At 39.4% G+C, this 48723-nt stretch carries 54 protein-coding genes; 24 read left to right on the top strand and 30 right to left on the bottom strand.

From position 1 onward, the window contains the following. Nucleotides 1–389 (top strand): GlyGly-CTERM sorting domain-containing protein (locus tag R5R67_RS13720; protein ID WP_318754903.1); only part of this gene is annotated, 389 nt, incomplete at its 5' end. Between the two features lie 89 nt (nt 390–478). Here R5R67_RS13720 and R5R67_RS13715 read toward each other — a convergent pair. The 5 genes from R5R67_RS13715 to R5R67_RS13695 all read right to left on the bottom strand — a co-directional run bounded on the left by R5R67_RS13715 (nt 479) and on the right by R5R67_RS13695 (nt 3746). Continuing rightward, the gene (locus R5R67_RS13715) at nt 479–868 is read right to left on the bottom strand and encodes a DUF3106 domain-containing protein (protein WP_000225917.1); all 390 of its coding nucleotides are present in this window, start codon (nt 866–868) and stop codon (nt 479–481) included. Next, entirely contained in the window at nt 858–1178 is a 321-nt protein-coding gene (locus R5R67_RS13710; protein ID WP_001015075.1) for a hypothetical protein, read from the bottom strand. The genes R5R67_RS13715 and R5R67_RS13710 overlap by 11 nt, the downstream gene beginning before the upstream one ends. Further along, nucleotides 1168–1782 carry an RNA polymerase sigma factor gene (locus tag R5R67_RS13705; protein ID WP_000362315.1) on the bottom strand — a complete coding sequence of 205 codons (615 nt, stop codon included), beginning with the start codon at nt 1780–1782 and terminating at the stop codon, nt 1168–1170. The genes R5R67_RS13710 and R5R67_RS13705 overlap by 11 nt, the downstream gene beginning before the upstream one ends. A 159-nt stretch (nt 1783–1941) precedes the next feature. Continuing rightward, nucleotides 1942–2718, bottom strand: coding sequence for a TrmH family RNA methyltransferase (locus tag R5R67_RS13700; RefSeq protein WP_000268346.1), 777 nt, complete (start codon nt 2716–2718; stop codon nt 1942–1944). Nucleotides 2719–2774: 56 nt separating this feature from the next. Beyond that, a complete protein-coding gene (locus R5R67_RS13695; RefSeq protein ID WP_000067971.1) occupies nt 2775–3746 on the bottom strand; it encodes a class 1 fructose-bisphosphatase in 972 nt (323 codons plus the stop codon). A 182-nt stretch (nt 3747–3928) separates the two neighbouring features. On the opposite strand from R5R67_RS13695, the gene R5R67_RS13690 reads away from it, so the two are divergent. Beyond that, entirely contained in the window at nt 3929–4117 is a 189-nt protein-coding gene (locus tag R5R67_RS13690; protein WP_000208542.1) for an NF038105 family protein, read from the top strand. Between the two features lie 54 nt (nt 4118–4171). Here the strand turns inward: R5R67_RS13690 and pal are convergent, their stop codons facing one another. From pal to R5R67_RS13640, 10 genes are all read right to left on the bottom strand, one after another. Then, complete coding sequence (pal, locus tag R5R67_RS13685) at nt 4172–4735, bottom strand: peptidoglycan-associated lipoprotein Pal (RefSeq protein ID WP_000836015.1); 564 nt, start codon at nt 4733–4735, stop codon at nt 4172–4174. Between the two features lie 27 nt (nt 4736–4762). After that, on the bottom strand, nt 4763–6043 hold the full coding sequence (gene tolB, locus R5R67_RS13680) for a Tol-Pal system beta propeller repeat protein TolB (protein WP_000858386.1): 1281 nt from the start codon (nt 6041–6043) through the stop codon (nt 4763–4765). A 93-nt stretch (nt 6044–6136) separates the two neighbouring features. Continuing rightward, nucleotides 6137–7540, bottom strand: coding sequence for a cell envelope integrity protein TolA (gene tolA, locus R5R67_RS13675; protein ID WP_001039144.1), 1404 nt, complete (start codon nt 7538–7540; stop codon nt 6137–6139). Between the two features lie 3 nt (nt 7541–7543). Next, nucleotides 7544–7996, bottom strand: coding sequence for a protein TolR (gene tolR / locus R5R67_RS13670; protein WP_001007563.1), 453 nt, complete (start codon nt 7994–7996; stop codon nt 7544–7546). Then, a complete protein-coding gene (gene tolQ / locus R5R67_RS13665; protein WP_000224630.1) occupies nt 7996–8694 on the bottom strand; it encodes a protein TolQ in 699 nt (232 codons plus the stop codon). Before tolQ ends, tolR begins: the two co-directional genes overlap by 1 nt. Before the next feature lie 23 nt (nt 8695–8717). Beyond that, on the bottom strand, nt 8718–9125 hold the full coding sequence (gene ybgC, locus R5R67_RS13660; protein WP_001273591.1) for a tol-pal system-associated acyl-CoA thioesterase: 408 nt from the start codon (nt 9123–9125) through the stop codon (nt 8718–8720). A 210-nt stretch (nt 9126–9335) separates the two neighbouring features. Next, the gene (locus tag R5R67_RS13655; protein WP_000276829.1) at nt 9336–10670 is read right to left on the bottom strand and encodes a M20 family metallopeptidase; all 1335 of its coding nucleotides are present in this window, start codon (nt 10668–10670) and stop codon (nt 9336–9338) included. Between the two features lie 204 nt (nt 10671–10874). Next, complete coding sequence (ruvB, locus tag R5R67_RS13650) at nt 10875–11879, bottom strand: Holliday junction branch migration DNA helicase RuvB (protein ID WP_001154003.1); 1005 nt, start codon at nt 11877–11879, stop codon at nt 10875–10877. 8 nt (nt 11880–11887) lie between these two features. Further along, entirely contained in the window at nt 11888–12487 is a 600-nt protein-coding gene (gene ruvA / locus R5R67_RS13645; protein ID WP_000578663.1) for a Holliday junction branch migration protein RuvA, read from the bottom strand. A gap of 91 nt (nt 12488–12578) precedes the next feature. Continuing rightward, entirely contained in the window at nt 12579–13919 is a 1341-nt protein-coding gene (locus R5R67_RS13640; RefSeq protein WP_000437078.1) for a deoxyguanosinetriphosphate triphosphohydrolase, read from the bottom strand. A gap of 309 nt (nt 13920–14228) precedes the next feature. Here R5R67_RS13640 and purL point away from each other — a divergent pair, with 309 nt between their 5' ends. The 4 genes from purL to R5R67_RS13620 all read left to right on the top strand — a co-directional run bounded on the left by purL (nt 14229) and on the right by R5R67_RS13620 (nt 20062). Further along, nucleotides 14229–18062, top strand: a complete 3834-nt coding sequence (gene purL / locus R5R67_RS13635) for a phosphoribosylformylglycinamidine synthase (protein ID WP_000471071.1) — start codon at nt 14229–14231, stop codon at nt 18060–18062. 82 nt (nt 18063–18144) lie between these two features. Beyond that, complete coding sequence (locus R5R67_RS13630) at nt 18145–19350, top strand: multidrug effflux MFS transporter (protein WP_000836949.1); 1206 nt, start codon at nt 18145–18147, stop codon at nt 19348–19350. A gap of 200 nt (nt 19351–19550) precedes the next feature. Then, a complete protein-coding gene (locus tag R5R67_RS13625) occupies nt 19551–19676 on the top strand; it encodes a KGW motif small protein (protein WP_000977276.1) in 126 nt (41 codons plus the stop codon). Between the two features lie 68 nt (nt 19677–19744). Next, nucleotides 19745–20062 (top strand): NIF3 1, encoded by a 318-nt coding sequence (locus R5R67_RS13620; protein WP_000916029.1) that lies wholly within the window; start codon nt 19745–19747, stop codon nt 20060–20062. Here R5R67_RS13620 and R5R67_RS13615 read toward each other — a convergent pair. Beyond that, entirely contained in the window at nt 20059–20859 is an 801-nt protein-coding gene (locus R5R67_RS13615) for an enoyl-CoA hydratase-related protein (RefSeq protein ID WP_000175551.1), read from the bottom strand. The two genes, R5R67_RS13620 and R5R67_RS13615, sit on opposite strands and share 4 nt — an antisense overlap. Before the next feature lie 109 nt (nt 20860–20968). Here R5R67_RS13615 and R5R67_RS13610 point away from each other — a divergent pair, with 109 nt between their 5' ends. After that, on the top strand, nt 20969–21559 hold the full coding sequence (locus R5R67_RS13610) for a nicotinate-nicotinamide nucleotide adenylyltransferase (RefSeq protein ID WP_001991184.1): 591 nt from the start codon (nt 20969–20971) through the stop codon (nt 21557–21559). Nucleotides 21560–21629: 70 nt separating this feature from the next. Here the strand turns inward: R5R67_RS13610 and R5R67_RS13605 are convergent, their stop codons facing one another. From R5R67_RS13605 to dapD, 7 genes are all read right to left on the bottom strand, one after another. Further along, nucleotides 21630–22199 (bottom strand): CAP domain-containing protein, encoded by a 570-nt coding sequence (locus tag R5R67_RS13605; protein ID WP_001050704.1) that lies wholly within the window; start codon nt 22197–22199, stop codon nt 21630–21632. 121 nt (nt 22200–22320) lie between these two features. Further along, nucleotides 22321–22791 carry a peroxiredoxin gene (locus R5R67_RS13600; protein WP_001293528.1) on the bottom strand — a complete coding sequence of 157 codons (471 nt, stop codon included), beginning with the start codon at nt 22789–22791 and terminating at the stop codon, nt 22321–22323. Nucleotides 22792–22808: 17 nt separating this feature from the next. Continuing rightward, nucleotides 22809–23495, bottom strand: coding sequence for a diphthine--ammonia ligase (locus R5R67_RS13595; RefSeq protein ID WP_001157855.1), 687 nt, complete (start codon nt 23493–23495; stop codon nt 22809–22811). A gap of 90 nt (nt 23496–23585) precedes the next feature. Further along, entirely contained in the window at nt 23586–24002 is a 417-nt protein-coding gene (locus R5R67_RS13590; RefSeq protein WP_000771345.1) for a hypothetical protein, read from the bottom strand. Between the two features lie 13 nt (nt 24003–24015). Continuing rightward, a complete protein-coding gene (queC, locus tag R5R67_RS13585; protein ID WP_001247780.1) occupies nt 24016–24687 on the bottom strand; it encodes a 7-cyano-7-deazaguanine synthase QueC in 672 nt (223 codons plus the stop codon). Between the two features lie 40 nt (nt 24688–24727). After that, nucleotides 24728–25438 carry a 7-carboxy-7-deazaguanine synthase QueE gene (gene queE / locus R5R67_RS13580; RefSeq protein ID WP_000157724.1) on the bottom strand — a complete coding sequence of 237 codons (711 nt, stop codon included), beginning with the start codon at nt 25436–25438 and terminating at the stop codon, nt 24728–24730. 78 nt (nt 25439–25516) lie between these two features. Continuing rightward, the gene (gene dapD, locus R5R67_RS13575; RefSeq protein ID WP_000080867.1) at nt 25517–26338 is read right to left on the bottom strand and encodes a 2,3,4,5-tetrahydropyridine-2,6-dicarboxylate N-succinyltransferase; all 822 of its coding nucleotides are present in this window, start codon (nt 26336–26338) and stop codon (nt 25517–25519) included. Between the two features lie 294 nt (nt 26339–26632). Here dapD and carO point away from each other — a divergent pair, with 294 nt between their 5' ends. Continuing rightward, nucleotides 26633–27382: an ornithine uptake porin CarO type 1 gene (gene carO, locus R5R67_RS13570; protein WP_000866529.1), complete on the top strand. Its 750-nt coding sequence runs from the start codon at nt 26633–26635 to the stop codon at nt 27380–27382. A 90-nt stretch (nt 27383–27472) separates the two neighbouring features. Here carO and R5R67_RS13565 read toward each other — a convergent pair whose 3' ends face one another. From R5R67_RS13565 to R5R67_RS13540, 6 genes are all read right to left on the bottom strand, one after another. Next, nucleotides 27473–28396 carry a CysB family HTH-type transcriptional regulator gene (locus R5R67_RS13565; protein WP_001011052.1) on the bottom strand — a complete coding sequence of 308 codons (924 nt, stop codon included), beginning with the start codon at nt 28394–28396 and terminating at the stop codon, nt 27473–27475. 71 nt (nt 28397–28467) lie between these two features. After that, nucleotides 28468–29529, bottom strand: a complete 1062-nt coding sequence (locus tag R5R67_RS13560; RefSeq protein ID WP_000027499.1) for a sulfate/molybdate ABC transporter ATP-binding protein — start codon at nt 29527–29529, stop codon at nt 28468–28470. 11 nt (nt 29530–29540) lie between these two features. After that, nucleotides 29541–30425, bottom strand: a complete 885-nt coding sequence (gene cysW / locus R5R67_RS13555) for a sulfate ABC transporter permease subunit CysW (RefSeq protein ID WP_001048807.1) — start codon at nt 30423–30425, stop codon at nt 29541–29543. After that, complete coding sequence (gene cysT, locus R5R67_RS13550; protein WP_000083115.1) at nt 30422–31255, bottom strand: sulfate ABC transporter permease subunit CysT; 834 nt, start codon at nt 31253–31255, stop codon at nt 30422–30424. The genes cysW and cysT overlap by 4 nt, the downstream gene beginning before the upstream one ends. 80 nt (nt 31256–31335) lie before the next feature. Then, nucleotides 31336–31944, bottom strand: coding sequence for an RBBP9/YdeN family alpha/beta hydrolase (locus tag R5R67_RS13545; protein WP_000149917.1), 609 nt, complete (start codon nt 31942–31944; stop codon nt 31336–31338). A 30-nt stretch (nt 31945–31974) separates the two neighbouring features. Further along, nucleotides 31975–32982 carry a sulfate ABC transporter substrate-binding protein gene (locus R5R67_RS13540; protein WP_001212600.1) on the bottom strand — a complete coding sequence of 336 codons (1008 nt, stop codon included), beginning with the start codon at nt 32980–32982 and terminating at the stop codon, nt 31975–31977. 263 nt (nt 32983–33245) lie between these two features. On the opposite strand from R5R67_RS13540, the gene pabC reads away from it, so the two are divergent. From pabC to R5R67_RS13520, 4 genes are all read left to right on the top strand, one after another. Further along, a complete protein-coding gene (pabC, locus tag R5R67_RS13535; protein WP_000263428.1) occupies nt 33246–34058 on the top strand; it encodes an aminodeoxychorismate lyase in 813 nt (270 codons plus the stop codon). A gap of 1 nt (nt 34059) precedes the next feature. Continuing rightward, complete coding sequence (gene mltG, locus R5R67_RS13530) at nt 34060–35130, top strand: endolytic transglycosylase MltG (RefSeq protein WP_001125863.1); 1071 nt, start codon at nt 34060–34062, stop codon at nt 35128–35130. Nucleotides 35131–35139: 9 nt separating this feature from the next. Then, a complete protein-coding gene (gene tmk / locus R5R67_RS13525; RefSeq protein ID WP_000470764.1) occupies nt 35140–35739 on the top strand; it encodes a dTMP kinase in 600 nt (199 codons plus the stop codon). 135 nt (nt 35740–35874) lie between these two features. Then, complete coding sequence (locus R5R67_RS13520) at nt 35875–36291, top strand: PaaI family thioesterase (protein ID WP_000842535.1); 417 nt, start codon at nt 35875–35877, stop codon at nt 36289–36291. A gap of 54 nt (nt 36292–36345) precedes the next feature. Here the strand turns inward: R5R67_RS13520 and nadB are convergent, their stop codons facing one another. Next, a complete protein-coding gene (gene nadB / locus R5R67_RS13515) occupies nt 36346–37989 on the bottom strand; it encodes an L-aspartate oxidase (RefSeq protein ID WP_000367543.1) in 1644 nt (547 codons plus the stop codon). 230 nt (nt 37990–38219) lie between these two features. Here nadB and R5R67_RS13510 point away from each other — a divergent pair, with 230 nt between their 5' ends. From R5R67_RS13510 to R5R67_RS13455, 12 genes are all read left to right on the top strand, one after another. Beyond that, entirely contained in the window at nt 38220–39596 is a 1377-nt protein-coding gene (locus R5R67_RS13510) for a Do family serine endopeptidase (RefSeq protein WP_000842416.1), read from the top strand. A 120-nt stretch (nt 39597–39716) separates the two neighbouring features. Continuing rightward, complete coding sequence (locus tag R5R67_RS13505) at nt 39717–40166, top strand: acyl-CoA thioesterase (protein ID WP_000094833.1); 450 nt, start codon at nt 39717–39719, stop codon at nt 40164–40166. A gap of 178 nt (nt 40167–40344) precedes the next feature. Next, complete coding sequence (lepA, locus tag R5R67_RS13500) at nt 40345–42162, top strand: translation elongation factor 4 (protein ID WP_000035778.1); 1818 nt, start codon at nt 40345–40347, stop codon at nt 42160–42162. A gap of 70 nt (nt 42163–42232) precedes the next feature. Continuing rightward, on the top strand, nt 42233–43060 hold the full coding sequence (gene lepB, locus R5R67_RS13495) for a signal peptidase I (protein WP_000344900.1): 828 nt from the start codon (nt 42233–42235) through the stop codon (nt 43058–43060). Nucleotides 43061–43083: 23 nt separating this feature from the next. Further along, nucleotides 43084–43458: a DUF4845 domain-containing protein gene (locus R5R67_RS13490; protein WP_001224039.1), complete on the top strand. Its 375-nt coding sequence runs from the start codon at nt 43084–43086 to the stop codon at nt 43456–43458. Continuing rightward, the gene (rnc, locus tag R5R67_RS13485) at nt 43430–44122 is read left to right on the top strand and encodes a ribonuclease III (protein WP_000160699.1); all 693 of its coding nucleotides are present in this window, start codon (nt 43430–43432) and stop codon (nt 44120–44122) included. The genes R5R67_RS13490 and rnc overlap by 29 nt, the downstream gene beginning before the upstream one ends. 11 nt (nt 44123–44133) lie before the next feature. Continuing rightward, nucleotides 44134–45156, top strand: a complete 1023-nt coding sequence (gene era, locus R5R67_RS13480; protein WP_001985518.1) for a GTPase Era — start codon at nt 44134–44136, stop codon at nt 45154–45156. Between the two features lie 18 nt (nt 45157–45174). Continuing rightward, the gene (locus R5R67_RS13475; protein ID WP_000644486.1) at nt 45175–45375 is read left to right on the top strand and encodes an NF038104 family lipoprotein; all 201 of its coding nucleotides are present in this window, start codon (nt 45175–45177) and stop codon (nt 45373–45375) included. Between the two features lie 9 nt (nt 45376–45384). Further along, nucleotides 45385–46098, top strand: coding sequence for a DNA repair protein RecO (gene recO, locus R5R67_RS13470; RefSeq protein ID WP_000985103.1), 714 nt, complete (start codon nt 45385–45387; stop codon nt 46096–46098). A 13-nt stretch (nt 46099–46111) separates the two neighbouring features. Further along, on the top strand, nt 46112–46837 hold the full coding sequence (gene pdxJ, locus R5R67_RS13465; RefSeq protein ID WP_000729414.1) for a pyridoxine 5'-phosphate synthase: 726 nt from the start codon (nt 46112–46114) through the stop codon (nt 46835–46837). A gap of 6 nt (nt 46838–46843) precedes the next feature. Continuing rightward, nucleotides 46844–47488, top strand: coding sequence for a tRNA-(ms[2]io[6]A)-hydroxylase (locus R5R67_RS13460; RefSeq protein ID WP_000095053.1), 645 nt, complete (start codon nt 46844–46846; stop codon nt 47486–47488). Nucleotides 47489–47782: 294 nt separating this feature from the next. Further along, nucleotides 47783–48541, top strand: coding sequence for an SDR family oxidoreductase (locus R5R67_RS13455; protein ID WP_000880605.1), 759 nt, complete (start codon nt 47783–47785; stop codon nt 48539–48541). Nucleotides 48542–48723 lie beyond the last annotated feature (182 nt).

The following is a 48723-nucleotide window of genomic DNA, read 5'->3' as shown; positions in this document are numbered from 1 at the left end:
AAACAAAACCTAATAAGCCTCAATTTTGGGTCAATGATAAAGGTGTTGAGCTACCAATTTATCTTCCAAGTAAAAGTTCAAAAGATGGTATTTTTAAAGTAGTAAAAGCGGATCGAGAAGGTCCATGTCCTAATAATGATAAAGATAATACTTGTTATGGCGGTAATATCTATATTCAAGCTAGTAATGTATTTAATACCTTCAACGATACCTTAACTTATTATGTATATGATGCTGATGGTAAAATCTCAAATGAGGGTACTATTAAGTTGATAAGTACAGCAACCACAACTGATGATTCACGTGGCGGTGGCGGTGGCGGAAGTATTGGAATCCTTTCTATCGCATCACTACTAAGTTTAATTGCTTATAGACGTTATCGTAAGTGATGAGAAAAATAAAAAAGCCTCCACTAGGAGGCTTTTTTATTTGTTAGTAACTTTTTATTTTCAAAAAAGATAAATATTAAATAGGGTTTTTAGTGCTCTAAATATTTATTTATATATTCTTCGCGTATAGCAGTTCTTTCATCAGCACTTGCTTTGAGCATCCGTTGACGTAAATCATTACGCTCTTGTGTACTCATTTTTTGCCAAGCTTCACGCATTTTTTGCTTTTCTGCATCTGGAAGCTGGTTAAACCAATCCATACGTTGTTGCAAGTTAGCACTTTGGTTGGATGGTAATTCCTTTAAACTTTGATAACGTTTAATTACAGCTCGTTGCTCTTCTTCAGATAGAGCATTCCAAGTATCATCTACTTGCGTATTGGCATCTTTCGAAAAAATCCAGAAACGTTCGAAACCTGCAAAACTTGTTTGCAAGAAACTTAATGAACAAAGGATAAGTGCTAACTTTTTAGCTACCATGTTGAACTTTATCCTCACCCAACACCATGAGCATTTCTAAATCTTCTACCATTTGTGGCGATAATTTAGGATTTACAACGACTTGATTTTGTGGCTTATCAAGCATATCTACTGAATTTGGTAAAATAACAAAACCAGTAATGGCCGCTGCAAGTGCAAAACCAGTCATTTTCCAGACACTATAATAAGAGGCCGGTTTTTGTTGGATATGGTCAAGCACATGATTCATCACCACTGTTTTATTTTTATGGTGATGAGCCAAACTATCGAGTTTGGATGTCACCTTTTTAGTGAAATCATCATGATTCATTGGAACCTCCCATGGGATTTAAATGCGCTAAATACTCTCTAAGTCCCTGAATTGCTCGATGATAATGAGTTTTTACACTACCTTCGGTGCAGTTCATAATTTGCGCTGTAGTATGGGTATCAAAACCTTCCCACGCACGTAACATAAAAGCTTGTTGTTGACGAACAGGTAGTTTTGCAATCGCTTCCTGGATCTCTTCTATGGTCACTGCTTGATCTAGAAAATCTGCTGGATTGATTGCTTTTTCATCGACAATATCAATGATTTCTTCATCATCATTGTCTAGACTAACTTTTTTGAAGAATGAAAGTGGGTTTGCCCGACGTGCTTCTTTGCGGCGCCAATCCTGAAGTTTATTATTTAGAATAGTATAAAATAGGGGATACCATTCTTCAGTACTTCGATCGGCGTAAGACTTGTGTAAAGCAATAAATGCTTCTTGAACCAAGTCCATAGCAATGCCTTGTTGACCTTGGGTAGCACTTTCCATCATCACTAAAGCACGACCAGTAACATCTTGCATGAAAACCTTTAGGCGTTGCTCAGCCGTGCTGGCATGAGCACTAGATGCTTCCGATCGAGACTTTTTCGGTGCTAAATCCATGGAGATGGAAAATCCTGTCATTGGACGTACCCACCTTATCTTCAATATATCTCTTATATAACGTTGAAAAGAGGTGGGAGGTTGACAACAATCGGCTATTTTTTAGTAGTGTAAATGATTTTTTTCACAAATATGAGCGATGTAAAATAAATTAACGTTTTATTGGCGTTGGCGAACCATTTCAAAAAAACAAATTGATCCTGCAATTGCTACATTTAATGACTCTTGACCACCTGGCTGCGGTATAGTCACTGATTGTGCATGTTCTAAAGCATAATCACTTGCACCTTGTCCTTCATTGCCTAAAATCCAAACACATGGTTTTGAAAGGTCTTTTGAATAAAGACTAGTCGAGCGATGAGAGCTTGTAACGAAAACAGGAATATCGAATTTAGGAAGAATATCGGTCAATTGAAAGTTTTCAAAACAAGACAGGCTAAAATGTGCCCCCATACCTGCTCTTAAAACTCGTGGAGACCAAAGTGAGGCAGAACCTTGTGTGCAAATAATCTGTTTTATATTTGCTGCTGCCGCTGAACGTAACAATGTACCTACGTTACCTGGATCTTGTACATTTTCTAGAATTAACGTATCTACGCTATAGTCAATGGTTGATGCAGTTTTCGGTAAATCGATAATAGCCAAGCAAGGAAGAGTATTACCTAAAGTACTTAAATCTTTATATAAAACTTCGCTAATAATAAAGACATGACCTTGGTGAAGTTCAATGATTTTCTTTAAATCGGGATGTTCTAAGGCTTGTTCAGTCGTAAACAACGAAAAGAGTTTTTTCTGTTGTTGTAACCAAGCTAGACAAAGGTGAGTACCTTCAAGAACTGTTTGTTGATGCTTTTTTCGGGCGCTATTGAGTTCAATTAAACCACGCAAATGTTTAATTTTTGCATTGTCTTTTGATTCTAAAAAAATAACCGCCATAAGGGAATATCCAAAAGGGCGTCATCATACTATGACGCCCTGTGTAATTTAAATTATTAATGATAGCTTGTTACACGTTCAACTTCATTCTTAGAACCGATAATCACAGGAACACGTTGATGAAGTTCTGTAGGTTCAATCTCTAGAATGCGTACACGGCCAGTAGTTGATGCGCCGCCTGCTTGTTCAATGAGCATACTCATTGGGTTGGCTTCATACATTAAACGTAAACGACCAGCTTTTTTCGGGTCTTTTAAGTCATATGGGTAAAGGAAAATACCGCCACGGCATAAAATACGGTGAACATCCCCCACCATACATGCGACCCAACGCATATTGAAGTCTTTTTCACGTACAGATGTTTTACCTGCAAGTAACTCTTCAATATATTGTTTTACTGGTTGTTCCCAATGGCGTTGGTTAGATGCATTAATAGCAAATTCTTGAGTATCTGCTGATACTTGAACATTCTCTGTAGTAAGTAAGAATGTTTGAGTTTCTGGGTCTAACGTAAAGAAAGCTACACCGTTTCCAACTGTTAAAGCCATCATAGTTGATGGGCCATATAACACATAGCCAGCAGCAACTTGTTGAGTACCTGCCTGCATGAAATCTTGTGCTTGTGTAACCGCATTTTTGGCAGGAAGAATCGAGAAGATTGTTCCGACACACATGTTGATATCAATGTTGCTTGAACCATCTAATGGATCAAATAGAACCAAGTATTCGCCGTTTTCTTGTGCTGGTGTAAAATCATCAAGTTCTTCAGATGCAAGACCACCGACGTGAGGATGGACTTTTAAAGCATCGATTAAATAGTCATTAGAAATCACATCAAGTTTTTTCTGTGTTTCACCTTGAACATTTTCGTTACCTGCGCTACCCAAAATTCCAGCCAAGGCACCTTTTTGTAAGGCTTGATCAATGGTTTTACAAGTCGCAGCAATTGTGTCGATGACTTGAGCCAACTCAGGTGTAAGATTCCCTTTTTCTTGTTGTAAAAATTGGGACAATGTGAGGTTGGACATAAAAAAACGCTCCTGTGCGCAAGCATCAAAATGAGTCAGATAAATACGTGGCATATTCTAGATGAGAATGCCGAAAAATAAAAATTATCTTACTTTATTTGTGTTGCATTTATGCTTACAAGCCCCATTTTACGTGGTATGTTGTTTGCATAACAAAGGAATGTAGATTTAGGAGAATCGAAATGACAACTAAGAAGTTTGATGCGACCCCAACAGCAGGTGAACCAATCAATTTAGAAGAAATTTCGAAAGAAAGTGTTCAGGAAGCTTGGAAAGATTATGAGGCAAAACCTGAATATAAAGCTTTTAATAAGCATGATTTGATTGAGTCAATGCAACATTCAGAAGAAGAACAAAACAAATCCTCTTAAAGTAAGAATGTAAAAATAAACGCCCATATGTGGGCGTTTATTTTTTGGGATGTTTTATTTTAATAGAGGAGGAACCGCTTCATAGTTAATTTCAACGCGGCGGTTTTCTTTCCAAGCTGATTCATCATGACCAGGATTAACAGGCGCTTCTTTACCATAACTTACAGCTTCAAGTTGTTGAGGGTTTACACCACTGGTAATGAGGTAATTCTGAACTGCTTTTGCACGACGCTCACCCAAGGCCATGTTGTATTCGCGTGTACCGCGCTCGTCTGTATGACCAGTTAATGCAACTTTTGAATTTGCATTTGCCATGAGGAACTGAGCATGAGCCTGAAGTGTTTGGTAATCTTCAGTAGATAAATCACTACTGTCATAATCGAAGTGAACGACGCGTTTCGCTAGGGCAGCCTTGTTTGCCTCAGTTACACCTTTTGAAGAAGCACCTGCTAGATTTTGAGCATTTAATGCAGCATCTTCACTTAAGCCTGTCGTATTTACTGTGCTTGGGTTAGTTGTACCTGTAGTTGCCGTTGTTGCTGGCTTACGACTTGCACAACCTGTCATGACAAGTGCCGCACTAAGTAGAGGAAAGGCCAAATATTTAATTGATTTCATCATCATCTCCATCAATGGAATAAAAAGTTATTTAGGTGCCCAGGCTGGTTCACGTACTTCACCTTGTTCACTCGGTAAATTCATACGGAAACGACCATCAGTGGACATGATAGACAGTAAACCACGGTTCCCTTCACGAGTTGCATAAACCACCATTTGCCCATTTGGTGAGAAACTTGGTGATTCATCTAAACTAGTTGGGGTAAGAATATTGACAATGCCTGTATTAATATCTTGGATCGCAACTTTATAGTTACTACCACTTGGTCGATGCACGAGTGCAATTTTTTTACCATCTGCACTTAAAGTGCCACGAGCATTAAATGACCCTTTAAATGTTAAGCGTTTTACTGAGCCATTCCCAAAATCATAGCGATAAATTTGAGGAGAGCCTCCACGGTCAGATGTAAAAATAAAAGCTTTTCCATCTGGTGTGTAACGCGCTTCAGTATCAATTCCCGAGTCATTTGTCATGCGTTTGACTTGGCGAGTTGATAAATCCATTTGATAAATTTCAGGGTTACCATTCATCGATGCTGTAAATAGCATTGATTTGCCATCTGGTGAAAAGCTTGGTGCACCATTTAAGCCTTTAAAACTCGTAAGTACTTCACGTGTTCCAGTAGAGAGATCTTGTAAATAAATGGCTGGACGTTTAGTTTCAAAAGAAACATAAGCAATTTTTTTAGCGTCAGGAGTCCATGCCGGAGACAAAATCGGGTCACGTGAAGAGAGAACGGTTTTTGGTTGTTCACCATCTGTATCGGCGATTTGTAAGGTATAACGTTCAGCAGGAGTGGCAGGATTACGTAATACATAAGCGATACGACCACTAAAATCGCCTGGAATTCCGGTTAAGGCCTGATAAATAGCGTCACTTACCATATGTCCTGCTTGACGTATGCGTGAAGCAGGAACATTTAACAATTCATTCAGAAGATATTGCTGTTTTTGTACATCATAAAGTTGGTAATGGACTTCAAACCCGTCAGCTGTTTGCTTAATTTGTCCAGTAACAACATAAGGAATACCCGCAGCTTGCCAATCAGATGCTTGAATCTGGTTAATAGCAGCATTTGCAGGTAAATTTTTTGATGAACTTGTGAAACGTCCTGAGCGGTTCAAGTCAGTTTCAACAATAGGATAAAGTCCATTGTCGTTATTAAAAGGCACAATAGCGATTTTAGGCGCCTGATCAGGTGCTTTTGCAATCTCTAAATGTAATTGAGCAAAGGCAGCTGTTGGTGCAAGAGGACTTAATGCTGTAAGTAGCGTTAAGGCTAGAAGGTGTTTGCGGCTCGTTTTCATAGGTTTAAAGTCATTGAAGGTATTTTTGTGACTGGTGATTTTGTAGCATAGTTACATGCTTCAAACTATTTAAAGCATGTAACTCTTACAAAATTATTGTGCTCTGAAAGTAGAGGTAACGCTTCGCGCTTCTCGTCTTGCATCAGGGTCCGATGGCATTGGGTAGGGAGCAGACGCCTGAATTGCAGCTTTGATACTTGCATCCAATGCATCATCTCCACTTGACCGTGTAATAACAATCGAGCTAACACTACCTGAGTCAGACAGGGTAAATCTAACGCTAACAGTTTTACCACTGCTTCCTGTAGGAACATCCCAAGCACGACGAATTTTCTGCTCAAAATCACGTTTAGCCGAAGATGCAATTTTTTTAGCTTCACCTTTTTTCTGGGCAGCTTCTTCTTGAGCTTTTTTAGCAGAGGCAGCTTTTTCTTCGGCCTCAATTTCGGCTTTACGTCTAGCATCTTCTGCTGCTTTTTGTTGTTTGGCTTTTGCATCAGCCTCAGCTTTACGTTTAGCGTCTTCTGCTGCTTTTTGCTGTTTAGCTTTCGCATCGGCCTCAGCTTTGCGTTTAGCATCTTCAGCCGCTTTTTGCTGTTTAGCTTTCGCATCGGCCTCAGCTTTGCGCTTAGCATCTTCAGCTGCTTTTTGCTGCTTGGCTTTTGCATCAGCCTCAGCTTTATGTTTAGCATCTTCAGCTGCTTTTTGCTGTTTAGCTTTCGCATCGGCCTCGGCTTTACGTTTCGCGTTATCAGCTGCTTGTTGCTTAGCCTTAGCATCTGATTCAGCTTTACGTTTGGCGTCTTCGGCAGCTTTTTGCTGTTTGGCTTTCGCATCTGCTTCGGCTTTTCGTTTAGCTTCTTGTTGTGCTTGAAGTTTAGCGTTTTCAGCCTTTTGAGCTTCACGTTTTAGTCTTGCTTCAGTCTCCGCTTTACGTTTAGCTTCCTCAGTTGCTTTTTGTCTAGCTTTCGCATCGGCCTCAGCTTTTGCATTTTGTTCGGCTTTTCGTTTTTGTTCAGCTTCAGCTCTCGCTTTAGCCTCCGCTTGACGCTTAGCTTCGGCCTGTTGCTTCTGTGCTTCCTCTAAACGTTGTTGCTCTGCAGCTTGCTTTGCTTTAGCAGCTTCTTCAGCTTTACGCTTTTCCTCAGCTAATTTTGCTTGTTGTGCCTGCTCAGCTTTTTGCTTTTGAGCAGCAAGTTGTTGTGCTGTTGGAGGAGGAGGGGCAGCTGGAAGATTTTGAGGAAGAGTTTCATCCACAATCGGGCTTAGAACTTCTTCAGCCTGATTTTCTGCTACGGTTGGTTGCTCAACTTCTTTTGCCAAAGGTGGTGGTAAATCTTCTGGTTTAACTAAAACAGTGGTCAGCTTTTTTGGTTGTTCAGGTGGTTTACTCAAGCCTAAAAAAAGCAAGCCAACAATGGCAATTGCATGAACTCCAAGGGTGAAGCTCAATGCTATTGCATTTTGTTTAAAAGGAGGCTTTTGATTTTTATTCATAGCTTATTTTAAAGGCTCTGTCAGAAGGCCAACTTGAGTTAAACCTGCTTCTTGTAAACTTGCCATCAATGATACGACTTCTCCATAAGGGCGAGTCTTATCACCATTCACTAAAACTGTAAGTTGTTTGTTTTCCTGCTCAGCTTGTTTTTGTGCTTCACTTAAAACAGTCTCAAGTTTTTCAAGAGAAAGTGGCTCATTATCTTTGTAATCTTCATATTGAAGGTAAATATTGCCATCTTTACCAATCGTGACCATGGCTGGCATATCTTTTGATTCAATTGGATGGTTATTTGCCTGAGGTAAATCGACTTTAATACCACTGGTAATCATGGGAGCAGTCACCATGAAAATCACTAAAAGTACCAGCATTACATCGATATAAGGCACGACGTTCATGTCACTTTTTAATGGTTTTTTTATGCGCTCAAAGCGCCCTGAACGCTGAATGGCCATTATGCATCTTCCTGTGACGAACCCACAGATTGACGTTGCAATAAAGCAATCATCTCTTCGGCAAATAATGCACGATCAGAGTAGACACTTTCGCTTTTAGCCGTAAAGTGGTTAAAAGCCAATACCGCAGGAATTGCAGCAAATAGACCAATTGCAGTTGCAATAAGGGCCTCGGCAATACCTGGCGCAACTGTTGCTAACGTCACTTGGTCAACAGCAGCCAAACCAATAAAAGCATTCATGATTCCCCAAACAGTACCGAATAAACCGATATATGGGGCAACCGAACCGATACTTGCTAAAGTACCTAAACCATATTCCAAGCTACCCTGATCACGACTTAAACCGACACGTAAAATACGTTCTGTTCCTTCGATCATTTGTGAGGTAGGAGCTTGGCGTTTTTTGAGTTTAAAAAACTCACTTAATCCTTGATAAAAGATATCTTCAAGGCCTGAGCGTTTTGAATTGAGTTGTGCGTTGTTGTAAAGCGTATTGAGTTCAGCACCAGACCAGAACATTTTTTGGAAATGTTCATCATCTTGGCGTGCTTTTTTATAACTCATATGTAACTTGGCAATCAGGTACCAACTAAAAATTGATGCTAACAATAAAATCAGCATGACCAACTGGACGACTGGACTTGCTTGTAAAATAAGGTCAGAAATATGCAGGGTTGATTCAATGTTTGTTGCCATAGTTACATATGCCGGTTGTTTTTTTAGTCTTGTTCCAATTCTTTACGAATAAGATCACGTATTTCTTCCGGAAGACGACGTGGCATTAGATCTTTACTTAAACATGCCAACTCAACCTCACCAGAAGCAAGCAAGATTTCACCACGATAAATATTTTGTTGCAACACAAATGACGCAGCTTTACATGAAACTACACGTGCTGTAACAGTAATTAAGTCATCCATTAAAATAGGACGCATATATTTTACGTCAATTTTATATACTACAAAGTTGTAGTCTTTTTGATGCCAGTAATGGTCAACGCCAGCAGCGCGGAGCCATTCTGTACGGGTACGTTCCATATAGCGAATGTGGTTGGCATGGTAAACAATACCACCTGCGTCCGTATCTTCAATATAAACACGAATGTTGAATTCAAAATGATTCGCCATGAGAGTATTCCGTTTTAGTTCACTATAGAGCTTTATATTTAAAATATGACTGTTGAATAAAATATCAGTTCTATCCAAAGCCATACATCTGCTTTTAAATACGGGGCAGTTTAGCAGATTGCATACTAAGTCCTATGGCACAACCTTTCAATCGCGACTGCTGTCTTTCTTCTTTAAAATGGAACACTCTATGGTGAACATATTGTTAAGTTACGACTGTTTCCATGCAGCCTGAACTTGTTTAGCAATATTTGGATAGTCTAAAACGAATCTTATATGCAGCTCGGTTCCTGTCTTTAAGGCCTTATCATCTACTATAAAAGAAGGGTTATGATTCGGTGCAGCTTGGCTTAAGTCCTGATTTTCAGGTGTTGCTCCTAAGAAAACGAAGAAAGAGGGCATTAATTTCCCATAATAGGCAAAATCTTCACTTGCACTTGCATTATGGTCCAAAACATGAAGATTCGAATCTCCAACAGTTTTGGCTAATGTTGGCTGGATAAGTTGAGTAAGAGCTTTATTATTCATGGTTACTGGAGCATAAGGCGCAATTTCAACTTTTGCTGTTACCTCATTGGCTTGAGCGTTATTTTCCACCAGAGTTGGTAAGCTCTTTAGGATATTTTCTCGGATCTGTTCGTTATTGGATCGAATAGTACCGATCATATTGACCTGTTCAGGAATCACATTTCCAGCTGTACCGCCTTGAATATTGCCAATACTAATAACGCCCATACCTTGGGTTAGGTCGGTTCTTCGGCTAATAAGACTTTGTAAATTATTAATCATTTGAGCTGATGCATAAATTGGATCTCTGCCTAACCAAGGGGTAGAGCCATGAACCTGTTTGCCGTTAACTTGAATACGTAAGTGATCGGCACTGTTTAAAATAGCACCATCTTTATAATATAGATGTCCGCTTTTCATGCCGGACATGACATGCATGCCAAAAATAGCTTCTGGTTTGTAGTCTTTAAATGCACCATCCGCAATCATTTTTCTTGAGCCGATTTGATCACCATGCGTGAAGTTATCTATATCTGCTCCACCTTCTTCAGCTGGCTGAAATACAAAAACTACAGTGCCTGATATTTTATCTTTATTGGCCGCCAATATCTTTGCTGCACCTAATAACATTGCAGTGTGCGCATCGTGTCCACAAGCATGCATCACATAAGTTTCTTTACCTTGATAAATTGCCTTTTGTTTACTAGCAAATGGCACACCACTTTTTTCTTCCATAGGTAGCGCATCCATATCTGCTCTAAGCGCAATAATAGGGCCGGGGTTATTCCCTTTTAAAATGCCGATTACCCCTGTTTTTGCATAACCTGTTTTGACTTGAATGCCATAAGACTTTAATTCTTTTTGAACCAATGCAGATGTTTTAAATTCCATATTGCCTAGTTCAGGGTACTCATGGATGTGTTGTCTTAATTGAATGAACTGATTTTCATTTTGTTGTGTAGCATCTTTTACCCAATCCGCTAGGCTCAATTGACTTATTAGGGCAAGTGGAAAAATTAAAGCGGCTTTTTTGTACATATCCTTATCCTAAAAATATTATTGTTCAGAAGATTTAATATCTAGATTTCTTATAATTCAGTTTTTAAAAATATTAAAAAATCAATAAGGTATAACGAAAGACTTAAAAGGTATAGAGTGGCTAATTTATTGATAAGACAATTTTTATTTGAGTTAAAAAGAATAGTTAAATAAAAAAAGGAAGAGAAAATTCTCTTCCTTTGATTAGTTTTTAGGCTCAGGTGGCGTCATGCCAAACTGCAAATAAGATTGGTTGGTTGCAATGCGACCTCGTGCAGTACGCATAACATAACCTTGCTGAATTAAATAAGGTTCAATAACATCTTCAAGTGTTCCGCTATCTTCAGCCATAGCAGCTGCAAGGGCTTCAACACCAGCAGGTCCCCCATCAAAACGTTCTAACAGCATACTTAAATAACGTCGGTCTAAGGTGTCTAAACCAGCTTTATCGACACTAAGCATATCAAGCGCACGTTGTGCCATTTCATGGTTAACTTCGCCTGTACCTTTTACTTGTGCATAGTCACGTACACGGCGTAATAAACGATTGGCAATACGCGGTGTTCCGCGTGAACGGCGTGCAACTTCTTCTGCACCCTCAACTGTAATGGGTACATCCATGAGGTTTGCAGATCGTGACACGATGTGAGTTAAGTCTTCTACAGAATAGAATTCAAGACGTTGCACAATACCGAAACGGTCACGTAGAGGCGAGGTGAGTAAGCCGGCACGTGTGGTCGCAGCAACGAGCGTAAAAGGTGGTAAATCGAGTTTAATTGAACGAGCAGCAGGACCTTCACCAATCATGATATCAAGTTGGTAATCTTCCATTGCCGGATAAAGAATTTCTTCAATCACTGGTGAAAGACGGTGAATTTCATCAATAAATAAAACATCGCCTTCTTCAAGGTTAGTCAGCATTGCAGCCAAATCCCCCGCACGCTCTAAAACAGGCCCTGAAGTGGATTTGAGATTGCCACCCATTTCACGCGCAATAATATTGGCAAGCGTGGTTTTTCCTAAGCCCGGTGGACCGAAAATCAGTGTGTGATCGAGTGCCTCACCACGACCACGAGCCGCACCGATGAAAATTTCCATTTGCTCGCGTACGACTGGTTGCCCGATATAATCGGCAAGTGAAGTCGGTCGAATAGCCCGATCAAAATGATCTTCAGGTTTTTCTGTTCCACTGATTAGACGGTCTTGCATAGGTGTGTTTACTTCATCATTGATTTAAGTGCAGCACGAATAATATCGGCTGATTCAGTGTAATCGGCTTTAACCGCCGCAACAGCTTTTTGTGCCTCAAGAGGTTTATAACCTAGTGACTGTAAGGCTGCTTCTGCTTCTGCAACAGGTGAGTTCGAAACAAATTGAATCTGAGGCAGGGCCGCAGCGCTAGAAGTTCCTTGTGCCAAAGTTTTAAAACGGTCACGAAGTTCAATCATTAAACGTTCAGCTGTTTTTTTGCCTACACCCGGAACTTTAACCAAAGTATTCACATCGTCATGTTCAATTGTGTGTACCAGCAATTCAACACTTAACGTAGAAAGAATACCTAATGCCATTTTCGGGCCCACACCATTTACTTTTAGTAAGGTGCGGAAAATAGTTTTCTCTTGAGCATCACTAAAACCATAAAGCTGCTGGGCATCTTCACGGACGACCAAATGCGTCCATAGCGTAACTTTCTGGCCTTTTTGTAATTGGCAAAATGTTGAAAGTGGTGTATCAATTTCATAGCCCACACCATTTACATTCAGTAAGACAGTTGGGGCTTCTAGGGCAAACACTTCGCCAATTAAACATCCGATCATAGCGTAATTTCACTTATTCATAACTGTAAATCTGGTCGTTCTAAATGTATTAAAACGACACTAGCTGTATTTCTTTCTATATTAAGGCAGCTTAAAACAAGCCGATTTTATTACCTTGTAGCTCTTGAGCCAAGCTATAAGCCTGATGATCTGAAAACTTACTAATAATATCGAGTACCTGCATGATATTGCTGTAGTGGTTATTACTAAAGCGAGCACCGTACAAATTAAGAATAGACATCAAGCGCTGTTCTTTAAAGCTTAAAGATTTATGCGGCATCGTTAAGGGAACAAATGCATCAAGAATAGTTTGCAAACTTTGGTGAGCAATAATTTCTAAACCAGACTTTTGTGGGTGTTCAAAGATTTTTTCACGTGCCAGATTTTTGGCTGTTTCAATACCTGCCGCAATATCAGGCGAACAGTACTGTAAAAGACTACCTTTGAGCTGACCAGTAATAATTTCATAATGATGTTTGGCAAAAGCTGTAGTGACTTCATCAACCAGACGCTTCATAACACGACCACGCAATGCCGAAATTTTTTGTTGCCATGTACTGCTTGGAAGTGATAGCTCTTCAGGTTGGCCATAATCTGCAATCAAGTTGAGAAAAATCGGTTCAACCTCTTGGTAATTCAGCATATTTAGAATAATGCCATCTTCTAAATCGATGAGGGCATAGCAAATATCATCGGCAGCTTCTAACAAATAGGTAAGTGGATGACGGCAGTAATGATATTCACCTAATTGAATAAGTCCGAGCTGCTCAGCAATTTGTTTTAAAATTTCTTTTTCTGATTGATAACAACCAAATTTCGCTCGTTGGTGGGATGGACGATCACCTTGAGACGCGATTGTTTTTGAAAGCCAAGGATATTTTAAATAAGCGCCTAAGGTCGCGTAAGTTAAACGCATGCCTCCATCATCTGGATGATAGTCAATACGGGTTAATAAGCGTAATCCTTGGGCGTTGCCTTCAAACTGACGGACATCGGCTTCTTCTTCGGGAGTTAATTTTTTTAAAAAATCATTATGTGAGGCATCGTCAAACCATTCACGAATTGCATATTCACCTGCATGCCCGAAGGGTGGGTTGCCAATGTCATGAGCAAGGCAGGCCGCTTGAATAATTGCGCCGACATCGGCAGGAGAAATCCAGACAGGTAATTCATCTTTAATTTTTTCGGCTGCCAGCATGCCCATGGAACGGCCAATACAGGAAACTTCAAGCGAGTGAGTTAAACGGGTATGAATGCCATCATGCTGTGCTAAAGGATGAACTTGAGTCTTGCGGTTTAACTGACGAAAACTTTGTGAAAATATAATGCGGTCATAATCTTTATGAAATGGGCTTCGAGCCAGCTCTGTACTGCTTTTTTTACTACCTAAACGAACTGCAGACAGCAGTTCTAACCAACGCATTTGTTCCATTTATCATTATTCAAAACTATAAAGCTTGATCATGCCAAAAAAATGCTAAAAGCACTAGCTTGGTGCGACATAGTTTGTCTTAGTTCAGGTTTTATTATGTTATTGAATAAACATGAAACAATTTATTTTGAGCGAGAATGATTAAAAAAATGATTTTGAACAAAAAACACATCACTTCTTGCAGAATTAGGTTACAGAATACTGATTCTACATCTAGCTGATTTTAGCAAGACACAGTAGAATATGCGCTCTCTCTAAAGTCACATTGCGGTAAGGTTCACAAGACCTGCCCGTGGAGCCAAAATCAACATGTTTATCGTGGCCGGTGCAGCAGCACATTCTTCTTTTAAGAAAGCTCAACTATTAACACGTTTATCGTCAATTAGTTCTGTTCAATCTTTTGACAGCCAATGGGTCTATTTGTTTGATCAAGCGCTCAACGAGCAGCAACATCAATCTGCTTTGCAATTATTAAATGACGGTGAGTCTTTTGAACTTCGTCAACCTGCAAGTGATGAGATTCAGATTTTAGTAACACCACGTGTGGGTACGATTTCACCTTGGTCATCTAAAGCGACTGACATTTTCAAAAACTGTAATACTCCAGTTCACCGTTTAGAACGTGGTCTTTTATTTACCTTAAAAGGTGTTTCTGAAATTTCTAATGAAGTAAAACAAGTACTTCATGACCGTATGACTGAAACTGTTTTTGCACAAATTGAAGATGCAAAAGCACTGTTTTCAGAAACAGCACCAAAACCTTTAAATTCAATTGATATTTTAGGTCAAGGTAAAGAAGCATTAGTAAAAGCCAACAACGAATTTGGTTTTGCGTTATCTGAACAAGAAATTGATTATTTAACTGAAGCATTTACTCGACTTGGTCGTAACCCAAATGACATCGAGTTGATGATGTTTGCACAAGCAAACTCTGAACACTGTCGTCATAAAATCTTCGGTTCTGAATGGACAATTGATGGTGAAAAACAACCATTATCATTGTTCCAAATGATTAAAAACACTTATAAAGAATCTCCAACTGACGTGTTATCAGCATATAAAGATAACGCATCTGTAATTGTTGGTTATGACACGATGCGTTTTTATCCGAAAGCAGATGAAAACGGTCATTTTGTTTACAAATATAAGAGCCAAGCTGCACACATTTTAATGAAGGTTGAAACTCACAACCATCCAACAGCAATTTCTCCATTTGCTGGTGCAGCAACAGGTTCAGGCGGTGAAATCCGTGATGAAGGTGCAACTGGTCGTGGTGGTAAACCGAAAGCAGGTTTAACAGGCTTTACAGTTTCTAACTTAAATATTCCTGGTTTTGAACAACCTTGGGAAGAAAACTACGGTAAACCTTCACGTATGGCATCGCCATTACAAATTATGATTGAAGGTCCATTAGGTGGCGCGGCATTTAACAATGAATTTGGTCGCCCTGCATTAAATGGTTATTTCCGTACTTTCGAACAAAACGTAAATGGTGAAGTGAAGGGTTTCCATAAGCCAATCATGATCGCGGGTGGTTACGGTAACATTCGTCCTGACCATGTAGAAAAAGATGCGATTCAACCGGGTGACTTGCTCATTGTATTGGGTGGCCCTGCGATGTTAATCGGTCTTGGTGGTGGCGCAGCCTCTTCTGTAGACAGCGGTACAATGGGTGAAAGCCTTGATTTCGCATCTGTACAACGTGAAAACCCAGAAATGGAACGTCGTTGTCAGGAAGTGATTGATACTTGCTGGCGTTTAGAAGACTTCAACCCAATCGTGTCTATTCATGACGTAGGTGCTGGTGGTTTATCAAATGCAATGCCTGAGCTTGTAAACGATCATGAGTTAGGTGCAGTTCTTAACCTTCGTAAGATTCCTTCATTAGAGCCGGGCATGAGCCCAATGGAAATCTGGTCAAATGAAGCACAAGAGCGTTATGTTCTTGCAATTCGTCCAGAGTCTTTAGAACAGTTCGAATCAATCTGTGCTCGTGAACGTTGTCCATTTGCCGTGTTAGGTGAAGCAACTGAAGCTCGTCACTTAACTGTTGAAGATCCATTGTTCCAAAACAATGCAGTTGATATCCCAATGCAAGTGATGCTTGGTGGTACACCGCGTATGCAACGTTCTTATGAAACAATTGAACGTAAAGGCAACGAATTTGACGCTTCAAAAGTTGATTTGAAAGATGCGATTTTCCGTGTATTGAAAAATCCTACAGTTGCGTCTAAATCATTCTTGATCACCATTGGTGACCGTTCAATTACAGGTATGGTTGCACGTGACCAAATGGTTGGTCGTTGGCAGATTCCTGTTGCAGATGCAGCAGTAACGACTACAAGCCTACAAGGCTTCACTGGTGAAGCAATGGCAATGGGTGAACGTCCACCAGTTGCATTGTTAAATCCAGCAGCGTCTGCTCGCTTGGCAGTTGCTGAAGCAATTACCAATATTGCATGTGCAAACATTGAACAAATTAGCGATATCAAACTTTCTGCAAACTGGATGGCTGCTGCTGGTCAAAAAGGTGAAGACCAAGCATTGTTTGAAGGTGTGAAAGCAATTGGTATGGAAATGTGTCCTGCTTTGGGAATTGCGATTCCTGTAGGTAAAGACTCACTTTCAATGCGTACGACTTGGAATGATAACGGTGAAGATAAAGCTGTAACATCTCCAATGACTGGCGTAATTACTGCATTTGCTCCAGTAGCTGATGTTCGTAAGACTTTAACACCTGAACTTAAGAATTTAGAAGACTCAGTACTTGTCCGTATTGATTTATCTAAAGGACAATTCCGTTTAGGTGGTTCGATTCTTGCGCAAGTATATAAAGCAATTGGTTCAGTCACTCCAGATGTTGATAGTTTTGATGATTTCAAAGCGTTCTTTGCTTTAATTCAAGACTGGAATAACCGTGGCTTGATTCAGGCTTACCATGACATCGGTGATGGTGGTTTACTCGCAACTGTAGCTGAAATGATGTTCGCTTCGCGTTTAGGCGTAGCATTAGAAGATCAGACTACTGCTGGTTTATTTGCAGAAGAAATTGGTGCAGTAGTTCAAATCAAAGCAGCTGACTGGGAAGCTTTACAAGCAGAAGTTGCTGCTTCTAGCTTAAAAGATGCAATTGCAGTAGTTGGTCGCGTAAACAATACAGATCAATTATCTGTAAATGGCTTAACTTTAGAGCGTGCAGAGTTACAACAGGCTTGGTCTGAAGTATCTCATCAGATCCAACGTTTACGTGATAACGTTGAAACTGCTGACCAAGAATTTGCTTTAATTACTGATAAATCACATCAAGGTTTAATTGCAAAACCTACATTTGATTTAAATGAACCTATCGAAGCACCGTTTATTAATAGCCGTCGTCCGAATATGGCAATCTTGCGTGAGCAGGGTGTAAATGGTCATATTGAAATGGCAGCAGCTTTCGATAAAGTTGGCTTTAACACAATTGACGTACACATGAGCGACTTACTTGCTGGTCGTGTGAGCCTAAGTGATTTCGAAGGTTTAGTGACTTGTGGCGGTTTCTCTTACGGTGACGTAATGGGTGCAGGCGGCGGCTGGGCAAAATCAGTTCTGTTCAATGCAAAACTACGTGATCAGTTTGAACAATTCTTCCATCGTGAAGGTACATTTAGCTTAGGTATCTGTAATGGTTGCCAAATGTTGTCACAATTAGCGCCACTTATTCCGGGTGCTGAACACTGGCCACGTTTCCACCGCAATATGTCAGAAGTTTTTGAAGCACGTAGCGTAAACGTTCGTGTTGAAAAATCAGTTTCTGTATTACTTGATGGTATGGAAGGTTCGATTTTACCGATTGCTGTAGCACATGGTGAAGGCCGTGCAGTTGCTAGCGAAGCTGATATTGCAAGCTTAAATGCAGCGAATCAGGTTGCATTGCGTTATGTTGACAGCCATGGTAACCCAACTCAACATTATCCATTGAACCCAAATGGTTCACCGGAAGCGATTACGGGTGTAACGTCTAAAGATGGTCGTGCTACGATCATGATGCCGCACCCTGAGCGTACTTTCCGTGCTATCCAGCATTCTTGGAAACCAGAAGAGTGGACTGAAGACGGTGCTTGGTTACGTATGTTCCGTAACGCACGTAAGTTTATTGGTTAATATAAAAATTGAAATAAGCCACCGTAAGGTGGCTTATTTGTATGTAGTACAATGTGAATAGAATAAATAGTAGAGAAGAAAAATGAAGTCAAAAATCCATTTCCGTGAGTTTGCACTTTTGATGGCATTACTCATGTCTATCGTGTCTTTTTCGATAGATGCTGTGTTGCCTGCTTTAGGTGAGGTTGGACGAGTTTTTGAATTAAAGAATAATAATCAGACCCAGTGGGTCATTATTGGTATTTTCTCCGGCATGACAATAGGGCAGTTGATTGCAGGACCACTTTCCGATGCGATTGGACGAAAACGTATTTTATTTACCGGTATTATCATCTACTTTTTGGGAAGTTTATTGTGCTTTACCACACAAAGTTTTGAATGGTTTTTAGTAGGTCGCTTTATTCAAGGTATTGGAGTTTCAGGTCCTTATGTTGCCTCAATTTCCATTGTGCGAGATAAATACAGCGGCGCTCAAATGGCCCGTATTATGTCCTTAATCATGATGGTATTTATGGTCGCTCCAGCGATTGCACCAAGTCTGGGACAACTCATTATTCATTTCTTTGGTTGGCGTGATATTTTTGTTTTATATATGATCTATGCCACAGTCGTTGGAGTGTGGGTCGCTTTACGATTAGAAGAAACGTTGCTACCAGAAAACCGTTTACCTATGCGTTTACAAGCATTTCAAGATGCGTTCAAAGAAGTTGTAAGTAATAAAACCACCATGAGCTATTTATTATGTGCAGGCTTTTGCTTTGGTGGATTTATTGGTTACTTAGGTACTTCTCAGCAAATTTTTATGCAGCAGTTTGGTAAAACAGGGCAAGAGTTTAGTGCTTATTTTGCTGTGCTTGCTGGTGTGATGGGCATTGCTTCATTTACCAATTCTAAAATTGTCATGAAGTTTGGTATGCGTCCAATCTGTATTTATGGCTTTCTCGGTCTGTGCTTAATTTCATTAATTTTCTTAGGGATTCAACTTATAGGTGTGACTGTAGCATTTTGGATGTTTATGCTTTATGCCTGTATTTTATTTTTATTATTTGGAACTTTATTTGGTAATTTAAACGCGATTGCAATGGAACCTATGGGACATGTAGCCGGTATGGCATCAGCTATTATTGGTGCAGCTTCGTCCGTATTGTCACTTATTCTTGCCTCTATTATTGGGCAATTATATAACGGCACACTAATTCCAATGACTTGCGGTTTTGTCATTTTATGTGGTTTAGCATTTATGATGACAGTATATGAGAACAGATATTTAAAGGAATCGAATGTTTAAAATGATCCAGAATAATGATAGCTCACTGAATTAGATAAATTTTCTTTAAACTTAAAGTAAAGGTAAGAAAATACGTTTTTTAAGGACTTTAAGAAAATCTATAAGAGTATAGACATAAGTGTATTTAAACCCTTATGCTTGGATTGCTGTTGGTTCAATTTTTGCTTTCTCTGTAACAACGATAAAAATCGGAGATCAAAATGATGAAAAACAAAAATCACATAAGAACGATGTACACAAGAGATAAAGGCTGGCGTTTATTTGGCTTGGCGCTTGCCATACAAATACTTTTTATTGGAGCAAATTATTTAGCAATGATGAGCTGACTTTGATTCGGAGTCTTCTTAAAGGGTATGATTTAAAGCAAATTTACTAGTTTTGAGTCATTCTATTCATGTTAAAGCTGATTTATTACGTACCAGAGTCACATCTTGAGTCGACTAAACAGTCTATATTTGCGGCCGGAGCAGGTGGGATAGGGAACTATGAACAATGTGCTTGGCAAGTTAAAGGAATAGGGCAATTCAAGCCAGTTAAAGGAGCTGACCCTTATATTGGAGAGCTAGGTGAACTTGAGCAAGTTGACGAATGGCGTGTTGAAACGATTGTGCTTGAAGAAAAGGCAAGTGCAGTGGCAAAAGCATTAAAGGCAAGCCATCCTTACGAAGAGCCTGCCTTTGAGTTTATTCAAATCATAGAAGTTGATTTTTAATTAAACTGTGAAAAGTCCGGTTTACGTTTTTGCATAAATGCCTGCACAGCTTCTAGCATTTCTGGTGATTGAACGCGTTGCATAAAGATTTCTGCTTCATGGTCAATACATTCAATAATCTGATCTAAATCATGTTTCATTAATGCTTTGGTTTGTTTTAATGAAGCAAGCGGTAAAGCTGTTAAGTGTTGGGCAGTTGCCTGAGCAGTGGCATAAGCATCTTCAACGATTTCATTAACTAAACCAGCTTGTACAGCAGTTTCTGCATTGAACTTTTTCGCAGTAAACAGAAGTTCAGCTGCTTTGTGATAACCAGCTTGTTTAACCAATAATTGACTTGCACCACCTTCAGGAGAAAGCCCAAGGCTAACAAAAGGAATTTGAAAGAGGGCCGTATTGTCGGCAAAAACGAGGTCTGCCTGTAATAAAATCGTAACACCAATACCAATTGCCACGCCTTTTACTGCAATAATAAGCGGCTTCGATAATCTGGCAGCAGATTTAAGGAGTACAAATGGAGGAACTTGACCTGCTGGACCAGCATTCGGATTTTGTACAAAACCCATAAAATCTTTCATGTCATTACCAGCGGTAAAATCATGTTCGGCACCACGTAGAACGATTACTCGTACATCTTTACTTTGGTCGGCTTCATCAAGTGCTTTGGCAATCCATAAGTAAAGTTCGCCATATAATGCATTTTTTGCTTCTGGGCGATTTATGGCTAAGGTGAGTACGCCACCTTCTAAATTTGCTTGTAAATGTTGATGAGGTTGTTGAATACAGCTAAGTGTCATCGTACTATCCTTGCTTTAAACCACGTTGTTGATTTTTAGGTTCTCATTATGGCGCATATTTTTTGTAATGAGCGTAACTGGTGAGTTCATAAAAAGTGAAAAACTAATTATGTATACATTTGACTATCTCGTTTTTATAGGTCGTTTTCAGCCATTTCATTTGGCACATATGCAAACGATTGAAATTGCACTGCAACAAAGTCGCTATGTGATTTTGGCTTTAGGTTCTGCCCAAATGGAACGTAATATAAAAAATCCGTTTCTTGCAATTGAACGAGAACAAATGATTTTATCTAATTTTTCATTAGATGAGCAAAAGCGCATTCGTTTTGTACATGTGGTTGATGTTTATAATGATGAGAAGTGGGTAAAACAGGTTAAATCATTAGTAAATGGTGTAATAGAACCGAACTCAAAAGTTGGTTTGATTGGCCACTTCAAAGATGAGTCATCTTATTATTTACGACTATTTCCAGAATGGGTGATGGTCGAACTTGATAGCTTGAAAGATTCGATTTCTGCCACTCCAATGCGTGAAGCCTACTATCAGGGCAAAATTAAAACGGATGCATTTCCCAAAGGCACCATTCAATTTTTGGAAGAATTCCAAAATACACCGTTATATTTACAGCTACAGCAAAAGTTTTTACAGGCAGACCATTCAAATATTGAGGAAACCGTGTCGTCTCATAAAGAATGATTCGATCTAACTAAAGAATCTCTGGTTTTTAAAAGTAGATTGAATTTTTTGATGCTTTTTTGAGTCTACTTTAAAAACCTGCAAATTGTTGTGTCCAATAGCTTCTTTGTTTAGCAGACTGGTCAGAAGCACATGCAATGGCATATTCGGTATATCTAGGGTTCATGATATTACTGCAATGCAGAGGACTGGCGATCCATTTAGCCATGACCTCATTTAAAGTTTTTTGTCCACTCGCGACATTCTCACCATTGGCTTTACTCAGCATATGATATTTTTTTAATCTCGCTCTTAAATCTAAACCTGTTGAGCCAACATGCCCAAGAAAGTTGTTATTTGCCATATCTTTAGAGTGAGCACTTGCACCTTGATATAAATTATTATTCCAGCTTAAAGGTTTAGCTGCAGAAAAATACTGCTGACCACATTGACGAGGATGTTGTCGAATTTCATTAATTGCATTAAGCACAGCTTGCCGGTAAGCAGGATTTTGTAAATCTTGGCAGCTTATTTCTATCGATGATTTTTGAACTTGTGGTGTAGAAGAGCTCAGTGTAGGAGGAGTGCTTGATGAATTAACGGAGCAGGCAGCAATAACAAGGCTACAAGGCAATAAAGTACAAACTTTTAGTAGATTCATAGCAATGCCTGAGTTCGAGTTATTTTAATATTTTTATCATACGCCAAATTAAAATAGCTGAGCAATTTATGTGCATGTAAAAAAGCGAGTATTCAACTCGCTTTTTTGTTACTCAAGCTTATTAAGCTGTTTGTAATGCTTTTAATGCTTTTAAATCTTCTAAAACCTGTTCAGCATGGCCGGCTGCTTTCACCTTACGGTAACTTTTAACTAAGGTTTTATTGTGGAAAATAAAAGTAGAGCGTTCGATCCCCATTACTTTTTTCCCATACATATTCTTTTCTTTAATCACATCAAAGTGTTTGCAAAGTACTTCTTCTTTGTCACTAATTAAATCGATTGTCAGTGCCTGCTTTTCTGTAAAGTTTTGGTGGGCTTTTACCGAGTCGCGTGATACTCCAAAAATACGAGCACCTAAAGCATCAAATTGATCTTTTAAACAAGAAAAGCCGACAGCTTGTGTTGTACAGCCTGGCGTTGAGTCTTTAGGGTAGAAGTAAATAATCAGCCATTCATTATCGACTTCAGCCAAATTAACTTCGCCGTGTGTGGTTGGGAAAACCTGATTTGGCAGTTGAATATTCTCAGACATTTCTTATCCTTTAAAAGTTAAATTTGATCTAATTCAAGTGGTAAAAAAGCATATTCTTCATGATAAACAATATCGAGCTTTCTTACAGGAATAGCTTTGTTAAAAATTGGACCATCAATCACAGTGGTATGAAATTCACCGCCTTCTCCACATGGATCAATTCCACGGTTTTCAAGTTCCTGTATATATTCTAACGATAACACTTGACCTAAATCTTCCACCTTCATTCCGAGTTTAAGGTTTACAGTCACAACTACACTCTGAAATCCAAGTTGAATAAATTCTTCAACAACTTCACGATGGGGCCGTAGCCAGAGCGGCATTCCTAATTTAAGGCCCACTGTTTGAGTAACACGATCATGCCAACAACCATGTTCCGGCATATCTAAATCACCTGTAACCAGTACCTCAGCACCTTTTTGTTTGGCTTCATTTAATAAGTTGATGAATTTATTTTCATAGTCATTCCAGCTAGAAGATGCCATAAATACAGGTAAGCCAATTGCTTGAGCTTGCGCCCGGATAATATCAAGTGGCATAGCATGTGAACGGGAGCGTTGTCCTTGCTCTTCTAGCATAACGATTAAACCAATTACGTTACCAGTTTGCATGGCATGATAAAGTGCAAGAGAGCTATCTTTACCTCCACTAAAGGAGACAATTGACGGTCTGTTATGTGCGTTAGTTTTCCATTGTTCTTGCATGACTTATTTCGAATGAAGAGATCGGTGTCATTTTAACAGAGCTATAAAAAAGCCTGCATAAATGCAGGCTTAATTTGGAGCAACAAAAGCTTATTTTTTAGGAGCTTGTTGTTGAGCTGCTTTCATTGCTTCTTCAGTTAGTTTCTCAAGCTTAGTTGTTAACTGAGGACCGAAACATGCTTTAAGGTCACGGTTTTGCTGTTGTACAAAAGCTAAAGAACTTGGGCTTTTCTTCGCATTGATTGCGCTTTGAATTTCCCATTTTTGTGCTTCAGTCACTTTACCTTGCGCTTCAACTTGACAGCTACAGAATTTGCTAACTTCAGCTGAACTTAATTTACCGCCTTTTGCAGTTTGGTCTTTACAAACGTTGATTAATGCACCTTTAACGTTAGTGCTTTTATATGCTGCTTGAACTGGGTTTTCAGCTGCTTGAGCCGAACCAGCCATAAGTGCAGCTGCTGAGAATAAAGATGAAAGAATAAGATTTGATTTTAACAACTTCATAAATTTTACCTACTTATTGCGGTATATAGCGTGTTGGATCGGTAACACCAGCGTCGATAAAGCCTTCTTTACGCAAACGGCAACTGTCACATTTACCACACGCACGTCCTTGAGCATCTGCTTGGTAGCAAGATACCGTTTGACTATAGTCTACGCCATGTTCAATCCCTAAACGTATAATATTCGCTTTGGATAAATGTAACAGGGGTGTTTCAAATTTAAGAGGTTTTCCTTCTACGCCAGCTTTAGTTGCTAAACGAGCCATATTGGCAAAAGCATCAATAAATTCTGGGCGACAGTCAGGATATCCTGAATAATCAACAGCATTGATGCCAATAACAATCGCTTCAGCATTGAAAACTTCTGCAGCTGCTAAGGCATAAGAGAGGAAAATTGTGTTACGTGCTGGTACATAAGTTACAGGAATACCTTCTTGTAATTGTTCTGGTACAGCAATGTTATGATCTGTAAGTGCAGACCCGCCTAAATTGGCTAAATCGATATTAATTACACGATGTTCAACACCTGCACGCTGAGCTAATGCTTTTGCAGCATCCAGTTCAGTGGTTGAGCGTTGACCATACATAAAACTAATAGCAATACATTCATAGCGCGCTTGTGCCCAAGCTAGGCAAGTGGTTGAGTCTAAGCCGCCTGAAAGTAAAACAATGGCACGAGGGCGCATATTTTTCTCCATATTCGGAATGATTTATTTTATTGAACGATTAGCGACCTGATTCATCGTTCCAGAGCAGTTTATGTAACTGAAGCTGGAAACGTACAGGCAGTTTGTCGTCCAGTATCCACTGTGCCAGATCACGTGCTAAACGTGGCAGGCCAACAGCACCTTTTTCAACTGCAAAAGCAGGGGAGAACCAGACAGTACTGACTTTGGTTTGCAGTTGATATTGTTCAACTTGTTGTTTTGACCATTCATAGTCTTCACGATTACAAATCACAAATTTGATTTGGTCACGCGGTGTTAAATGGTCAAGATTACTGATGAGATTACGGTGTTCTTCACCAGAAGTTGGGGTCTTTAAGTCGAGGACTTTTGAAACACGCGGATCCACTCTTGATACATCAAGAGCGCCACTGGTTTCTAGGGAAACGTCAAAACCGGCGTCACATAAACGTTGTAATAAAATTAAGCAATTGGGTTGTGCTAGGGGTTCACCGCCTGTTACACAAATATAAGGCGTTTGATATTTTTCAGCCGTTTCAATAATGTGCTCAAGTGATAGGCGTTCGCCACCTTCAAAAGAATAAGTGGTGTCGCAATAACTACAACGTAAAGGGCAACCTGTGAGACGAATAAATACAGTCGGTAGGCCAGAGGCATTTGCTTCACCCTGCAAGGAGTAAAAAATCTCGGTAATGCGTAGACCAGACGCAGGGTCAGAGACAGGAATTGCAGAGGAACGTAAGGAAGCCATTCTAGAAATACCACACTATATAAAAAATAAAATCTCTACGATCAGTGTTGATCGTAAAGATGTTTGATCAAACTGAAATTAGTCAGCGCGTAACAAATCGTTCAAACTTGTTTTTGCACGTGTTTGTGCATCAACTTTTTTCACGATAATTGCAGCATATAAGCTGTATTTACCATCAGCTGACGGTAAGTTACCTGGTACAACAACTGAGCCAGCAGGAACACGGCCATAATGGATTTCACCAGTCTCACGATCATAAATACGTGTAGATTGACCGATATAAACACCCATAGAAATAACAGAGCCTTCTTCGACAATAACACCTTCAACGATTTCAGAACGTGCGCCGATAAAACAGTTGTCTTCAATAATGGTTGGGTTAGCTTGTAATGGTTCTAAAACACCACCGATACCAACACCACCTGATAAGTGAACGTTTTTACCGATTTGAGCACATGAACCTACAGTTGCCCATGTATCAACCATTGTGCCTTCATCTACGTAAGCACCAATGTTGACATAAGATGGCATTAACACCACATTTTTAGCTTGGAAACTACCACGACGAGCAACAGCAGGAGGAACAACACGAACACCCGCAGCTTTAAATTGCTCTTCAGTCCAACCAGAGAATTTAGTTTCAACTTTGTCGTAGAAACGAAGATCACATGACTCGATTGGTTTATTGTCATTAAGTTTAAATGATAATAAAACAGCTTTTTTTAACCATTGATGAACAACCCATTCACCATTGATTTTTTCTGCAACTCGAAGTGTACCGTTATCTAAACCAGCAATTGCTTCTTCAACAGCTTGGCGAATTTCGCTTGGGCAATCTGCTGCAGTGAAATTTGCGCGGTCTTCAAATGCTTGCTCAATGATCGTAGAAAGCTGAGACATGATCTTCCTTCCATAAAAAATTTTAAAGATTTTACACTAATTTGTGACAAGAATCTTTGAAAAAACGTGTTACGTTTAATTGAGGTATAAATGAGTTAAATCAAAATAAGCTTATTAGATAATCAAGTGTTTTTTACACAAAAATGATTTGAAAATAAAAATTTAACTCAATTTGTATCAAAAAATAACAGAAATCTAGCAGTTTTTGTATAAAAAAGAATCTATGCTCTTGAATATAATTTTTGTCACAAGCTGAATAAATTAAAAACAGAGCCTTTTCTTAAGGAGAAAACGATGAAAGTATTACGTGTTTTAGTGACAACTACAGCTTTACTTGCTGCTGGTGCTGCAATGGCGGATGAAGCTGTTGTTCATGACAGCTATGCATTCGATAAAAACCAATTAATTCCAGTAGGCGCTCGTGCTGAAGTAGGTACTACAGGTTACGGTGGTGCTTTGTTATGGCAAGCAAACCCATATGTAGGTTTAGCATTGGGTTATAACGGCGGTGACATTTCTTGGACAGATGATGTTTCAGTAAATGGCACTAAGTATGATTTAGACATGGATAATAACAATGTCTATCTAAATGCTGAAATTCGTCCTTGGGGTGCCAGCACAAATCCATGGGCTCAAGGCCTATATATAGCTGCAGGTGCGGCTTACTTAGATAATGATTATGACCTTGCTAAACGTATTGGTAATGGTGATACCTTATCAATTGATGGTAAAAACTATCAACAAGCAGTTCCTGGTCAAGAGGGCGGTGTAAGAGGTAAAATGTCTTACAAAAATGACATCGCTCCATATTTAGGTTTTGGTTTTGCTCCAAAGATTAGCAAAAACTGGGGTGTATTTGGTGAAGTAGGTGCTTACTATACTGGTAATCCAAAAGTTGAGTTAACTCAGTATAATCTTGCTCCTGTAACTGGTAACCCAACATCTGCTCAGGATGCTGTTGATAAAGAAGCAAATGAAATTCGTAACGATAATAAATACGAATGGATGCCAGTTGGTAAAGTTGGTGTAAACTTCTACTGGTAATAAATAGTAAAAAAACGAGCTTCGGCTCGTTTTTTTATATCTAAAAATAAAAGAGCTACATAAGTAGCTCTTTTATTTTGTTCTTAAACTTTATTCATCTGGGTAGGCAATTTTTTTCAATGCTTTAATGTCAGCATCAGGTGAGCATAAAGAAATAAACTCATAACCATAACCACGTAATAAATGGCCTTTGCGAACAGCAATCCATGTGGTGTTGACACCAAAGATATCAGTTTTAATTTGTTTTAAACGATAGTCACGCTCTGCATCGTAAGCGACATCATTGACAATTCCGACGCCCATGCCGAGTTCAACGTAAGTCTTGATAACATCGGCATCAAGCGCAGACATTACAATATCGGCATCAATTTGTGCATCTTCAAATGCTTTATCGATCTTTGAACGACCTGTAAAACCGCCGTGATAAGTAATTAGTGGGTATTCAGATAAAGCATCAAGATCAATTTTATCGAGCTGTGTAAGTGGGTGATCTTGAGGAGTAATAATGCTGTGCTGCCATTGATAGTATGGAATGCTTGCTAAATTTTCTTCAGTTGTTAAAGACTCTGTCGCGATACCAATATCAGCTTCACCTTGTAAAAGCATTTCTGCAATTTCGACAGGGCTTGCTTGTTGCAAAATCAAATGAACTTTTGGAAATAGTTTCTTAAATTGATTGACGATTGGTGGTAATACATAACGTGCTTGAGTATGTGTTGTTGCAATCGTTAAAGTACCTTCGTCCACTTTATTAAAGTCATCGGCAAGACGTTTAATATTTTCAGCATCTACAAGCATGCGTTCTACAATGCTAAGGAGTGATTGACCGGGTTCAGTTAAACCCAGCAGACGTTTACCTTTACGGACGAAAAGTTGTACGCCTAATTCATCTTCTAAATCTTTAATATGTTTACTTACACCTGATTGAGAGGTGTATAACGCGGCAGATGCTTCCGTTAAATTAAAGTTTTGGCGTACTGTTTCTCGAATAATTCTTAATTGTTGAAAGTTCATTTACACTTTTCCTCAAAAGAGGTGAGGAACGGCTTTAAATACCGCGAGATGGCTCCTCACCAAATAATTCCTTAAGCAACTTGATCTGCAAATAGGTGAAGTTGAGATGCACTTACCCAAACAGTTTGATTTGGTTTAAATGCATGTTGTTTTGCAGCTTCACTGCTCAGAGCAATCTCAATTAAACGTCCATTACGATCTTGTAATTCCGCCACTACTTTTCCAGCAATCCAGACTTCACGTACAAAAGTTGCTTCAATTGTATTTGCCTGTGGTTGCGCATGAATATGTAACTCATCCGGACGGGCAAAAGCAATTACTTTTCCTTGCGGTGCCTGAACTGTGGTCGGTAATTCGATACGATCATTGCCAATACGGATAATACCGCTTGCATGTTCACCTTCAAAACGATTTGCTTGACCCAAGAAATCAAATACAAATGGCGTTGCAGGTTTTTCGTAAACTTCGCGCGGAGAACCAATTTGTTCGACGTTACCTTTATTCATCACAATAATTTGGTCGGCTACTTCAAGTGCCTCTTCTTGGTCATGGGTTACGAAAATTGAAGTGATATGCAGCTCATCATGCAAGTTACGTAACCAGCGGCGTAATTCTTTACGAACCTTAGCATCTAGTGCACCAAATGGTTCATCAAGCAATAACACACGAGGTTCCACGGCAAGTGCACGAGCTAAGGCAATACGTTGGCGTTGACCACCAGAAAGCTGGGCTGGGTAACGGTCTGCTAAAAAGCCCAATTGAACCAAATCAAGCAGACGAGTCACACGTTTTTTAATTTCGGCTTCCGATGGGCGTGTGGCACGAGGACGGACACGTAAACCAAAAGCAATATTGTCAAATACGGTCATATGACGGAATAAAGCATAGTGCTGAAAAACAAAACCGACCTGACGTTCACGGACATGTACATTGGTTGCATCTTCGCCTTCTAGTAAGACTTGACCACCATCTGCTGATTCTAAACCCGCAATAATACGAAGTAGCGTCGTTTTACCGCAGCCAGATGGGCCGAGTAAGGCAACCAGTTCACCCTCTGGGAAATCGAGTGAAATATTTTTAAGCGCATGGAATGCACCAAAGTGTTTTTCAATATTTTTAACTTGAATACTCATGATTTCATTCCTTACGAATCAGTTGAATGCGGTTCTGGTTTGTCTTGATGTAGTTCTAACCAGGTTTTTAAAATCAGTGTTAATAGTGCCAAGAAAGCAAGTAGTGAGGACACCGCAAAAGCTGCACTAAAGGTGTACTCGTTATATAAAATTTCGACATGTAGAGGCAGGGTATTGGTCTCACCACGGATGTGGCCGGAAACTACTGATACTGCCCCAAACTCACCCATTGCACGGGCATTACACAAAATCACGCCGTAAATCAGACCCCATTTAATGTTAGGGAGTGTGACTTTCCAAAAGGTTTGCCAACCTGATGCACCGAGTACAATCGCTGCTTCCTCTTCTTCAGTTCCTTGCGCTTCCATAAGTGGAATTAACTCACGCGCCACAAATGGAACTGTAATAAAGATGGTCGCTAAAACAATGGCAGGTACGGCATATAGAATCTTGATGTCATGTTCCATGAGCCAACCGCCTAACCAGCCTTGAGCACCGAAAATCAGTACAATCATTAAACCTGCAATAACAGGTGAAACCGAAAAAGGCATATCAATAATGGTGGTTAAAATTGCTTTGCCTTTAAACTGAAATTTGGAAACAGCCCATGCAGCGGCAACACCAAATATCACATTAATCGGAACGGCAATTGCTGCGGTCAATAGTGTTAATTTCACTGCTGATAACGTATCTGGATCAATTAAAGCTTGAACATAGACTTCAAGGCCTTGTTTAAATGCTTCAACAAAAACCAGAATAAGTGGCAGCATGAGGCAGCTAAGGAAAAAAATCAGTGCAATTGTAATGAGCGTATAACGTACCCAAGTTGGTTCACGTGTCGCGTCACGAGATTGCAATTTCAAGGCAAGTGCATTGCTGTCGGTATGTAGGTTCATGTGACATTTCTCCCTGTACGACGGTTTGCCCATGCTTGAAGTAAGTTAATGACAAATAAAATAATGAAAGAGAGAACCAACATCACTGCTGCAATAGTCGTTGCACCTGCATAGTCATATTCTTCGAGGCGAGAAATGATCATAAGCGGAGCAATTTCAGTTTTAAAAGGTTGGTTACCTGCAATGAAAATTACAGAACCATATTCACCTACACCGCGAGCAAATGCTAAAGCAAAGCCTGTAAATAGGGCAGGGAGTAATATTGGTAAAATAATTTTGGTAATGGTCTGCCAACGATTTGCACCGAGTGCGGAAGCTGCCTCTTCAAGTTCAGTTTCAATATCGCTTAATACCGGTTGAACGGTTCGAACAATAAAAGGAATGCCGATAAACACTAAAGCTAGCGTAATCCCGATGGGGGTATATGCAACCTGAATACCAAGTGGTTCTAAATATTGACCGATCCAGCCTGTAGGCGCATAGAGTGAGGTCAACGCAATGCCTGCAACCGCTGTTGGAAGTGCAAAAGGTAAGTCCACTAAGGCATCAACCAGACGCTTTCCGGGGAAGTTATAACGGACAAGGCACCAAGCTAAAAGTAGCCCAAAAACAACATTAATAAACGCCGCAATTAAGGCTGAACTAAAGCTGAGTTGAAGCGATTTTAAAATACGCTCAGAGGTTAAAATTTCCCATAGTCCGTCCCATCCGATTCCAAATGATTTGATAAAGACTGCGGCTAATGGAATAAGCACAATAAAAGAAACGTAAGCGAGGGTGAAGCCCAATGATAGACCAAACCCAGGCAGCACTCGGGATCGCTGCGACATGATATTTCCTCAAAGAGAAAAGCCTGCTGAAACCAGTAAGCGAATAAATAAAGATAAACGGCGCGGTATAAAGCTGGGTATTAAGCAAATTTCAAAGAGAAATGTGTCTTTACCGGATCAATAGATGAGTGGCTACACATCGAGTCTTCAGGAAGTAGATGATTCAGTAAGTCAGGAAACGGACCAAAGCCTGAAGCAACATTAATATGACCGACTTGTCCAAGGTTAATCGGGGTTAATTGCCAAGATTTCGCAAGCTGTAAAGCATCAAAAAAGTCTAACCATGGATCATTTTCACTAATGAGTAGCGTTGCAGGCACATTAATTTTTAGCTGATGAAAATAATCTTTGTAGTCAGTCAAACTATGACGGGCAAATCCCGCTTCACCAAAACGTGCCGGATTTGCAGGAGCAACCAAAATCAGTTTTTTAACTTGAAGTTGTAACTCTGGATGCTCTGCTAAGGCAGCAACACTAGTTAGGCAGCCGAAACTATGCGCAACAATTTGGACTGGTGCTTGTACTGCTTGAACTGTGTTAACGAATTGCTCAATCCACTCGCTTAATACGGGTCTATCCCAGTTCTTTTGCTCAACGCGAGAACTAGACACGAGTTGACGCTGCAACCAAGATTGCCAATGTTGATGTTCACTTCCACCTACACCCGGAACAATTACAGTGTGTGTCATGTCTGTTCTCCTTATCGTTAGAACAAAGAATTACTTCTCTGCACTATTGATTTTCACGATTTGATCGAAAACACCACCATTATCAAAGTGTTGCTTTTGTACTTTTGTCCAACCGCCAAACTCTTTATCAATGGTGACAAGTTTCAATGGCTTAAATACATTGCTATATTTTTTGAGTACAGCTGCATTGCGAGGACGGTAGAAATTACGTGCTGCAATTTCTTGACCAGCAGGTGAGTACAAATAGTTGAGGTAACCTTTTGCAATAGTTAAGTTGCCTTTTTTCGCTGCATTTTTTTCAACAATTGCAACTGGTGGCTCAGCCAAAATAGATAAAGATGGCGTCACAATCTCAAACTTGCCAGGTTGTTCACGAATAGCTAAATGTGCTTCATTTTCCCAAGCCAGTAATACGTCACCAATTCCGCGTTCAGCAAATGTAGTGGTTGCACCACGGGCACCTGAATCTAAAACTTTGGTGTGTTTATAAATTTGGCGAACAAACTCTTGCGCTTTTGCATCGTTACCACCTGCTTGATGTTTTGCCCAAGCCCAAGCTGCAAGATAGTTCCAGCGTGCACCACCAGAAGTTTTCGGGTTTGGTGTAATAATTTCCACGCCTGGCTTGATTAAGTCACCCCAATCTTTAATTTGTTTAGGGTTACCCTTACGAACTAAAAACACGATAGTTGATGTGTACGGAGTAGAGTTTTGCGGTAACTTTTTCTGCCAGTCTGTTGGAAGCAATTTTGCTTTTTCAGCAATTTCATCAATATCAGCAGCAAGTGCTAATGTCACAACGTCAGCATTTAAGCCATCAATCACTGCACGAGCCTGTTTACCAGAACCACCGTGTGATTGTTTAAACTCAATATCTTGTCCGGTACGCTGTTTCCAGTAAGTACCAAACTGTTTATTGAAATCTGTATATAACTCGCGAGTTGGATCGTAAGAAACGTTTAAGAATTCTTGAGCTGCAAACGATGAAACAGAAAGTAATGCAGCAATAACCCCGACTTTTAACTGAGAAAAACGCATGAGATAACCCCTCAAAAAATACGAAATGTTCAAAACATGAACGCAGAATAGCGCTAGTCTTTATTCTAAAAAAATAATAAAAAACGAATTTAATATGAAAAATATAGAAATAATAAAAATGGATAAGTTATTCTTAAATCTTGATATATAACAAGTTTCAAAAGTTTCTCTTAAATCGGTATAATTTTTAAAAATCAGTCATTTATTAATTAAATGAAAGGTGTTGTATTGTTGGGTGGTTTTAAATAAAGGACGGATTAAGCATGTGGTGTTTTAAAAATGGACAACCTGTAGAGACCATTCCTTTATTGGACCGGGCATTTCATTATGGGGATGGCTGCTTTACCACAATTCGTGTTTTTCAAAATAAGATTGAGCTTAAAGCACGGCACTGGGAACGTCTAAAACTTGCTTGCCAAAAATTATCTTTGGTTGCAGATTTTGAGTTAATCGAACAAAGTTTGCAGCATCTACAAAATCAGAATCTCGTGCTCAACGGGACTTTAAAAATTGTGATTAGCCGTGGTGAAGGTGATCGTGGCTATAGTTTGCCAAAGCATGCGGCAGATATTTATATCTGGTTTTATCCAAAAGCATTGGAGCAGTTCCAGCCAGATTTTATACAGTGTGGTGTTTTAAATCAGGCTTTAGGTTTAACCATGCCGAGTTTAGTTGGGCTTAAATCCTTAAACCGTCTTGAGCAGGTATTGCTAAAAAAAGAAGCAGATCAACAAGGCTGGGTTGAAGCTTTAGTAACTGATGTACAAGGTTATATTGTTGAAGGGGTAAGCAGTAATTGTTTTATTCGTTTAAATGATAGATGGATTACTCCGGAACTTCGCTATAATGGCGTCCACGGTGTGATGCGTGCAGAAATTTTGGCGCGTATGCAGCACTACGGAATTGCCTGTGAAGTCAGAATAATTGAGCTAGATGAAGTATCACAAATACAGAGCCTATTCTTTTGTAATGCTTTACATCCAATGCGAGTAGTTACTCAAATCAGTGAACAAATTCTAGAGTCACAGGCGTGCCTAAATTTATTTCATACTCTTAACTTGAATCAGATTCATTAATATGCCGAAGCCACCTGTGAATGCGAAAGCAAAAAATGCTAAAAAAAAGGGCAAGAAAACAGCATCTAATTTTCCAAAAAAGTTAGTGCTGATTGGCTGTTTTATCGTTTTAATTTCTATTTTTGCTATTTTATGGTCAAGTTTATTTAAAGCTTATCCTATTGAAGGGAAAAAGCAGATGCTATCGATCACATCAGGTGAGACCTATTCTGGTTTTATTGATCGCTTAGCCAAAGAAAATAAAATCCATTTCCCAATTGTACTTAAGCTTTATCAAAAGTTTATGATTCATGACAGTATGAAAGCTGGTGTATATGAGATAGAGCAGGGAATGAGCGTAAGACAAGTATTAGAGATGTTATCTAATGCTGATAATGCCCAGATGAACCGTGTTCTAGTGATTGAAGGAACAACTTTTAAGCAGCTGATTACAGCACTAAAAAACGATAAAAATGTAAAAAATACGATATTGGATTTACCAGATGACCAGCTTATGAAGGCTTTAGGTATTCCTTATCATCATCCTGAAGGTCTGTTTGCACCCAACACTTATTTCTTTGCTAAAGGTGAGACTGATAAGAAAATCCTGACCGATTTATATCATCGTCAAATGAAAGCCTTAGATGCGGCTTGGGCAAAGCGGGCGCCAAATTTACCTTATAAAGATAAGTATGAAGCTTTAATCATGGCTTCTATTGTTGAAAAAGAAACGAGCCTCGATAGCGAACTTACACAAGTTTCAGGGGTTTTCGTGCGCCGTTTAAAACTCGGTATGCGTTTACAGACTGATCCAACCGTAATTTATGGTATGGGTGCAAACTATAAGGGTAACATTACTCGCGAAGACTTACGTACACCAACACCATATAATACCTATACAATTAATGGGTTACCGCCAACTCCAATTGCGCTGCCAAGCCAAAAAGCCATTGAGGCTGCGTTACATCCAGATGATTCAAATAACATCTATTTTGTAGCGACTGGTAATGGTGGACATAAATTTACGGCAGACTTGCAAGCACATAACCAAGCAGTGCAAGAGTATTTATCCGTGTTGAGATCGAAGAAATAAGGAAAAGAGATGTTTATTAGCTTTGAAGGCACGGAAGGGGTAGGAAAAACTACACTCATTCGAAAAATTCATCAGCATTTTGAAGAACAAGGTAAACAAGTTGTTTTAACTCGAGAGCCGGGTGGAACACCGCTCGCAGAACAAATTCGTTCGATGCTTTTGGCAGTGAATCATGATGAAAATATGAGTCATGATACCGAACTGCTCTTAATTTATGCGGCACGAGCTCAACACTTACAACAAGTTATTTTGCCGGCATTAGAGTCTAATAAAATTGTATTAAGTGACCGTTTTACTGATGCGAGTTTTGCTTATCAATGTTCCGGTCGTGGTTTAAGCCAAGACAAATTACAGCTTTTAAACCAGAACTTCGTTTCACGTATGCCAGAAGTGACTTTTTGGTTAGATGCACCGATTGAACTCGGTATGAACCGTGCACGTGAACGCGGAGCTTTAGACCGTTTTGAACAGGAAAAGTTAAGCTTCTTTACTAAGGTTCGTGAAGGATATGAAACCTTATGGAAAGCTGAGCCTGAGCGTATTAAACGTTTAGATGCTACTCAAAGTCCTGATCAGGTATTCGAGCAAGCTTTGCAATATTTAGGATAAGTAGTAGTAAAAGCCACTCTCATTTCTCTGGGAGTGGTGAAAAATGACAAGAAATCTGGTTTTAAACGTCATAGAAAATATTGGGCAGTATCTTATGCTATTTTAATTACTGTTTAAAATTGAAGAATAACAAGGATGAAAAGCTCAAAAGAAGAAATTGTGGCATTTCTTGAAAAGGAATTCCCACAAAGTTTGGAACATTGCACGATTGAATCAGTCACTTCTAAAGCTGCCGTTGTTTATTATCACGTTGACCAAAGACATCAACGTCCGGGAGGTACTATATCTGGCCCGGCTATGATGACTTTGGCAGACTTTGCTTTATATATTGCAATACTCGGTGAAATTGGAATTATTGGTTTAGCTGTAACCACCAATTTTAATATTAATTTCCTGAGAAAACCCGCAGGTGATCAAGACTTACGCAGTGAATGTAAGCTCATGAAAGTAGGAAAGAGCTTAGTCGTAGGTGAGGTCTGGATTTATTCAGTAGGGCAAGAGGAACCCGTGGCACATGTGACCGCGACTTACTCAATTCCTCCTAGACCATAAATCTTAAGTAATAAAAAAGCACGGCATGAACCGTGCTTTTTTATAAAAAACTATTTATACACTCGTATTCACCAAAGGTTGCTCTACTGCAAAGTTTGGAGGCGTCAGAACCGTTTTACGAATCTCACTCGAAGTTTCCGGATAATCAAGTGTGTAATGTAAGCCACGCGATTCTTTACGGTGCATAGCACAACGAACAATCATTTCGGAAACAAGTACAAGATTACGCAGTTCAATCAGGTTTTTGCTGACACGATAATCTTGATAATATTCAGTAATTTCGCGCTTTAGCATTTCAATACGGTGTAAAGCACGTTCTAAACGTTTTGTGGTTCTTACAATACCAACGTAGTTCCACATGGTCGAACGTAACTCATCCCAGTTTTGTAAAATCACGACATCTTCATCTGGATTGGTTACTTGAGAATCGTCCCAAGTGGGTACTTCCGGTAATTTGAAGTTTTTATCAAACTTACTTTCGATATCTTTTGCTGCACTCATGCCATAAACGAAGCATTCAAGTAATGAGTTGCTCGCCATACGGTTTGCACCATGTAAACCCGTATAAGAGGTTTCACCAATTGCATATAGACCTTCAATATCAGTCTGGCTATTTGAGTCAACCACAACACCACCACAGGTATAGTGTGCAGCCGGCACCACTGGAATCATGTCTTTAGTGATGTCGATACCTAACTCAAGCAATCGTGCATAAAGTGTAGGAAAGTGCTCTTTAATAAACTCAGGCGATTTGTGTGTAATGTCTAACCACACATGGCGAATACCGAGACGTTTAATTTCATGGTCAATGGTACGTGCCACAATATCGCGAGGAGCCAACTCTGCACGATCGTCAAAACGTAGCATAAAACGTTCGCCATCTGGTAAACGTAAGTAAGCACCTTCACCACGCATGGCTTCAGTAATTAAGAAAGAACGTGCTTGCGGATGGTAAAGGCAGGTTGGATGGAACTGGTTAAATTCCATATTGGCAACACGGCAACCTGCACGGTATGCCATCGCAATACCGTCACCAGTAGCAATATCCGGATTAGATGAATAAAGGTAAGCTTTCATTGCGCCGCCGCAAGCAAGTGCGGTAAATGGGGCAAGGAAGGTATGAACTTTTTCAGTACTTTCATCTAGTGCATACAAACCAATAGCACGATTTGCTTGATCTGTATGACCCAATTTATGCGACGTGATTAAATCAATCGCAATGTAGTTTTCAAAAATAGTAATATTCTTGCGTTCTTTGGCGCGTTCAACCAAAGTGGTTGAAATAGCTTTGCCAGTTGCATCAGCAGAATGAATAATACGGCGCTGCGAATGGCCACCCTCACGAGTCAAATGAAGCTGTTTATCTTCATCTAAGGTAAACTGAACGCCTTGCTTTAAAAGGAAATCAACAGAAGGACGGCCGCCTTCTACAGTATGCTGGACTGCATCCATTTCACATAAATGAGCACCTGCAATCATAGTGTCATTAATGTGTTGTTGAATAGAGTCAGTTTCATCAAGCACCGCAGCAACACCACCTTGTGCATAGAAGGTACTTGCTTCAGTTAAAGCAGCTTTAGCTAAAACTGCAATATTAAAATGACTTGGTAACGATAAAGCCAGACTTAAACCAGCACCGCCACTGCCCACAATAATCACGTCAAAGTGGTGAATTGTCTGTTGATTAGGCATGTCCATTCGCATCAATTTAAAACGTCCGCTAATGACACCCCTTTTTACCTAAAAAGGCAAGAGCTTAAGCGCTCTAAGTCACAGAAAAATTGCAATTAGCTTAAAAAATTGCAATGTGTAAAATAAACGTGATGAGGATGCCTTACAAATAAACATATTGTTACGCACAATTCCAAAGCATTGTGATACAAAAGTTTTATTCTTATTCTCGTAGACCAATTGTGGGTGAGCACCGAATGAAATCTCGCTATTTACAACAAGGAATGTATGCAGCGGTATTTACAGTTGCTGCTGTTCAAGCAAATGCTGCTGTTGATTTTTCAAACCTCGTTGAACAAGTTAGTCCGGCTGTGGTGAGTGTAAACGTTGTAAAAAAAATGACTCAGGATGAACTGCTACAACAGCAAGTACCTGAAATTTTAAAACGTTTCTTTGGTAATCAGGTCATCATTCCACAGCAACAAGGTCCTCAAGAGAAAACCGCATATGGTAGTGCGTTCTTTATTAGTAAAGATGGTTATTTACTTACGAACCATCATGTAATTGAAAATGCTTCCCGCATCAGTATTACTTTAAATGACCGTCGTGAAATTGATGCAACAGTGGTCGGTAGTGATGAGCGGACAGACGTTGCCTTATTAAAGGTAAACGGAACTAACTATCCTGCTTTACGCGTAGGAAATGTTGACCGTTTACGTGTAGGAGAGCCGGTTTTAGCAATTGGTTCACCATTTGGTTTTGATTATTCAGCTTCGGCAGGTATTGTCAGCGCTAAATCACGTAACATGAGCGGTGAAACCTCTGTACCATTTATTCAAACTGATGTGGCGTTGAACCCTGGTAACTCAGGCGGTCCATTGTTTAACCAAAATGGTGAAGTTGTCGGGGTGAACTCACGTATCTTTAGTGGTACGGGTGGTTATATGGGCTTATCTTTCTCTATTCCAATTGATGTTGCGATGGATGTAGCTGAACAGCTTAAAACGAAAGGGAAAGTGACTCGTTCATACCTAGGCGTTATGATGCAAGATATTGACCGTAACCTTGCAGATGCCTATAAATTGCCTAAACCGGAAGGTGCTCTGATTACTCAGGTTTCTCCAAATTCACCTGCTCAAAAAGCAGGGCTTAGAGCTGGCGATGTTATTCTAAAATTAAATGGTGCTTCTGTACTGCGTACTAGTGATTTGCTTTATGCATTAAATAAAGTACAACCAAACCAAACTGTTCAGTTTGAAGTTTTACGTGATGATAAAACCCGAAATATCTCGGCAACACTAGCAACAGCACCTGATGAAACACCAGCTACCGGTAATCAAGCCTCTGCTTCTAAAGGTCCAGTATTGGGAATGAGTATTCGTGATCTCGCCGTGCCAGAGAAAAATGCTTTAGGTATAAAAGGCGGTATTTATGTACAAGATGTTCGCCGTGGTGGATTAGCATCATTGTCAAATATCATTCCTGGCGATGTGATTATTCAGGTTAATAATACTCAAATTCTAAATAGTCAGGATTTTGCAAAAGTTGTTTCGAATTTGCCGAAAAATACAGTTGCGCGAGTTGGGATTATTCGTCAAGGACAACGAGCAATGCTTGGTTTACGTATTCAGTAAAATATTATAAAAATGAACCACCCTGAAAATGGGTGGTTTTTTATTATTTGTATTCGGCATAATGTTCGATCTAGCTAATTAAATTTTAGCTTTGAATTTAATGATTAAAGTGGGTGTTTTGTGAGCAGTATTTTCGATTTACATATTCAGGTTCAGCCACAGCATATTGATGCTTTAGGGCATGTTAACAATGTAATGTATGTCCAGTGGATGCAAGACGTCGCTGCTGCTCATGTGGAAACATTAGGGGTAGGAGTAACCAAATATCTAGAGCTAAAACATGCAATGGTTGCGGTTGAACACCATGTGCAATACCGTAAAGCTGCGTTTGAAGGTGAAGAAATTGTACTGCGGACATGGCTAGATGATATTAATGCTCTATATTCATTTCGTCAGTATGCCTTTTTCCGTCCTTCTGATCAGGCAATTTTGTTCGTCGGAAATACCAAATGGGCATGTATTGAAATTGCTTCAGGTCGACCTAAACGTATGTCGCCGACTTTTACACAGGCTTATAAACCTCTCGATTCAAGTATAAATCCTTTAGATTTTACTGTTTCATATGCCTGATAATCAGAAGCATTACTTGTACTTTGAATTATCATTTTTTTAAAACATAAGTACAAAGCTCATGAATTTTGGATACTTTAAAATATCCATCTGCTATAATCTCTCGCAATTTGTTAAACCGCTTTGGCTATGTATTAAAACAAGCTACATAGCACTTTATATTTTCTCAAGGTAGCCCATGGCGCAAGCTAAAAAATCCGTTGATATCAAAAATATCCGAAATTTCTCGATTATCGCTCATATTGATCATGGTAAGTCTACTTTGGCTGACCGTTTTATTCAGATGTGTGGTGGCCTGCAAGATCGTGAGATGCAAGCTCAGGTCTTGGACTCAATGGAGCTCGAGCGTGAACGTGGGATTACCATTAAAGCTGCTTCGGTGACGTTGTACTATACTCATCCAAACGGGCAGGAATATCAGCTTAACTTTATTGATACTCCGGGACACGTTGATTTCTCTTATGAAGTATCACGTTCATTAGCTGCTTGTGAAGGTGCGTTATTGGTTGTGGATGCTGCACAAGGTGTAGAAGCACAATCAGTTGCAAACTGTTATACCGCTATTGAGCAAGGTCTAGAAGTTCTTCCAATTTTAAATAAAATTGATTTGCCGCAAGCAGAGCCTGAGCGCGTTATTCACGAAATTGAAGAAATTATTGGTATTGAAGCAACCAATGCACCTACATGTTCTGCAAAAACAGGCTTAGGCGTTGAAGGTGTCTTAGAAACCTTAGTTGATGTTATTCCTGCTCCTACAGGTGACCGTGAGGCTCCTTTACAGGCATTAATCATTGACTCATGGTTTGATAACTATTTAGGTGTTGTCTCTTTAGTTCGTATTAAAGATGGTCGTATCCGCAAGGGCGACAAAATGTTGGTTAAATCTACTGGTCAGACTCACATCGTTACATCGGTAGGTGTATTCAACCCTAAACATACTGAAACTGGCGTGCTTGAAGCTGGTGAAGTAGGCTTTGTTATCGCGGGTATTAAAGATATTTTTGGTGCGCCGGTAGGTGATACCATCACGCTTTCAACAACCCCTGAAGTAGCTTCACTTCCTGGTTTTAAAAAGGTTAAACCTCAGGTTTACGCAGGCCTTTTCCCAATTGATGCAAGCGATTTTGAACCATTCCGCGAAGCCTTACAAAAACTACAGATCAATGACTCGGCTTTATTCTTTGAACCTGAAAGTTCAGATGCGCTTGGTTTTGGTTTCCGTTGTGGTTTCTTGGGCATGTTGCACATGGAAATCGTACAAGAGCGTTTAGAGCGCGAGTATGACCTTGATTTGATCAGCTCAGCGCCAACGGTAGTGTATGAAGCTGTCACTAAAAAAGGCGATACGATCTATATCGATAGTCCATCTAAAATGCTGGATGGTTCTGTTGTTGAAGATTTGCGTGAGCCAATTGCAGAGTGTCATATTCTTGTACCGCAAGAGTACTTAGGTAACGTCATGACCCTATGTATTGAGCGCCGTGGTGTACAAAAAGACATGAAATTCTTAGGTAATCAAGTTTCAATTACTTTTGAAATTCCTATGGCTGAAGTGGTTATGGACTTCTTTGATAAGCTTAAATCATGTTCACGTGGTTTTGCTTCACTTGACTATAACTTTATTCGTTTTGAGAGTTCATCTTTAGTTAAGGTTGACGTGTTAATTAATGGTGAGAAGGTCGATGCGCTTGCAATGATTTGTCACCGTAATGATGCTCGTCATCGTGGTATTGCTTTAGTTGAGAAAATGAAAGATTTGATTCCACGTCAAATGTTCGATGTCGCAATTCAGGCTGCTATTGGTGCACAAATTATTGCTCGTTCGACCGTGAAGGCGATGCGTAAAAACGTTTTAGCAAAATGTTATGGCGGTGACGTGTCTCGTAAGAAGAAACTACTTGCGAAACAAAAAGAAGGTAAGAAACGTATGAAACAAGTGGGTAGTGTAGAAATCCCACAAGAAGCGTTCTTAGCTGTTTTGAAAGTAGAAAGATAAGAGAAAAGGCTGGGATGAACTTATCTTCTCCCAGCCGCAAGGCAAGCAGCTAAGCTGCGAGTGAGGTCCTGTGGATTTTGATTTTAATTTAATTCTTGTTCCTGTTACGCTGATTTTATTTGCAGTGTGGTTGCTAGATAAGCTTGTTTTTAAACAGCGTGCAAATAAAGGGCGAGAGAACGAAAATTTTGTTATTACATGGGCCTATGACTTTTGGCCGGTTTTAGCTGTTGTGCTTGTACTTCGCTCATTTCTTTATGAACCATTTAATATTCCATCAGACTCTATGGTTCCGACCTTAGAGACTGGCGATTTTATTTTAGTTAATAAATTTGACTATGGTGTCCGTTTACCTATCGTCAATAAAAAAGTGATTGATATCGGTGAACCGAAACGTGGTGATGTCATCGTTTTTCGTTATCCACCACAACCTACTATTAGTTATATTAAACGTGTAATTGGCTTACCTGGTGACCATATTGTTTATGATCATGGACAATTGATTATTAATGGTCAAAAAATTCCTAAAGTACCAACACAGTTTAGTCGCGAAAAAGATGCTTTAGATACACCAACTTCTATTTATCATAAAGAAACAATTGGTGATCATACCTTTACGATGCGTGAGCTTGAAGGCGTAAATGTTGCGCGTCAGGCGCCATTTATCAACTATGTTGATAATGGTAAATATGCAAACCAAGACGGTTTATATTGGGAAGTAACAGTTCCGAAAGGACATTACTTTGCAATGGGGGATAACCGTGATCAAAGTGCTGACAGTCGTTTCTGGGGCTTCGTACCTGAAGAAAATTTAACAGGCCGAGCTTTCTATGTCTGGATGCATAAAGAACCTGGTTTCCACCTGCCAAGCTTTAACCGAAATGGGAAAATAGATTAAAAACAACCATTAGGAAAACAAAAATGCGTAAGGCACAACAGGGTACTTCGTATTTAGCAATTTTATTTGGGGTGGTCATATTTGCAATTGCGGTGAAAGCCGTACTTGCAGTTTGGCCAGCATATTGGGATGATCGTGTGATTAATAATCAGATTACAGAGCTTATGCAACAAAGCTCGGCTGATATCACACCCCAAAAGTTTATGACACAGATGGACCAACGACTGGAAATGAACAACATTCGTGATCTGCATTTTAAAGAGATTGCTGAAGTGTTTAACCAGCCAAGTCTAACAGTCAAAAAGAAATATGAGGTAAGAAAGCCTTTCTTACTGAATATTGATTTAGTTTTAACATTTGAGAAGAGTTTTGACAAAACATCAGTTCAAGCTAAGTGATCCTCGCTTACTCAGTCGAATCGGTTATCAATTTAAGCAGCCTGAATTGCTACAGTTGGCTTTGACTCATCGTTCGGTGAGTCATAAGTATAACTACGAACGTCTGGAATTTTTGGGCGATTCACTGTTGGGGATGATTATCGCCAATTATTTATACCATGCGTACCCTCATGAAAATGAGGGGCGACTAACGCGTATGCGCGCGACTTTAGTACGTCAGGAAGCATTAGGTAAAATTGCAACCGATTTGCAACTTAGTCGGTGTTTAATATTAAGCACAGGCGAGTTGAAATCTGGTGGTCATCATCGTGAGTCAATATTGGCTGACACAGTGGAGGCCATTATTGGTGCAATTTATCTTGATAGTAGTGATCTGAACCTACTCAAAGATATTGTGCTAAAATGGTATACGCCTTATTTAGATCATATTGAGCCAACAGATCAACTCAAGGATCCAAAATCACGTTTACAAGAGTATCTACAAGCACGTAAAAAACCTCTCCCTGTTTACGAGGTTGTAGATATTCAGGGTGATGCGCCTCATCAGCACTTTAAAGTCGAATGTTTGGTAGATGGTTTATCAAAAATTCATGGTGAGGGGTCAAGTCGTCGTTTTGCCGAGCAGGCAGCAGCGGCGGAAATTTTAAAGTTATTGGAGCAATAACCTGCATGTCGATGCATTCTGATCAAATCAATCCAGATTCAAACGAAAACCAAGATCCAAACAATCTGATTGATCAATTTTTTAGTTCCAAAGGCGTTACAATTCCTTCGGATTTTAAGAGCGGATTTGTGGCGATTGTAGGACGTCCAAATGTGGGTAAATCTACCCTCATGAACCATTTATTGGGCCAAAAACTCTCTATTACTTCACGTAAACCTCAAACGACACGCCATAAAATTATTGGTATTGATTCGCGTGAAAAAATGCAAGCGGTTTATGTCGATACCCCAGGTATGCATAAGAAAGAAGTACGTGCAATCAATAAAATGATGAACCGTGCTGCGCATTCTGCGTTACGTGACGTGAATTTAGTCTTATTTGTTATTGATGCCCACAAGTGGACTCAAAATGACGATTTAGTTCTTGAGAAACTCAAGAATGCTGATATGCCAGTTATTTTGGTGATTAATAAAGCTGATACTTTTGGAGATAAGAGAGAGATTCTCCCTTTAATTCAAGAACGTGCCAAACTTATGAATTTTGCGGAGATTGTTCCTGTTTCTGCACTCCGTGGAGCAAACTTAGAGCACTTAAGTGAAACGATTGAAAAATATCTTCCTTATCAGCCACCTTTATATTCATTCGATCAAATTACGGACCGTTCAGAGCGCTTCTTGGCAAGTGAAATCATCCGTGAAAAAATCATGCGTCAGTTGGGTGAAGAGCTACCTTATGATTTAACAGTACAAATTGAATCTTTCAAAACGGAAGAGGCAACTGTTAATGAAAAAACTGGTCGTTTAAAACCAGCATGTACCTATATTGATGCAACTATTTTTGTGGATCGTCCTGGTCAAAAAGCGATTGTAATTGGTGAAAAAGGTGCCAAGCTTAAAACAATTGGCATGGATGCACGTAAAGACATGGAAAAAATGTTCGAACAAAAGATCATGCTTACCTTATGGGTTAAGGTCAAAGGTGGTTGGTCTGATGATGAACGTGCTTTAAAAAGTTTAGGATATAGTGATATCTAAAAAGTAGGGAATACTGGTATGAAAGCAATTACATCAATATTGATTATCGTTGGATGTACATTGATGTTGCAAGGTTGTGTATATAAGCTTGTAACCGTACCAGTAGGTATTGCTTATAAAACGACTAAAGGTGTAGTGAAGGGTACAGCTGCTGTTGTAGGGGCTGTAATTCCTGATGGTGATGACGACGATAAAAAAGAAAAAGAATCTGAGGAATAGTTTCTTTTTATGATGCGCAATGAAGTCCTACATGGATATATGATTCACCATCGTAAATATCGTGAAAAAAGCCATATTGTGCATCTCTTCACTCAAGAATATGGGCGGGTTGATGGTATTTTAAGACAGACTCCGCCTCCTCAATATCAGCCAATCCGTTTGCAAGCCACAGGCAAAAGTGAGCTCAAAAATTTTACAAAGCTGGAAATACTAAATCAGCCGGTTTTCTTTTTTGGCGATGCTTTTTTTGCAGGCTTCTATTTAAACGAAATTGTTCTTAGACTTTGCCCACTAGAAGAGGCAATGCCACAAACTTTTGAACAATACCAGTTAACGCTGCTTCAACTCCAGCAGCTATCTTCTCATGAAAATCCGGATTTATTTCTTAGACAGATCTTGAGGCAATTTGAGCATATCTTGCTTGCAGAGCTAGGCTATGCGATTGATTTTTCAATTGATAGCTCACAAAAAGAAATTTTGCCTCAACAGTTTTATCAGTTTCAAGTGACTGAAGGATTTGCCCCCGTTGTTCAGGCAAGTCGCTCATCGTTGTCAGGAAAAGCAATTTTATCCATGCTGGATTATGAGCAGGGACAGGATTTTTCTCACGAACAATTGCAATTATTAGGTAAACTATACCGTCAAATGATTACATCGCTTTTAGGTGACCGTCCCCTAAAAAGTCGACAATTGTGGATTCAAAATACTCAAACTCAATCGTAATTAGGATTTTTTTATGGCTGCATTGCTTGGTGTAAACATAGACCATGTTGCTACTTTAAGACAGGCGCGCGGTACTGCTTACCCAGACCCTGTAGAAGCTGCTCTTATTTGTGAACAAGCGGGTGCAGAGGGGATTACTTTGCATTTGCGTGAAGATCGCAGACATATTCAAGATGATGACGTGCGCCGTATGCGTCCATTATTGAAAACACGTATGAATCTTGAAATGGCCGTAACTGATGAAATGGTTGAGTTTGCGAAAGAAATTCAACCACAACATGTGTGTTTTGTACCAGAACGACGCCAAGAAGTTACAACAGAAGGCGGTTTAGATGTAGTAGGTAACTTTGAAAAAGTTAAAGCTGCAACTCAAGCTTTAGCTGCCATTGGTTGTGATGTTTCACTCTTTATTGATGCTGATTTTGCTCAAATTGATGCAGCAATTGCTTGTGGAGCGCCTACTATTGAATTACATACCGGGGCTTATGCAGATGCAACAACAGAGCAAGAACAACAAGAAGAACTTGCTCGCATTGTAAAAGGTGTGGAATACGCAGCTTCAAAAGGTTTGGTTGTAAATGCTGGTCACGGGTTGAATCTGAAAAATATTGCTCCAATTGCGGCAATTCCACAAATTCATGAGTTAAATATTGGGCACTCAATTATTGCGGAAAGTGTTTTTGTTGGACTGGTACAGGCGGTGAAAGATATGAAAACAGCGATTCAGGCAGCAGGATAAGTAGTAATGTCGAGTATCAATTACGATGAATTAATGCAGCCTGTATTAGCATTTTTAGGATGCCAAACCCCAAAAGAATGGTTGGATGAGGCCGTTAATAATTTAGACATCTTGATGCAAGATCATGCTAACTGTGAGAAAAAAGCAGCGGGTACGGCCATGAACTTGATGTTCCGCTATAGTTTTTTCACGGACTTACAAGTTAAGCTTGCCCAGCTTGTACGTGAAGAAATGCTTCACTATGAACAAGTTCTAGAATTTATGACGAAACGTGGGCAAGAGTGGAAAGGTTTAAGTGCTGGACGCTATGCAGGTGGCTTACGAAAAGAAATCCGCACATATGAACCAGAAGCTCTAATTGATGTACTCGTGATTGGGGCTTTTGTAGAAGCACGTTCATGTGAACGTTTTTATGCGCTTGCTCCGTGTGTTGATGATGAGTTAGGACGCTATTACCGTTACTTGCTTAAGTCAGAATCTCGTCATTTTGAAGACTATTTAGCACTAGCGCTTGACGTCGCAAAAACTGCCAAAATGAAAGATCCTGAAGAAGATATTCAACAGCGTATTGAACATATCCGTGAAGTTGAAAAGAATCTGATTTTGACTCCAGATGATACTTTCCGTTTTCATAGTGGTATCCCTGCATAAGCTTGGATACCTCAAGTTAAAAAGTTTACCTTTCACGGTAAACTTTTTTATTAAGTAGCTCTAACTTCTAAATAGTTTGAGCCGATATTTAAGGTTAAGTAAGGACCATTTTTTAGTTTTTTAATGCATATCATTATTTAATAAATATATTTTTTACAGATTTAAATTTCTCTTAAAATTTTTTTAAAAAACTTTTATTTTTTTAGGCTAATAATAAATATTGTGTAAATATAAAGGCTGATATGTTCATCATGAGTTCAACTGAAACAGTTGATTATTTCTAAGGATATAAGAATGTTAGCATTAGTTACAGGCGCATCAGCAGGTTTTGGTTATAGTATTTCAAAAAAACTGATTGAGTCAGGCTATAAAGTTATTGGATGTGGAAGACGCGCAGAAAAATTAGAAGAACTACAAAAACAGCTTGGCGAAAATTTCTACTCACTCGTATTTGATATGACTGATACAGCAGAAAATATAAATAAGTTATTTAAAGAATTACCAAATGAATTTCAAATCGATCAAATTGACTTACTAGTGAATAATGCAGGCTTGGCATTGGGTCTAGAGCCAGCAGATAAAGCGGATTTAGATGATTGGTACACCATGATTGATACCAATGTTAAAGGACTTGTTACGGTTACCCGATTAATTTTACCAAGTATGGTAAAGAAGAAATCAGGCTTAATCATTAATATGGGTTCAATTGCAGGTACATACCCATATCCAGGTGGTAATGTATATGGGGCAACAAAAGCTTTTGTAGAGCAGTTTAGTTTAAATCTACGTGCAGATTTGGCTGGTACTGGCGTGCGAGTAACGAATATTGAGCCAGGGTTGTGTGGTGGTACCGAATTTTCTCTTGTACGTTTTAAGGGAGATCAGGAGAAAGCTAACAGTCTATACGATAAGAAAAATCCAATTTTGCCGGAAGATATTGCAAATACAGTAGCATGGATCGCATCACAACCACCGCATATTAATATTAACCGTATAGAAATGATGCCAACGACTCAGACTTTTAACCCTTTAAAAGTTGTAGAAGTGGAATAATGTAATTTTAAAAAGATCTAAGCGTAGAAGGTCTACCTAAGTTTAGAACTGATGATTCGATCTGGTAAATATTCGAATTATGAAAAGCAAATCCTCTACAGGCAGTAGGGGATTTTTTTATAGGTATACTTTAATAGAAAGCAATAAAAAAGCCCGCTTTAATGCTGCGGGCTTTTTAGTAT

This window comes from Acinetobacter sp. OYA S30 (assembly GCF_033599315.1).
Classification (GTDB): domain Bacteria; phylum Pseudomonadota; class Gammaproteobacteria; order Pseudomonadales; family Moraxellaceae; genus Acinetobacter; species Acinetobacter baumannii.
This window is presented reverse-complemented; position numbering and strand designations above follow the sequence as displayed.

Bases quoted from the DNA above. Each gene is read 5' to 3' on its own strand.
- R5R67_RS13520 (WP_000842535.1), top strand. From the start codon at position 35,875: ATGAAAAGCTCAAAAGAAGAAATTGTGGCATTTCTTGAAAAGGAATTC.
- purL (WP_000471071.1), top strand. From the start codon at position 14,229: ATGTTTATCGTGGCCGGTGCAGCAGCACATTCTTCTTTTAAGAAAGCT.
- R5R67_RS13490 (WP_001224039.1), top strand. From the start codon at position 43,084: ATGCGTAAGGCACAACAGGGTACTTCGTATTTAGCAATTTTATTTGGG.
- pabC (WP_000263428.1), top strand. From the start codon at position 33,246: ATGTGGTGTTTTAAAAATGGACAACCTGTAGAGACCATTCCTTTATTG.
- queE (WP_000157724.1), bottom strand. From the start codon at position 25,438: ATGGCTTCCTTACGTTCCTCTGCAATTCCTGTCTCTGACCCTGCGTCT.
- R5R67_RS13625 (WP_000977276.1), top strand. From the start codon at position 19,551: ATGATGAAAAACAAAAATCACATAAGAACGATGTACACAAGAGATAAA.
- R5R67_RS13540 (WP_001212600.1), bottom strand. From the start codon at position 32,982: ATGCGTTTTTCTCAGTTAAAAGTCGGGGTTATTGCTGCATTACTTTCT.
- cysT (WP_000083115.1), bottom strand. From the start codon at position 31,255: ATGTCGCAGCGATCCCGAGTGCTGCCTGGGTTTGGTCTATCATTGGGC.
- tolA (WP_001039144.1), bottom strand. From the start codon at position 7,540: ATGAATAAAAATCAAAAGCCTCCTTTTAAACAAAATGCAATAGCATTG.
- recO (WP_000985103.1), top strand. From the start codon at position 45,385: ATGATGCGCAATGAAGTCCTACATGGATATATGATTCACCATCGTAAA.
- R5R67_RS13715 (WP_000225917.1), bottom strand. From the start codon at position 868: ATGGTAGCTAAAAAGTTAGCACTTATCCTTTGTTCATTAAGTTTCTTG.
- R5R67_RS13595 (WP_001157855.1), bottom strand. From the start codon at position 23,495: ATGCAAGAACAATGGAAAACTAACGCACATAACAGACCGTCAATTGTC.
- mltG (WP_001125863.1), top strand. From the start codon at position 34,060: ATGCCGAAGCCACCTGTGAATGCGAAAGCAAAAAATGCTAAAAAAAAG.
- R5R67_RS13475 (WP_000644486.1), top strand. From the start codon at position 45,175: ATGAAAGCAATTACATCAATATTGATTATCGTTGGATGTACATTGATG.
- dapD (WP_000080867.1), bottom strand. From the start codon at position 26,338: ATGTCTCAGCTTTCTACGATCATTGAGCAAGCATTTGAAGACCGCGCA.
- tolB (WP_000858386.1), bottom strand. From the start codon at position 6,043: ATGAAAACGAGCCGCAAACACCTTCTAGCCTTAACGCTACTTACAGCA.
- R5R67_RS13560 (WP_000027499.1), bottom strand. From the start codon at position 29,529: ATGAGTATTCAAGTTAAAAATATTGAAAAACACTTTGGTGCATTCCAT.
- R5R67_RS13460 (WP_000095053.1), top strand. From the start codon at position 46,844: ATGTCGAGTATCAATTACGATGAATTAATGCAGCCTGTATTAGCATTT.
- lepA (WP_000035778.1), top strand. From the start codon at position 40,345: ATGGCGCAAGCTAAAAAATCCGTTGATATCAAAAATATCCGAAATTTC.
- R5R67_RS13565 (WP_001011052.1), bottom strand. From the start codon at position 28,396: ATGAACTTTCAACAATTAAGAATTATTCGAGAAACAGTACGCCAAAAC.
- tolQ (WP_000224630.1), bottom strand. From the start codon at position 8,694: ATGGCAACAAACATTGAATCAACCCTGCATATTTCTGACCTTATTTTA.
- R5R67_RS13640 (WP_000437078.1), bottom strand. From the start codon at position 13,919: ATGGAACAAATGCGTTGGTTAGAACTGCTGTCTGCAGTTCGTTTAGGT.
- ruvB (WP_001154003.1), bottom strand. From the start codon at position 11,879: ATGCAAGACCGTCTAATCAGTGGAACAGAAAAACCTGAAGATCATTTT.
- pal (WP_000836015.1), bottom strand. From the start codon at position 4,735: ATGAAATCAATTAAATATTTGGCCTTTCCTCTACTTAGTGCGGCACTT.
- R5R67_RS13705 (WP_000362315.1), bottom strand. From the start codon at position 1,782: ATGGATTTAGCACCGAAAAAGTCTCGATCGGAAGCATCTAGTGCTCAT.
- pdxJ (WP_000729414.1), top strand. From the start codon at position 46,112: ATGGCTGCATTGCTTGGTGTAAACATAGACCATGTTGCTACTTTAAGA.
- R5R67_RS13600 (WP_001293528.1), bottom strand. From the start codon at position 22,791: ATGTCTGAGAATATTCAACTGCCAAATCAGGTTTTCCCAACCACACAC.
- R5R67_RS13545 (WP_000149917.1), bottom strand. From the start codon at position 31,944: ATGACACACACTGTAATTGTTCCGGGTGTAGGTGGAAGTGAACATCAA.
- R5R67_RS13630 (WP_000836949.1), top strand. From the start codon at position 18,145: ATGAAGTCAAAAATCCATTTCCGTGAGTTTGCACTTTTGATGGCATTA.
- queC (WP_001247780.1), bottom strand. From the start codon at position 24,687: ATGCGCCCTCGTGCCATTGTTTTACTTTCAGGCGGCTTAGACTCAACC.
- R5R67_RS13710 (WP_001015075.1), bottom strand. From the start codon at position 1,178: ATGAATCATGATGATTTCACTAAAAAGGTGACATCCAAACTCGATAGT.
- R5R67_RS13510 (WP_000842416.1), top strand. From the start codon at position 38,220: ATGAAATCTCGCTATTTACAACAAGGAATGTATGCAGCGGTATTTACA.
- R5R67_RS13610 (WP_001991184.1), top strand. From the start codon at position 20,969: ATGTATACATTTGACTATCTCGTTTTTATAGGTCGTTTTCAGCCATTT.
- R5R67_RS13700 (WP_000268346.1), bottom strand. From the start codon at position 2,718: ATGGCGGTTATTTTTTTAGAATCAAAAGACAATGCAAAAATTAAACAT.
- cysW (WP_001048807.1), bottom strand. From the start codon at position 30,425: ATGAACCTACATACCGACAGCAATGCACTTGCCTTGAAATTGCAATCT.
- ybgC (WP_001273591.1), bottom strand. From the start codon at position 9,125: ATGGCGAATCATTTTGAATTCAACATTCGTGTTTATATTGAAGATACG.
- R5R67_RS13695 (WP_000067971.1), bottom strand. From the start codon at position 3,746: ATGTCCAACCTCACATTGTCCCAATTTTTACAACAAGAAAAAGGGAAT.
- tmk (WP_000470764.1), top strand. From the start codon at position 35,140: ATGTTTATTAGCTTTGAAGGCACGGAAGGGGTAGGAAAAACTACACTC.
- ruvA (WP_000578663.1), bottom strand. From the start codon at position 12,487: ATGATCGGATGTTTAATTGGCGAAGTGTTTGCCCTAGAAGCCCCAACT.
- R5R67_RS13615 (WP_000175551.1), bottom strand. From the start codon at position 20,859: ATGACACTTAGCTGTATTCAACAACCTCATCAACATTTACAAGCAAAT.
- tolR (WP_001007563.1), bottom strand. From the start codon at position 7,996: ATGGCCATTCAGCGTTCAGGGCGCTTTGAGCGCATAAAAAAACCATTA.
- R5R67_RS13590 (WP_000771345.1), bottom strand. From the start codon at position 24,002: ATGAAGTTGTTAAAATCAAATCTTATTCTTTCATCTTTATTCTCAGCA.
- carO (WP_000866529.1), top strand. From the start codon at position 26,633: ATGAAAGTATTACGTGTTTTAGTGACAACTACAGCTTTACTTGCTGCT.
- R5R67_RS13605 (WP_001050704.1), bottom strand. From the start codon at position 22,199: ATGAATCTACTAAAAGTTTGTACTTTATTGCCTTGTAGCCTTGTTATT.
- R5R67_RS13455 (WP_000880605.1), top strand. From the start codon at position 47,783: ATGTTAGCATTAGTTACAGGCGCATCAGCAGGTTTTGGTTATAGTATT.
- era (WP_001985518.1), top strand. From the start codon at position 44,134: ATGCATTCTGATCAAATCAATCCAGATTCAAACGAAAACCAAGATCCA.
- R5R67_RS13620 (WP_000916029.1), top strand. From the start codon at position 19,745: ATGTTAAAGCTGATTTATTACGTACCAGAGTCACATCTTGAGTCGACT.
- R5R67_RS13690 (WP_000208542.1), top strand. From the start codon at position 3,929: ATGACAACTAAGAAGTTTGATGCGACCCCAACAGCAGGTGAACCAATC.
- nadB (WP_000367543.1), bottom strand. From the start codon at position 37,989: ATGGACATGCCTAATCAACAGACAATTCACCACTTTGACGTGATTATT.
- R5R67_RS13655 (WP_000276829.1), bottom strand. From the start codon at position 10,670: ATGTACAAAAAAGCCGCTTTAATTTTTCCACTTGCCCTAATAAGTCAA.